Origin of the sequence: Tateyamaria sp. Alg231-49, from assembly GCF_900143535.1 — a bacterium.
GTDB lineage: Bacteria > Pseudomonadota > Alphaproteobacteria > Rhodobacterales > Rhodobacteraceae > Tateyamaria.
Genome location: NZ_FRFA01000008.1, coordinates 166723 through 223039 on the forward strand (window position 1 = coordinate 166723; position 56317 = coordinate 223039).

At 56.1% G+C, this 56317-nt stretch carries 55 protein-coding genes, 1 tRNA gene and 2 pseudogenes (2 of these 58 running past the window's edge); 21 read left to right on the forward strand and 37 right to left on the reverse strand.

Features of this window, described 5'->3' with window-relative positions; genetic code table 11:
* The 3 genes from DHN60_RS14265 to DHN60_RS14275 form a co-directional block, all read left to right on the forward strand.
* Positions 1 to 642: the 3' portion of a branched-chain amino acid ABC transporter permease gene (locus DHN60_RS14265; RefSeq protein WP_108837992.1), read on the forward strand. The gene continues 369 nt to the left of window position 1, outside the view; the window shows 642 of its 1011 coding nt (coding positions 370-1011); the start codon falls outside the window, past its left edge; the stop codon is at positions 640 to 642.
* Positions 639 to 1943, forward strand: coding sequence for a branched-chain amino acid ABC transporter permease (locus DHN60_RS14270; RefSeq protein ID WP_108837993.1), 1305 nt, complete (start codon positions 639 to 641; stop codon positions 1941 to 1943). Before DHN60_RS14265 ends, DHN60_RS14270 begins: the two co-directional genes overlap by 4 nt.
* A gap of 187 nt (positions 1944 to 2130) precedes the next feature.
* The gene (locus DHN60_RS14275) at positions 2131 to 2694 is read left to right on the forward strand and encodes a hypothetical protein (RefSeq protein WP_108837994.1); all 564 of its coding nucleotides are present in this window, start codon (positions 2131 to 2133) and stop codon (positions 2692 to 2694) included.
* Positions 2695 to 3164: 470 nt separating this feature from the next.
* On the opposite strand, the gene DHN60_RS14280 is transcribed toward DHN60_RS14275, so the two are convergent.
* Positions 3165 to 4709 carry a helicase HerA-like domain-containing protein gene (locus DHN60_RS14280; protein ID WP_108837995.1) on the reverse strand — a complete coding sequence of 515 codons (1545 nt, stop codon included), beginning with the start codon at positions 4707 to 4709 and terminating at the stop codon, positions 3165 to 3167.
* 419 nt (positions 4710 to 5128) lie between these two features.
* On the opposite strand from DHN60_RS14280, the gene DHN60_RS14285 reads away from it, so the two are divergent.
* Positions 5129 to 5743 (forward strand): invasion associated locus B family protein, encoded by a 615-nt coding sequence (locus DHN60_RS14285; RefSeq protein ID WP_234423644.1) that lies wholly within the window; start codon positions 5129 to 5131, stop codon positions 5741 to 5743.
* 96 nt (positions 5744 to 5839) lie between these two features.
* Here the strand turns inward: DHN60_RS14285 and DHN60_RS14290 are convergent, their stop codons facing one another.
* From DHN60_RS14290 to DHN60_RS14305, 4 genes are read right to left on the reverse strand one after another with little or no spacing between them, the layout of a single operon-like run.
* The gene (locus tag DHN60_RS14290) at positions 5840 to 7048 is read right to left on the reverse strand and encodes a beta-ketoacyl synthase (protein ID WP_108837996.1); all 1209 of its coding nucleotides are present in this window, start codon (positions 7046 to 7048) and stop codon (positions 5840 to 5842) included.
* Entirely contained in the window at positions 7048 to 7308 is a 261-nt protein-coding gene (locus tag DHN60_RS14295; protein ID WP_108837997.1) for an acyl carrier protein, read from the reverse strand. The genes DHN60_RS14290 and DHN60_RS14295 overlap by 1 nt, the downstream gene beginning before the upstream one ends.
* Positions 7309 to 7340: 32 nt before the next feature.
* Positions 7341 to 8432, reverse strand: a complete 1092-nt coding sequence (lpxD, locus tag DHN60_RS14300; RefSeq protein ID WP_108837998.1) for a UDP-3-O-(3-hydroxymyristoyl)glucosamine N-acyltransferase — start codon at positions 8430 to 8432, stop codon at positions 7341 to 7343.
* Between the two features lie 37 nt (positions 8433 to 8469).
* The gene (locus DHN60_RS14305; protein WP_234423647.1) at positions 8470 to 10050 is read right to left on the reverse strand and encodes a murein L,D-transpeptidase; all 1581 of its coding nucleotides are present in this window, start codon (positions 10048 to 10050) and stop codon (positions 8470 to 8472) included.
* Positions 10051 to 10393: 343 nt separating this feature from the next.
* On the opposite strand from DHN60_RS14305, the gene DHN60_RS14310 reads away from it, so the two are divergent.
* Positions 10394 to 10963, forward strand: coding sequence for a DUF882 domain-containing protein (locus DHN60_RS14310; RefSeq protein WP_108837999.1), 570 nt, complete (start codon positions 10394 to 10396; stop codon positions 10961 to 10963).
* 64 nt (positions 10964 to 11027) lie between these two features.
* Positions 11028 to 11104 (forward strand) — tRNA-Arg (locus DHN60_RS14315).
* Between the two features lie 331 nt (positions 11105 to 11435).
* On the opposite strand, the gene DHN60_RS14320 is transcribed toward DHN60_RS14315, so the two are convergent.
* Genes DHN60_RS14320 through DHN60_RS14350 form a run of 7 tightly spaced genes read right to left on the reverse strand, consistent with a single transcriptional unit; the run spans position 11436 to position 19091 of the window.
* Positions 11436 to 12581 (reverse strand): iron-containing alcohol dehydrogenase, encoded by a 1146-nt coding sequence (locus DHN60_RS14320; RefSeq protein WP_108838000.1) that lies wholly within the window; start codon positions 12579 to 12581, stop codon positions 11436 to 11438.
* Positions 12582 to 12585: 4 nt separating this feature from the next.
* Positions 12586 to 13953, reverse strand: coding sequence for an aldehyde dehydrogenase family protein (locus tag DHN60_RS14325; protein ID WP_108838001.1), 1368 nt, complete (start codon positions 13951 to 13953; stop codon positions 12586 to 12588).
* 1 nt (position 13954) lies between these two features.
* Entirely contained in the window at positions 13955 to 15319 is a 1365-nt protein-coding gene (locus tag DHN60_RS14330) for a glutamine synthetase family protein (RefSeq protein WP_108838002.1), read from the reverse strand.
* A 55-nt stretch (positions 15320 to 15374) separates the two neighbouring features.
* Complete coding sequence (locus DHN60_RS14335) at positions 15375 to 16409, reverse strand: TRAP transporter substrate-binding protein (protein ID WP_108838003.1); 1035 nt, start codon at positions 16407 to 16409, stop codon at positions 15375 to 15377.
* Between the two features lie 47 nt (positions 16410 to 16456).
* Positions 16457 to 17782 (reverse strand): TRAP transporter large permease subunit, encoded by a 1326-nt coding sequence (locus DHN60_RS14340; protein ID WP_108838004.1) that lies wholly within the window; start codon positions 17780 to 17782, stop codon positions 16457 to 16459.
* Positions 17782 to 18351, reverse strand: a complete 570-nt coding sequence (locus DHN60_RS14345; protein ID WP_108838005.1) for a TRAP transporter small permease subunit — start codon at positions 18349 to 18351, stop codon at positions 17782 to 17784. The genes DHN60_RS14340 and DHN60_RS14345 overlap by 1 nt, the downstream gene beginning before the upstream one ends.
* The gene (locus DHN60_RS14350; RefSeq protein WP_108838006.1) at positions 18339 to 19091 is read right to left on the reverse strand and encodes an N-formylglutamate amidohydrolase; all 753 of its coding nucleotides are present in this window, start codon (positions 19089 to 19091) and stop codon (positions 18339 to 18341) included. The genes DHN60_RS14345 and DHN60_RS14350 overlap by 13 nt, the downstream gene beginning before the upstream one ends.
* A 114-nt stretch (positions 19092 to 19205) precedes the next feature.
* Here DHN60_RS14350 and DHN60_RS14355 point away from each other — a divergent pair, with 114 nt between their 5' ends.
* Both DHN60_RS14355 and DHN60_RS14360 read left to right on the forward strand, forming a co-directional pair.
* Positions 19206 to 20078 carry a MurR/RpiR family transcriptional regulator gene (locus tag DHN60_RS14355; protein WP_108838007.1) on the forward strand — a complete coding sequence of 291 codons (873 nt, stop codon included), beginning with the start codon at positions 19206 to 19208 and terminating at the stop codon, positions 20076 to 20078.
* Positions 20079 to 20256: 178 nt separating this feature from the next.
* Positions 20257 to 21168 carry a LysR family transcriptional regulator gene (locus tag DHN60_RS14360; protein WP_108838008.1) on the forward strand — a complete coding sequence of 304 codons (912 nt, stop codon included), beginning with the start codon at positions 20257 to 20259 and terminating at the stop codon, positions 21166 to 21168.
* A gap of 40 nt (positions 21169 to 21208) precedes the next feature.
* Here the strand turns inward: DHN60_RS14360 and DHN60_RS14365 are convergent, their stop codons facing one another.
* The 13 genes from DHN60_RS14365 to DHN60_RS14425 all read right to left on the reverse strand — a co-directional run bounded on the left by DHN60_RS14365 (position 21209) and on the right by DHN60_RS14425 (position 30666).
* Positions 21209 to 22429: a cysteine desulfurase gene (locus DHN60_RS14365; protein ID WP_108838009.1), complete on the reverse strand. Its 1221-nt coding sequence runs from the start codon at positions 22427 to 22429 to the stop codon at positions 21209 to 21211.
* Positions 22422 to 23027 (reverse strand): Yip1 family protein, encoded by a 606-nt coding sequence (locus DHN60_RS14370; protein WP_108838010.1) that lies wholly within the window; start codon positions 23025 to 23027, stop codon positions 22422 to 22424. Before DHN60_RS14370 ends, DHN60_RS14365 begins: the two co-directional genes overlap by 8 nt.
* The gene (locus DHN60_RS14375) at positions 23024 to 23521 is read right to left on the reverse strand and encodes a YIP1 family protein (RefSeq protein ID WP_108838011.1); all 498 of its coding nucleotides are present in this window, start codon (positions 23519 to 23521) and stop codon (positions 23024 to 23026) included. The genes DHN60_RS14370 and DHN60_RS14375 overlap by 4 nt, the downstream gene beginning before the upstream one ends.
* Positions 23522 to 23527: 6 nt before the next feature.
* Positions 23528 to 24805: a Fe-S cluster assembly protein SufD gene (gene sufD, locus DHN60_RS14380; protein ID WP_108838012.1), complete on the reverse strand. Its 1278-nt coding sequence runs from the start codon at positions 24803 to 24805 to the stop codon at positions 23528 to 23530.
* Positions 24805 to 25560 (reverse strand): Fe-S cluster assembly ATPase SufC, encoded by a 756-nt coding sequence (sufC, locus tag DHN60_RS14385; protein WP_108838013.1) that lies wholly within the window; start codon positions 25558 to 25560, stop codon positions 24805 to 24807. The genes sufD and sufC overlap by 1 nt, the downstream gene beginning before the upstream one ends.
* Before the next feature lie 67 nt (positions 25561 to 25627).
* Positions 25628 to 26134, reverse strand: a complete 507-nt coding sequence (locus DHN60_RS14390; RefSeq protein ID WP_108838014.1) for a hypothetical protein — start codon at positions 26132 to 26134, stop codon at positions 25628 to 25630.
* 156 nt (positions 26135 to 26290) lie between these two features.
* Entirely contained in the window at positions 26291 to 26605 is a 315-nt protein-coding gene (locus DHN60_RS14395) for a heavy metal-binding domain-containing protein (protein ID WP_108838015.1), read from the reverse strand.
* Positions 26602 to 26805, reverse strand: a complete 204-nt coding sequence (locus tag DHN60_RS14400; protein WP_108838016.1) for a hypothetical protein — start codon at positions 26803 to 26805, stop codon at positions 26602 to 26604. Before DHN60_RS14400 ends, DHN60_RS14395 begins: the two co-directional genes overlap by 4 nt.
* On the reverse strand, positions 26802 to 27068 hold the full coding sequence (locus DHN60_RS14405; RefSeq protein WP_159089228.1) for a hypothetical protein: 267 nt from the start codon (positions 27066 to 27068) through the stop codon (positions 26802 to 26804). The genes DHN60_RS14400 and DHN60_RS14405 overlap by 4 nt, the downstream gene beginning before the upstream one ends.
* Positions 27069 to 27076: 8 nt before the next feature.
* Positions 27077 to 27409, reverse strand: coding sequence for a hypothetical protein (locus DHN60_RS14410; protein WP_108838018.1), 333 nt, complete (start codon positions 27407 to 27409; stop codon positions 27077 to 27079).
* A 3-nt stretch (positions 27410 to 27412) separates the two neighbouring features.
* Positions 27413 to 28939: a Fe-S cluster assembly protein SufB gene (sufB, locus tag DHN60_RS14415; protein ID WP_108838062.1), complete on the reverse strand. Its 1527-nt coding sequence runs from the start codon at positions 28937 to 28939 to the stop codon at positions 27413 to 27415.
* 29 nt (positions 28940 to 28968) lie between these two features.
* Positions 28969 to 30141, reverse strand: a complete 1173-nt coding sequence (locus tag DHN60_RS14420) for a cysteine desulfurase family protein (RefSeq protein WP_108838063.1) — start codon at positions 30139 to 30141, stop codon at positions 28969 to 28971.
* A 63-nt stretch (positions 30142 to 30204) separates the two neighbouring features.
* The gene (locus DHN60_RS14425) at positions 30205 to 30666 is read right to left on the reverse strand and encodes an Rrf2 family transcriptional regulator (RefSeq protein ID WP_108838019.1); all 462 of its coding nucleotides are present in this window, start codon (positions 30664 to 30666) and stop codon (positions 30205 to 30207) included.
* A gap of 160 nt (positions 30667 to 30826) precedes the next feature.
* Here DHN60_RS14425 and DHN60_RS14430 point away from each other — a divergent pair, with 160 nt between their 5' ends.
* From DHN60_RS14430 to DHN60_RS14445, 4 genes are all read left to right on the forward strand, one after another.
* Complete coding sequence (locus tag DHN60_RS14430; RefSeq protein WP_108838020.1) at positions 30827 to 31480, forward strand: alpha/beta hydrolase; 654 nt, start codon at positions 30827 to 30829, stop codon at positions 31478 to 31480.
* Positions 31480 to 31719, forward strand: a complete 240-nt coding sequence (locus DHN60_RS14435) for a hypothetical protein (RefSeq protein ID WP_108838021.1) — start codon at positions 31480 to 31482, stop codon at positions 31717 to 31719. Before DHN60_RS14430 ends, DHN60_RS14435 begins: the two co-directional genes overlap by 1 nt.
* 298 nt (positions 31720 to 32017) lie before the next feature.
* Complete coding sequence (locus DHN60_RS14440; protein WP_108838064.1) at positions 32018 to 33232, forward strand: NADP-dependent isocitrate dehydrogenase; 1215 nt, start codon at positions 32018 to 32020, stop codon at positions 33230 to 33232.
* Between the two features lie 129 nt (positions 33233 to 33361).
* On the forward strand, positions 33362 to 33976 hold the full coding sequence (locus DHN60_RS14445) for a YitT family protein (protein ID WP_108838065.1): 615 nt from the start codon (positions 33362 to 33364) through the stop codon (positions 33974 to 33976).
* Here DHN60_RS14445 and DHN60_RS14450 read toward each other — a convergent pair.
* Positions 33973 to 34176, reverse strand: coding sequence for a DUF6356 family protein (locus DHN60_RS14450; RefSeq protein ID WP_108838022.1), 204 nt, complete (start codon positions 34174 to 34176; stop codon positions 33973 to 33975). The two genes, DHN60_RS14445 and DHN60_RS14450, sit on opposite strands and share 4 nt — an antisense overlap.
* Positions 34177 to 34313: 137 nt before the next feature.
* On the opposite strand from DHN60_RS14450, the gene DHN60_RS14455 reads away from it, so the two are divergent.
* The 3 genes from DHN60_RS14455 to typA all read left to right on the forward strand — a co-directional run bounded on the left by DHN60_RS14455 (position 34314) and on the right by typA (position 37045).
* Positions 34314 to 34772: an Lrp/AsnC family transcriptional regulator gene (locus DHN60_RS14455; protein ID WP_108838023.1), complete on the forward strand. Its 459-nt coding sequence runs from the start codon at positions 34314 to 34316 to the stop codon at positions 34770 to 34772.
* A gap of 12 nt (positions 34773 to 34784) precedes the next feature.
* Positions 34785 to 35120 (forward strand): SMR family transporter, encoded by a 336-nt coding sequence (locus tag DHN60_RS14460; RefSeq protein ID WP_108838024.1) that lies wholly within the window; start codon positions 34785 to 34787, stop codon positions 35118 to 35120.
* A 107-nt stretch (positions 35121 to 35227) separates the two neighbouring features.
* Positions 35228 to 37045 (forward strand): translational GTPase TypA, encoded by a 1818-nt coding sequence (gene typA / locus DHN60_RS14465; RefSeq protein ID WP_108838025.1) that lies wholly within the window; start codon positions 35228 to 35230, stop codon positions 37043 to 37045.
* A gap of 60 nt (positions 37046 to 37105) precedes the next feature.
* Here the strand turns inward: typA and DHN60_RS14470 are convergent, their stop codons facing one another.
* From DHN60_RS14470 to recA, 3 genes are all read right to left on the reverse strand, one after another.
* Positions 37106 to 37393: a DUF1330 domain-containing protein gene (locus DHN60_RS14470; RefSeq protein WP_108838026.1), complete on the reverse strand. Its 288-nt coding sequence runs from the start codon at positions 37391 to 37393 to the stop codon at positions 37106 to 37108.
* Between the two features lies 1 nt (position 37394).
* Positions 37395 to 40049, reverse strand: a complete 2655-nt coding sequence (alaS, locus tag DHN60_RS14475) for an alanine--tRNA ligase (protein WP_108838027.1) — start codon at positions 40047 to 40049, stop codon at positions 37395 to 37397.
* A gap of 163 nt (positions 40050 to 40212) precedes the next feature.
* Positions 40213 to 41292, reverse strand: a complete 1080-nt coding sequence (recA, locus tag DHN60_RS14480) for a recombinase RecA (protein WP_108838066.1) — start codon at positions 41290 to 41292, stop codon at positions 40213 to 40215.
* A 198-nt stretch (positions 41293 to 41490) separates the two neighbouring features.
* Here recA and DHN60_RS14485 point away from each other — a divergent pair, with 198 nt between their 5' ends.
* Complete coding sequence (locus DHN60_RS14485) at positions 41491 to 42090, forward strand: gamma-glutamyl kinase (protein ID WP_108838028.1); 600 nt, start codon at positions 41491 to 41493, stop codon at positions 42088 to 42090.
* A gap of 15 nt (positions 42091 to 42105) precedes the next feature.
* On the opposite strand, the gene DHN60_RS14490 is transcribed toward DHN60_RS14485, so the two are convergent.
* The 3 genes from DHN60_RS14490 to guaB form a co-directional block, all read right to left on the reverse strand.
* Positions 42106 to 44316, reverse strand: a complete 2211-nt coding sequence (locus DHN60_RS14490; protein ID WP_108838029.1) for an ATP-binding protein — start codon at positions 44314 to 44316, stop codon at positions 42106 to 42108.
* Positions 44317 to 44581: 265 nt separating this feature from the next.
* Positions 44582 to 45739: an RsmB/NOP family class I SAM-dependent RNA methyltransferase gene (locus DHN60_RS14495; protein WP_108838030.1), complete on the reverse strand. Its 1158-nt coding sequence runs from the start codon at positions 45737 to 45739 to the stop codon at positions 44582 to 44584.
* A gap of 44 nt (positions 45740 to 45783) precedes the next feature.
* Positions 45784 to 47232 carry an IMP dehydrogenase gene (gene guaB, locus DHN60_RS14500; RefSeq protein ID WP_108838067.1) on the reverse strand — a complete coding sequence of 483 codons (1449 nt, stop codon included), beginning with the start codon at positions 47230 to 47232 and terminating at the stop codon, positions 45784 to 45786.
* A 190-nt stretch (positions 47233 to 47422) separates the two neighbouring features.
* Here guaB and speB point away from each other — a divergent pair, with 190 nt between their 5' ends.
* The 3 genes from speB to DHN60_RS14515 all read left to right on the forward strand — a co-directional run bounded on the left by speB (position 47423) and on the right by DHN60_RS14515 (position 51424).
* Positions 47423 to 48376: an agmatinase gene (gene speB, locus DHN60_RS14505; protein ID WP_108838068.1), complete on the forward strand. Its 954-nt coding sequence runs from the start codon at positions 47423 to 47425 to the stop codon at positions 48374 to 48376.
* Positions 48377 to 48548: 172 nt separating this feature from the next.
* On the forward strand, positions 48549 to 50585 hold the full coding sequence (locus tag DHN60_RS14510; RefSeq protein WP_108838031.1) for an ASKHA domain-containing protein: 2037 nt from the start codon (positions 48549 to 48551) through the stop codon (positions 50583 to 50585).
* A complete protein-coding gene (locus DHN60_RS14515) occupies positions 50582 to 51424 on the forward strand; it encodes a class I SAM-dependent methyltransferase (protein ID WP_108838032.1) in 843 nt (280 codons plus the stop codon). The genes DHN60_RS14510 and DHN60_RS14515 overlap by 4 nt, the downstream gene beginning before the upstream one ends.
* Positions 51425 to 51486: 62 nt before the next feature.
* Here DHN60_RS14515 and DHN60_RS14520 read toward each other — a convergent pair.
* The 3 genes from DHN60_RS14520 to DHN60_RS14530 all read right to left on the reverse strand — a co-directional run bounded on the left by DHN60_RS14520 (position 51487) and on the right by DHN60_RS14530 (position 53790).
* A protein-coding gene (locus DHN60_RS14520; RefSeq protein ID WP_108838033.1) for an IS3 family transposase occupies positions 51487 to 52613 on the reverse strand; the annotation gives its coding sequence in 2 pieces (ribosomal slippage) (positions 51487 to 52349 and positions 52349 to 52613; 1128 coding nt in all).
* Positions 52558 to 52857 carry a DUF1330 domain-containing protein gene (locus DHN60_RS14525; RefSeq protein WP_108838034.1) on the reverse strand — a complete coding sequence of 100 codons (300 nt, stop codon included), beginning with the start codon at positions 52855 to 52857 and terminating at the stop codon, positions 52558 to 52560. The genes DHN60_RS14520 and DHN60_RS14525 overlap by 56 nt, the downstream gene beginning before the upstream one ends.
* A 30-nt stretch (positions 52858 to 52887) precedes the next feature.
* Positions 52888 to 53790 carry a DMT family transporter gene (locus tag DHN60_RS14530; RefSeq protein ID WP_108838035.1) on the reverse strand — a complete coding sequence of 301 codons (903 nt, stop codon included), beginning with the start codon at positions 53788 to 53790 and terminating at the stop codon, positions 52888 to 52890.
* 308 nt (positions 53791 to 54098) lie between these two features.
* On the opposite strand from DHN60_RS14530, the gene DHN60_RS22845 reads away from it, so the two are divergent.
* Complete coding sequence (locus DHN60_RS22845; RefSeq protein ID WP_255415572.1) at positions 54099 to 54230, forward strand: hypothetical protein; 132 nt, start codon at positions 54099 to 54101, stop codon at positions 54228 to 54230.
* Positions 54231 to 55382: 1152 nt separating this feature from the next.
* Positions 55383 to 55568, forward strand: a pseudogene (locus tag DHN60_RS22525) (type I restriction-modification enzyme R subunit C-terminal domain-containing protein); the annotation flags it as partial.
* A gap of 149 nt (positions 55569 to 55717) precedes the next feature.
* On the opposite strand, the pseudogene DHN60_RS14545 reads toward DHN60_RS22525, so the two are convergent.
* Together DHN60_RS14545 and DHN60_RS14550 are read right to left on the reverse strand one after the other, a co-directional pair.
* A pseudogene (locus DHN60_RS14545) lies at positions 55718 to 56032 on the reverse strand (transposase); the annotation flags it as partial.
* A gap of 127 nt (positions 56033 to 56159) precedes the next feature.
* Positions 56160 to 56317: the final stretch of a thiamine pyrophosphate-binding protein gene (locus tag DHN60_RS14550; protein ID WP_108838037.1), read on the reverse strand. 1636 nt of this gene lie beyond the right edge of the window; the window shows 158 of its 1794 coding nt (coding positions 1637-1794); its start codon lies beyond the right edge, outside the window; its stop codon occupies positions 56160 to 56162.

The following is a 56317-nucleotide window of genomic DNA, read 5'->3' on the forward strand; positions in this document are numbered from 1 at the left end:
ATGAACGGGCTTGTCCGTTTTATCATCGGGCCCAATGACCAGCGCTTTGCGGATGGCGAACGCTTCATCATCTCGGTGCGCACGTTCAAGGAGATGACGGGCCTGCAAGAGGGGCTCGCCATCAAGACCACCCAAGGGATTACAGTGGTCACGGCCGTCATCGTAGTCGCAGCTCTGTTTTACTTCCTCAACCGCACGCGCACTGGCAAATCCATGCGGGCCTATTCGGACAACGAGGACCTTGCGCTGCTCTCCGGCATCAACCCCGAACGCGTCGTGATGGTCACATGGTTGATCGTGGCCGCATTGGCGACCATTGCGGGTGTGCTCTACGGACTGGACAAATCCTTCAAACCCTTCGTCTATTTTCAACTCCTCCTGCCCATCTTTGCCGCTGCTATCGTCGGCGGCCTCGGCTCTCCCATCGGGGCCATTGCCGGGGGATTCACCATCGCATTCAGCGAAGTCATGATCACCTACGCGTGGAAAAAGGTCGCCAATTACGCCCTCCCCGAGGCCATAGCGCCAGACGGCCTCGCGCAGCTTCTCTCAACCGACTACAAATTCGCGGTTAGCTTCGTAATCTTGCTGATCGTGCTTCTGTTCAAGCCGACCGGCCTTTTCGCGGGGAAATCCGTATGAGCGATCTCACACGCAATACCCTCTATTTTGCATTCGTCGCCCTTCTCATCATCGGGACCGGCTTTGTTCAAAGCTGGAACTCTGCCCTGTTTGTGCTGAATTTTGGGCTGATCAGCGCGATCATGGCGCTAGGGGTGAACCTGCAATGGGGCTTTGCGGGGCTGTTCAATGTCGGGATCATGGGTTTCGTTGCACTGGGCGGCCTTGCCACTGTGCTTGTGTCGATGCCCCCTGTGGGCGAGGCATGGGCCGCTGGCGGTATCCGCGTGATCCTGTCCCTTGTCCTTGGAGCCGCCACGATCGTCGGCGCAATCCTTGCCTATGGCGCTTTGCCCAAGGGGCGGATGCGCGCAATTGGTATGATTGCCATCCTTGTTGTCGGTTTCTTCGTATACCGCGCGGTCTTTGATGGCGGCGTGCAGGCGGTAGAAGCGGTCAATCCCGCCAACGCAGGCTACCTTGGCGGCCTGAATCTCCCCATCCTCATCGCATGGCCTGTGGGCGGACTTTTGGCGGCGGGCGCGGCGTGGGTCATCGGTAAAACAGCGCTTGGTTTGCGCTCGGATTACCTCGCTATCGCGACGCTCGGCATCGCCGAGATCATTATCGCCGTGATGAAGAACGAAGACTGGCTGGCGCGCGGTGTCAAAAATGTGGTCGGCCTGCCCCGACCCGCACCTTACGAAATTGATCTTCAAAATGACCCCTCTTTCGTCGAACGCGCTGCGGGACTGGGTCTCGACCCCGTCACGGCTTCCACCCTCTGGGTTAAACTGATCTATGCTGGCTTGTTCTCTGTCGTCCTGATCGCCCTCTTTATTCTGGCTCAACGCGCACTCCACTCTCCGTGGGGCCGCATGATGCGCGCCATCCGTGACAATGAGGTCGCGGCCGAAGCCATGGGCAAGGACGTCACCGCGCGCCACTTGCAGGTCTTCGTGCTTGGGTCTGCCATCTGCGGCATTGCGGGCGCGATGATGACAACGCTGGACGGCCAACTTACCCCCGGCAGCTATCAACCGCTGCGCTTTACCTTTCTTGTGTGGGTCATGGTGATCGTGGGTGGGTCTGGCAGCAACCTCGGCTCGGTGCTGGGTGGGTTCCTGATCTGGTGGCTCTGGGTGATGGTCGAACCAATTGGGCTTGGGCTGATGCAACTGATAACTTCAGGCATGGCCGAAGGTTATTGGTTGCGCGACCACCTGCTGGATTCAGCGGCGCACATGCGGTTGCTGACCATGGGATTTGTACTGATCCTCGTGCTGCGGTTTAGCCCACGGGGGCTGATCCCAGAGAGGTAGAAGAAAGTCCGCTCAGGGGCATACCCGTCGTTTAGAATACCTCTTTCGTCACGTTGCGTTTGTGTATTTGAATGTCGCCCCTGATGCTTCCAGGTTACTCATGCAGAACGAAGGAGACTGATATGAACCTATTGGCTCTTTGCGCCGTATACAGTGCCTTTGGCATGCTCCACCAAGGCTTGTCATAATGGCTCGCCTTGACCTGATCACCCTCGCAATTCTGATTGGCACGGGTGCGGCGAAGGCTGAAGACTGGTCCGACCAGATCTCCCGCGCTGTCGAAATGCCCGCGCATCGTTGGTTGGCTGAGCAACGCGCGGAGAGCGATGGTCCGACCCCGTTCACGACAGATGGATGCTCCGGGGGAATGTCCAGCCTCTGGACTTTCATGGCCGAACGTTACCCTGCATTTTCCGAAGCGCATGGTGGCGTACCACCTTGGGAAACCTGCTGTGTGACCCATGACCGGGCCTATCACGATGCTGGACCTGACCCGACACCTGGCGCCAGCTATGACGCGCGCCTTGCCGCGGACGAGGCTCTGCGTCAATGCGTACAAGGAACTGAAAGCGTTCGCGACAAGGTTCTGATCGAGGAGTACGGCTTGGATTCAGCGCAAGTGCGTGCTGCTTACGGTGCGATCTCCGAGTCTATGTTCCAAGCCGTGCGGCTGGGTGGCGGCCCGTGTACCGGTCTGCCTTGGCGATGGGGCTATGGGTACCCGCATTGCTGGACGCGCGTTGAAGACTAAGGCGGCGCAAGCTTTCCCAAGCACCGGCGGATGGCGATGAGCAACGCCTGAGAAACGCACGGGCAAGGTGACAAAGGCGCAGAAAAATCTGCTGTCCAAAAGCCGCACGAAATCAAATGCCCTGTAGATTCAGCGTATGAGAAGATTGGGCACAGATGTTCCGTTTATGTAAGAACCTTCCGTTCTCCCACCTGAGCGGAATGGGAGACATCATGGAAGGGAATGTTTATCGGCAGCGGTTGAGCGCTTTTGTTGGTCGTTGGATAGTTCGACTAACGCCGCTCTACTGTTTGGCGCGTACTCGACCCTGACTTTGCCTATGCACTTGCCTTTTGGGCTGTAAATGCAGGTCGTATCACGGAATGCGAACGCAGGACGTACTGGGCACTTTGGGATATGAACGGCAGCTCGCTTTTCTCTGCATGAACGTCCTCAAGGGGCTCAAGGCCGATATTCAAACCTTTCCTGTTTCACCGCCCCTTGAACAACCCGCCCAAAATTCCGCGCACCATGCGGCGACCCGTGGTGCCCGTCAGTTCCTTGACCACCATCTTTGTCATCTGCTCTCCAAATGTCGGATTGACCCGCGCAGGGCGCGAGGTTGACCGCGTGACGCCCTTGCCAGAATACCTGCGTGCAGCGTTGAATTCGCGCAGCATGGGAGTGTCAGCCTCTTCGGCCTCTTCCTCAGATTTTGCGGCCTCAGCCGCAGCTTTTTCAGCGCGTTCCTTGAGGATTTCGAAGGCTGAAGTACGATCCAGCGTTTCATCATACTTTCCGGCCATATCGCTGGCCACCATGACCTCTGCCCGCTCGGCCACGCTGAGAGGCCCAAGTTGCGAAGATGGCGGGCGGATCAACGTTCGCTCGACGACCCCCGGAATACCCTTTTTCATCAGCATCGACGTCACCGCCTCGCCCACTCCAACCTCGCGGATCGCCTCTTCGGTGGAAAAGCGCGGGTTCTCGCGATAGGTTTCCGCCGCCAGTTTCAACTGTTTGCGGTCCTTAGCTGTAAAGGCGCGCAGGGCATGCTGGATACGGTTGCCAAGCTGCCCAAGGATATCCTCGGGCACGTCCGACGGGTTTTGCGTGATGAAATACACCCCCACCCCCTTGGAGCGGATCAGGCGGGCCACCTGCTCCACCTTGTCCACGAGCGCTTTGGGGGCATCATCGAACAGCAGATGCGCCTCATCAAAGAAGAAAACCAGCTTGGGTTTATCGGGGTCTCCGACTTCGGGCAGCTCTTCGAAGAGTTCGGACAGCAGCCACAACAGGAACGTCGCGTAGAGGCCCGGCGCCTGCATCAGCTTGTCCGAGGCGAGGATGTTGATGCGCCCCTTTCCGTTCGCATCGGTGCGCATCAGATCCGCCAGTTCCAGTGCCGGTTCGCCAAACAGACCTGCCCCGCCCTGATTTTCCAGAACCAAGAGGCGCCGTTGGATCGCACCGATGGACGCACTGGACACATTGCCATAGCGCAAAGACAACGTTTTGCTGTTTTCACCGATCCAAACCAGCAATGCCTGCAAATCCTTAAGATCAAGCAGCGGCATCCCTTCTTCGTCCGAGAGGCGGAAGGCGATGTTCAGGATGCCCTCTTGCGCCTCGGTCAATTCAAGCAGCCGCGCCAGCAGAAGCGGCCCCATCTCGGACACGGTCGTGCGCACGGGGTGGCCCTGATCGCCGAACAAATCCCAGAACGTCACTGGGCACGCGTGATAGGTAAAGTCCTTGAACCCTATCTTTTCGGCACGGCTCATGAACGGTTCGTGCAACTTGTGATCCGCAGTGCCGGATTTGGCGAGGCCTGATAGATCGCCTTTGACGTCCGACAGGAACACCGGGACGCCTGCATTTGAGAAACCTTCGGCCAGGATCTGCAAGGTAACTGTTTTGCCGGTGCCCGTCGCTCCTGCCACCAGCCCATGTCGATTGGCATACCCAAGGGACAGTCCTTGTGGTTCGGCATAGTCGGCACCGCCCCCGCCGATAAAAATGTCTTTGCTCATCCTCGTTAACCTTTTGTCCATGGGCCTCTTCGGAGGGACCATACAAAGTTAATACTTGGGTGCCATAGTGTTTTTGTTCCCGCCTAATGTCCTCCTGGTGCGGAACACTTCCTCCCTGTCAGACTGGCCGCGCCTTGTGCGCGGCCTTTTTTGGGTCGCCGCACGCACTAGACACAAAAACGATTCATAAAGGCTGTTGACCAGCGCGTGACGCTTTCGTAACGTTCGCGCAATAAGTCGGCCAGTCCGACGGGGAGTTACAAAAAACGATCGGAAAAGGAGGCTTTACGGCCTCCTTTTTTGTGTTTGGGCGCAGGGGCCCGGCCGGTTGAACTGGCTGTGATGAAAACTTTGCGCTTTGCCCCTGACAGCGCCCTTCGGGCGTGTTAGCACCCCCATTGATACGCAACTGAACCGGAATGAACATGCGCACCTTTTTGATTGCATTGACCACGGGCCTTGTCCTGCCCGCCGCCCTGTTGGCGCAAACCACGGACACCGAAACAACCCAAGCAGAAACGCCATCCCAAAGCATCGAAGACCAGCTGAGCCTTGGCGAAGATGCGAGCCAACCACAGGTGGGCGAGACCTATACGGCAGAAAAAAACGGTGATTGGGACCTGCGCTGCATTAAGACAGAAGAAGGTACTGAAGAGCCCTGCCAGATGTATCAGCTGATGTCGGACAGCGAAGGCACGCCCGTCGCCGAAGTTTCGATCTTCCGTTTGCCCGAAGGTGGACGCGCAGTAGCAGGCGCGACAATCGTCGTGCCGCTCGAGACGTCACTTCCCCAACAGCTGACAATGCAGGTCGACGATGGCGCTGCGCGTCGCTATCCCTATTCGTTTTGTAATTCGATTGGGTGCTATTCGCGCGTCGGCCTTGTGGCCGAGGAAATCGCCGCCTTTCGCGCTGGTGGCAAGGCCACTGTAACAATCGTTCCAGCCTTGGCGCCTGACCAGAAAGTCGCGGTGACGATGTCGCTCAGCGGCTTTACCGCAAGTTTCGATAAGACCACCGTTCTAGAAAACTAAGCGGGCCCCAAAGGCCTGCAAGACCGAAAGACCGCGCAGTTTCAGCGCGGTCTTTTTTTGTTTCACAACTGGAGACTAGGTTTTGGTTGAGATGCCTTAGACCCGCGCCAGTGCGAGAACTGCGTTCATGCCCCCAAAGGCAAAGGCGTTGGACAAAACCACATCGACTTTGGCCTCGCGCGCATCGTTCGGCACAACGTCCAAAGCGCATTCCGGATCCGGTTCTTCGTATCCGATGGTCGGGGCGATGATGCCATCACGCAGCGCCATGATGCAGGCCAACAATTCAACAGCACCCGTACCGCCGATCAGATGCCCATGCATGGACTTGGTGGAGGAAATCATCAGCTTGTCGGCGTGGGGCCCAAAAACATCTGCAACAGCGGCACATTCCGTCTTGTCATTCGCCGCAGTGCCAGTGCCGTGCGCGTTGATGTAGCCGACCTGATCCCGGTTCACTTTTGCATCTGCCAAAGCGCCCGCCATGGCCCGCGCCGCGCCATTCTTGGAGGGCATCACAATGTCACTTGCATCCGAGGACATGGCAAAGCCAACCACTTCGCAGAGTATGTCAGCGCCGCGTTTGCGCGCGTGCTCGTATTCTTCGAACACAAATATACCGGCCCCCTCGCCCTGCACCATGCCGTTGCGGTTCGCCGAAAACGGACGGCACGCGTCCTTAGACATCACGCGCAAACCTTCCCACGCCTTTACTCCACCAAAGCACAGCATGCTTTCAGACCCGCCGGTGATCATCGCCGGGGCCATGCCGGTCCGCACCATTTGAAAGGCTTGCGCCATGGCATGGTTGGACGAAGCACAGGCCGTAGAGACAGTAAAGGACGGTCCCTTGAGGTTGTGTTCCATGCTCACGTGGCTGGCAGCCGCGTTGTTCATCAGCTTGGGCACAACAAAGGGATGAACCCGGTTCTTGCCCTCTTCATAGACCGAGCGATAGTTCGCGTCCCACGTGCTGACACCCCCCCCGGCAGTGCCCAGAACGACGCCCGACTTGGCAGCTTCGTCGCCCGAGAATGTTAGCCCGGATTGCTCAATCGCTTCTTTTGCGGCTGCGAGGGTGAACTGGGTGAAGCGGTCATAAAGGCTCATCTGCTGACGGTTATAACGTCCTTCAGCCTCAAAGCCGCGCACCTGCCCACCGATCTGGATCGACAGACGTTCGACATCCTGAAAATCGAGCGCGCCAATTCCGCAGCGCCCTTCGCGCATCGCCTCAAGCGTGTTGGGCACATCATGACCAAGCGCATTCACGCTGCCCGCCCCGGTGATAACGACGCGGTACATCAGCCTTTTTGGTCCGAAATCAGCTTTTCAATGCCTTTGATGATGGACTGCACGTTGGTGATGTCAAAATCGGATTCAGATGGATCGTTGGCATTGAAAGGCACCGATAAGTCGAACTCTTCCTCGATTGCGAAAATGCTTTCCACAAGGCCAAGAGAGTCGATGCCCAGGTCTTCAAGCGTACTGTCCAGTGCGACGTCGCCCGGTTCCAGAACAGCCTGTTCAGCGATGATTTCAATAACCTTGTCCTGAACACTCATGGCCCGTCCTCTTCGCGATTTACGCCGTTGATTTAGTCACTGGAACCTGACTTGAAAACCGCTTTCTTGAGGGCGGCAATGTCAGCGACATAGCGCGGCAGGCGGCGCAACGCCTTATAGCTGTTGATCTGGGTTTTCATCTCGGTCGCCGGATACCCCAGCATGACCTTGCCCGCAGAAACGGAAGAGAGGATAACGCTGGCCCCGCCAACCACGACGCGGTCCCCGATGGACAGATTGTCCGCAATACCCGACTGCCCGCCAAGCACGACGAAATTGCCGATAGTGGCCGATCCGGCCACGCCGGCTTGTGCGCAGACCAGCACGTCATTGCCTAGCACTGCGTTGTGCCCGATCTGGACAAGGCTGTCGATCTTGGTGCGGTCCCCGATGCGCGTAGCCCGGATAGTGCCGTTATCGATGGTGGTGTTCGCGCCCACTTCAACATCGTCACCGATCAGAACACCGCCAAGGCTTGCGATGCGCGCCCACGCTTGGCCCTGCGCTTCCCCCTGTTCTCCAAGGCTTTCTCGTGCGGTCTCAACACCGCTTTTTTCCGGCGTGACAAAAGAAAACCCATCGCCACCGATGCGCACGCCGGGGTGCGCAACAAATCGGGCGCCAATGTCCACCCGCGCGCCGATGCTTACATGTTCGCGCAGGAACGCGCGCTCACCAAGAGACGCTTTCCAGCCGATAAAGCAGAGTGGCCCGATCACAGACCCCGCGCCAATCGTGGCGTCTGCTCCGATGACAGCCCCCGCACCGATGGACACATCCGCACCAATCCGGGCTGTTGGATCAATGATCGCGCTGGGATGGATGCCTGCATCAAACCCCTGCCCCAGGTCCATCATCGTGGTAAGGTGAGACATCGCATAGCGTGGACGTTGCGGCAGGATTGCAGCCTTCAGGCCCAGGGCCTGCCAGTCGGCCTCTGCCCAGAGCATCGCAGCCTGCGCCGACCCGTTCGCCAAGCTTTCAGCGTATTTTGCCGTGCTTGCCATAGCAAGATCGTCTGGACCTGCCGAGCCGGGCTCTGCCAGTGCAGAAATCACAATGGATGTGTCGCCAACAGCCTCCGCTCCGATCGCGTCGGCAATCTCTGCAACGGTGTAGCGCATTAGGGTCCCCCGGCCGCAAAAGCTGTCGGGGGAAGACTTATCCCTGAACGGCGCGCAGGGCCACCCCTGCCTTGGACAGAGCGCGCCAGATTTGCGCATCCCGGCCATAGACGTCGCGGCGGTACTGTGTGCGCCTCTTAGGCGTGGTAAATGCAGTGCGGTAGATGATGTGCACGGGCACGGGGTTTTTCAGATCAACGCGGGTTTCACGACCTGTGGCAAGGACAGACTGGAAATAGGATTCCGGGTTCGATTCCTGCTTGGCCAAGAGCGCATAGGCAAAGTCGAACGGATCGGCCAAACGTACACAGCCGTGGCTGTAGGCGCGCGCTTCACGGGCAAAGAGGTTCTTGGCCGGCGTGTCATGCAGGTAGATGTTGTATGGGTTGGGGAACATGAACTTGACCAGACCCAGCGCATTGCCTTTGCTGGGAGGCTGACGCATCGCGTAGGGAAACGTCCGAGCCGTATACTGGGAAAAGTCTGCTGATCTGCGGTTCACTGCGCGCCCGCGGCTGTCCGTGATCTCGATATGACGCACGGCATTGGGATCACGTTGAAGTGCGGGCAGATACTCGCCCACTACAATCGAGCGAGGCACATACCAGCTTGGGTTTACGACCATGAATTCCATGACATCGGAAAACTCAACTGTGGGCCGGTCTTGCTTGTTCGCGCCCACGACTGAACGGGTAGAGAATGTCACCTTGCCATTGTCGACAATCTTGGCTGTGAAGTCGGGAATGTTGACGAGGACATGGCGTTTGCCGCGTTCCTGATTGACCCAACGCTCGCGCTCCATTGCAACGATGATGGATTGTAGGCGTTCCTGCACACCGGTGTTCAACTCTTTCATTGTGCCAGCGCCAACGACACCGTCAGCCGCCAACCCATGGGCCAGTTGGAACTGCTGAACAGCCGCCTGCACAGACGTATCGTAGGCCTGCGTGTTGGTCCGTTTAAGGAACCCCATTGCGATCAGGCGATTGCGCAATGCCACAACTGATGCTCCGGACTGGCCGGGTTTCAGCGTTTTGGCTGGCACTTTCGCGCCCCACCCACCCTGAGCCAGCAAACGCTCCATGCGCAGCTTTTCCTTCATCAGGGCGTTGTATTCGGTCGTTTTCGGGGCCAACGCCTTGAAAAAACCATTGGGCGAGGATTTGGAAAAGTTCACGAGGTAGGACGTACGATCACGATATGGCACGGCACGCACGATGGATTTGTTCACGCGGGACGGAACCAGAACCCCTGTCTGCAAATCGCGGGCGTACTGCAGAAAGGTGCGGCTTAACTCAACCTCGACCAAGCCGCGGTCACGCTCGGTCTTAACAGCCTTCATCTTGGCTTGAAGCCCACCCGCATCATAACGCGCGGTTGGCAAACCGTGATTGCCTGCTTTTGAGAGCGCGGCAAACAGAGCTGTGCGGCGCTGGCGCTCGCGCCCCGACCGGCCAGTCCAAAGGCTTTCATACCCGTTTGCCTTGTAAAACGCGGAGATGTCGGCATCCCGTGCCGCCGCCTCGGCCACCGCCTGTTTAAACGCGGTGACCTGCGCAGTGGCATTCTGGGGAAAAGACGAAAACATCGTGCCCAAGGCCAATGCCAGCACAATCATCCAATGACGGGAAACAACGAAAAACATCACACACCTCTAAGAAATAACAATTTCCAGTTGCGAAACAGTATCCCCAATCTGCCCGGAAGGTGTCCATTCACATTGATGTTGATGCGCCATTCCGGCCACGCCTGATGCGTCGATGCATCGATCAGAGCCCTGCCGAACAAAATGCACATAAATCGCGCAGAATCCCGCCAATATGCCTTGCGAACAAACTTTCGACAGATTCAGAGCTTGGTAAACGAATCAAGCTATGCAATAAACAGGGCGCATCTGGGGATAGATGACACAACGTCCGTGTAACATCATGGGCGGCAGGCGTACGGGACGGCGCAGTAAAATGGCAAAATCTGACTCTACGGGCATATCCCGCCGGGCACTCCTTGGTGCATTTGCGGCGACCACCATCACAGCAGCACCCACTTTCTCCAAGGCCGCAGGCTTTTTGCGCGGATCGGGCGACATCCGGCGTCTGCGTATGTATTCGGGCCGCACCGGTGAACGGATCGACATGATCTACTGGATCGAGGGCGATTACATCAAAGACGCGGTGAAGGAAGTGAACCACTTCATGCGTGACTGGCGTACGGGCCAAACCATTTCGATGGACTTGCGCAATGTCGACATCATGGCCGCTGCACACAACCTGCTCGACGTCAACGAACCTTATATGCTGCTGTCAGGCTACCGTAGCCCACAGACCAACGCGATGTTGCGTTCGCGCAGTCGGGGCGTGGCCAAAAACTCCCTACACATGAAAGGCCAGGCCGCAGACCTGCGCCTGTCCACGCGCTCGGTCAGCCAAATGGCGCGCGCGGCTGCCGCCTGCCGCGGCGGCGGCGTCGGGAAATACTCCGGCTCGAACTTCGTGCATATGGATTGCGGCGTGGTCCGCACTTGGGGCGGCTGAACTCCTTAACGGACGTCTTTTAGCAATTGCGGTACAAGTGGCCGCTGGCTATACGACCTTTAATGGATCCTTAGCTCAGCTGGATAGAGCGCTGCCCTCCGAAGGCAGAGGCCACAGGTTCGAATCCTGTAGGGTCCACCATTAAATCCAACACTTAGCAGATGTCGCAGTGGTTCCGATTGGGCGATGATTCAATTTTGGTTCACTCTGATTTACACAGGCGGTGATTGATCAACCATCTGTGGCTTCATTCTCTGTCAGTCGGTGCGAAGAAGACATAAACCTCACGTCCAAGCAGCAGTACTGTTTATGGAACAGACCCATGCTGAAAACCCGCTTCTTGCTGTTGCAAAGACTGCTCGCGCGGATTTTGGGGCATTCGCTTTTGAGTCTTAGTGTCGAGACGACCAGCTTCAACAAAATCAAAAGTCCGACTTTCTCGCGAAAGACCGAACCGAAGTCGCCAACCTGTTTAGATCAGCGACTTCAGCAGTGCAGTCGTATTTTCCGTGTTCATCTCAACCGGATTTCCGCCTGTGCTCGGATCAGACAGAGCGCCCGCCACAATGCGTTCGATATCCGGATTAGTGACGCCAAGGTCTGTGAGATTTTTTGGCACGCCAAGCCGAGTGTTCAGCGCATCAACATAAGCGCAGAACCCGTCAAAACCGCCAGCGATCCCCAAGTAGTTTGCAGCATCCGTCAGAACACCCGTGATGGCCGGTTTGTTGAACTGCAAAACGGCAGGCATACAGACTGCATTCGTTGTGCCGTGATGGGTGTGATAGATCGCACCAATTGGGTGAGATAACGCATGAATCGCGCCCAGACCCTTTTGAAAGGCAGTGGCCCCCATTGCGGCGGCTGACATCATGTGCGCACGTGCCTCAAGGTCACTCCCATCGTCATAGGCACGCGGCAGGTATTCTTTCACAAGCCGCATGCCTTCCAATGCCATGCCTTGCGACATCGGATGATAGTGCGGCGAACAGAATGCCTCGACACAATGCGCAAAGGCGTCCAGTCCGGTCCCTGCTGTGATGAACTTCGGCATACCAACGGTCAGTTCCGGGTCACAAATTACCACTGCCGGCAGGAACTTGGGGTGAAAGATGATCTTTTTTTCTTCTGTTTCCGAGTTGGTGATGACAGACGCGCGGCCTACTTCGGACCCTGTTCCAGCTGTTGTTGGCACCGCCACAATGGGCGCGATGGCACTCGCATCAGCGCGGGTCCAATAATCGCCAACATCTTCAAAATCCCACAACGGTCGTGTCTGTCCGGCCAGAAACGCAACTAGCTTTCCAAGGTCCAACCCAGAACCACCGCCAAAGGCGACCACCCCGTCGTGTCCGCCATCTTTGAACGCCTGAACGCCAGCAGCGGCGTTCTTTTCGTTTGGGTTCGGATCAACGTCGGCAAATATTGCACGGCCCAACCCGGCGGCTTCGAGCAGGTCCAACGTTTTTGCGGTAATCTCCATTTCAGCCAAGCCGCGATCGGTGATCAACAAAGGGTTTTTGATTCCGGCGGCCGCGCAAGCATCACCGATTTCCGAGATGCGCCCTGCCCCAAAACGGACAGCAGTTGGGTAAGACCAATTTGCAGTAAGAGACATGGGTTTACCCCTTTTTGAGATGATAGGATTTTGGACGCGTCAGGTTGTGATAGCCGATGACAGACAGCCCCCCGCCACGCCCGGTGTCCTTGCACCCAGTCCAGCAAAGCGCAGGATCAAGATAATCGGCACGGTTCATAAAGACAGTTCCCGTTTGAATCTGATCTGCGATGTTTTCGGCCCGCGCGACGTCTTTTGTCCACACTGATGCGGTCAAGCCGAACTGGCTGTCATTCATCAGCTCAATCGCCTGTGCGTCATCCTTCACAGGCATGATACCGACAACAGGCCCAAAGCTTTCGTCGCGCATCACGCGCATATCGTGGCTCACGTTCGTGAGAATTTGCGGCGTTAGGTACGCGCCGCCGTCGTCCTGAGCAAAAGTTTCGATGTGGGCGGTTGCACCGGCTGCTATGGCCTCAGCAATTTGTGCGCGCACCTCATCGGCAAAGCGTTTATGTGCCATCGGTCCAATCGTGGTCTCAGCATTCAGAGGATCACCGAGTGTGTAGCCGTTGACGATTTTGATCGCCTTTTCAACGAATGCATCAAAGTGGCGTTCGGCCACATAAATGCGCTCGATCCCGCAACAGCATTGACCAGAGTTGAACATCGCACCGTCGATCAAAGTTTCGGCCGCAGCATCGACGTCTGCGTCATCGCTAACATAGCCCGGATCTTTCCCGCCCAGTTCAAGCCCGAGCCCCGTGAACGTGCCTGCAGCTGCGCGTTCGATCGCCTGACCGCCTCCAACCGAACCTGTGAAATTCACAAAACCAAACGATTTGGCGGCGATAAGGCCAGCGGTCGTTTCATGATCGAGGAATACATTCTGAAACACGTCTTTGGGTACGCCTGCGGCATGAAACGCCTCGGCCAAGTGTTCACCAACGAGCGGCGTTTGGCTCGCATGTTTCAGCATGACTGTGTTGCCCGCAATCAGGGCGGGCGCAACTGTATTGATCGCAGTCATATACGGGTAGTTCCAAGGTGCGACGACCAGAACAACGCCATGTGGCACACGTTTGATCACACGGCGGAACGCATCGCTGTCTTCTATTGTGATGTCTGCCAAAGCCTCGGTTGCGATGTCGGCCATATAGCTGGCACGCTCCTCAAAGCCACCGAACTCGCCGCCGTAACGCACTGGTCGCCCCATCTGGCGCGCCAGATCCGGGACGATGCGGTCATTCATATCGCCGATAATCGCGACCGCAGCACGCACCAGCGCAATGCGGTCGTCTAGCGGCCGCGCTGCCCAGTCGGATTGTGCGGCGCGGGCGCGTTCGGTTGCAGCTTGGGCCGCCTCATAAGACAGTGTTTCGCGTTCGGCAAAAACGCTGCCGTCGATGGGTGAAATACAGCGGATCATGTCAGGCCCTTTCAAAACCACGCGCGATTTCCCAATCGGTCACGACGCGGTCATACTCTTCTTGTTCCCATTCAGCGCAACGGGTGTAGTGGTCAATCACAGCGTCCCCCATCGCTTCGCGCAAGAATTTGGAATTGCGCAACGTTTCCGTCGCCGCGCGCAATGTCTGTGGGATGTCAGCAGCTTTGGAATCTTCGTAAACATCGCCTTTGGTTGGTGATGCCAGTGACATTTTGTCTTCGATCCCCTTGATGCCAGCTGCCAGCATGGCGGCTTGCGCCAGGTACGGGTTCAAATCCGACCCGCCAATGCGACATTCAACGCGCACGCCTTTGGTCCCGTCCCCACACAGACGGAAACCGGCTGTGCGGTTGTCTACGGACCAAACCGTTTTTGTCGGGGCAAAGGTACCTTTGGCGAAGCGCTTGTAGCTGTTGATATAGGGAGCCAGAAAAAACGTGTAATCTGGCGCATAGGCAATCAACCCGGCCATGTAATGTTGCATCAGCTTTGACATGCCAAGGTCAGCGTTCTCGTCATAAAACATCGGCTTTCCATCTTGCCACAAAGACTGATGCACGTGGCTGGAACTGCCGACTTTGTCATGGTGCCATTTGGGTAGGAAAGTCGCGGCATGGCCCTGCTGCCACGCGATTTCCTTGATGCCGTTTTTGGCGATCGTGTGGTGGTCTGCGCAATCAAGTGCTGCGCTGTAGCGGATGTTTAACTCTTCCTGACCGGTCTCTGCTTCGCCTTTTGAGTTCTCAATCGGCAGACCCGCATTGAAAAGGTGATTGCGGATAGGACGCATCACACCTTCTTCTTTGGTGGTCTGCAAAATCGCATAGTCTTCGTTGTATCCGCTGATCGGGACTAGATCCCGAAAGCCGCCTTTTCGGATATCGTCAAAGGAGTGTTCGAACAGGAAAAACTCAAGCTCGGTCGCCATCATCGCATCAAACCCAAGCTCTTTCAGGCGGGCTATTTGCGCTTTGAGCACTTGGCGAGGAGAGTGCGGGACAGGTTTATGTGTGTGATGATCCAGAATATCGCACAGAACCATTGCTGTGCCTTCCAGCCAAGGCAACACCCGGATCGTATTCAGGTCTGGCGCCATGATGTAATCGCCATAGCCTTTTTCCCAGCTGCTTGCGGCATATCCATCCGGGGTAGCCATCTCTAAATCCGTTGCAAGCAGATAGTTGCAGCAATGGGTTTCCTTAAACGAAGTTTCGACGAAGTTCACCGCGTGAAACCGCTTGCCCATAAGGCGACCCTGCATATCGGGGAAACAGACCAGAACGGTATCAATTGTGCCGTCGCCGGCGCGGGACCTCAGGTCGTCAAAACTCAGTTTGCCTTGCATGGTACTCTCTCACTTCAGAACGCGGGGACGACGCGTCGCCGTCCCCACTTGTTGTTTAACCGTAGCGATACGGGCGGCCAGCTTTGACCATGTCTGCGTTGTACTTCTTGAAGATTTCAACGACTTTGCGCTTGGTGTCGCTTTCGGATGCGATTTCTTCCCAGAAGACTTGCGCCGCGTCTTCGACTTGCGCCCATTCCTCATCAGGGATCGTGGTCAGCTCCATTTTCGGGCCATTCACACGCAGGTCGGCTTCACCACCCCAATACCAGTGCTGGCGATAGTAGTGCGATTGCTCGCAGCACACCTGGAACAGAGTTTTCAGATCTTCTGGCAGTTCGTTCCAGCGGTCCATATTGGCAAAGAAGTGACCGATCCAAGCGCCCGAAATGTTGTTGGTCAGGAAGTAGTTCGTCACGTCTGCCCAGCCCACAGTGTAGTCTTCTGTGATGCCCGACCATGCGATGCCGTCAAGCTCGCCGGTTTGTACCGCAACTTCGATATCTTCCCATGGCAAGTTCACAGGAACCACACCAAATTGGCTAAGGAAGCGACCAGCCGTCGGGAACGTAAAGATCCGCTTGCCCTTCAAGTCCTCAAGGCTGCGGATTGGATCCTTGGTCGCAAAGTGGCAAGGGTCCCAAGCGCCAGCGCTGACGTGTTTTACACCAACAGCGGCGTATTCTTCGGCCCAGATTTCATTCAGGCCATAACGGTTGAACAACACCGGTACGTCGAGAGAATAGCGCGACCCGAACGGAAAATACCCGCCGAAAACGGTCACTTCAGTCGGCGACGCCATTGAGTCGTCATCGGATTGCACCGCATCAATCGTTCCGCGCTGCATCGCTTGGAACAATTCTCCTGTGGGCACCAGTTGATCCGCATAGAACAGTTCAATCTGCATGCGGTCGCCTGCAATCTCGTTGAACATCTTGATCGCAGGGTCAATGACTTCGGCGGCCAAAGCGGCGCCAGCGTATGTCTGCATCCGCCACTTGATCGTGCTTTGTGCCAGCGCCGGGGCGCCCAATGCAGCTGCCGGGGCCGCGACTGCAGCACCTTTAATAAACTTACGTCTCGTAGTCATTTAAGTTCTCCTTGTTGATTTAGTGCCGGTTGGCCCGGCTTATGAGTTCATTTGCCGTAAACATAGTCGGGCAACCAAGTCGCCAAACCGGGGAAGACCATCACGAGCGTCAGGGCAAAAACCATGACCAGTACGAATGGAGTGATGGAACTGTAGATATCGCGCAGCGAAATTTCGGGCGGAGCCATGGCCCGCATCAGGAACAAATTATAACCGAATGGCGGCGTCATGTAGGCAATCTGGGTCGTGATCGTGTAAAGGATTCCGTACCAGATCAGATCGAAGCCAAGTGCACCCACCAACGGCACATAGAGAGGCGCGACAATCACCAGCATAGCTGTATCATCCAAAAATGTCCCCATCAGGATAAAGCTAAGCTGCATCAAGATCAGGATCATCCACGGGCTGAGATTCAGCTTTTCTGTGAACAGGCCTTCGATTGCCTTAACCGCGCCAAGCCCGTCAAAAACGGCCCCGAACGCCAAGGCGGCAAGGATAATCCACATGAACATGCACGTGATGCCCAGCGTATTGCGGACAGAGTTTTCGAACACTTCGCGGGTCATGCGCCCTTTGACGACAGCCGCGAGAAACGCAGTGATTGCGCCTATGGCAGAACTTTCGACCAACGAAGTCCATCCATTCACAAATGGCACCATCATGGTTGCAAAGATCACCAGCGGCAAAAGCCCGGCACGCAAAAGCCGCAGCTTTTCAGCGCGTGGCATATCGCGATCTGCATCGTCCAGCACCGGGCCAAGTGCGGGGTTCAAGCGGCAGCGCACAGCAATGTAGACGATGAACATCGTGGCCATCATCAGACCCGGTACAATCCCAGCCAACCAAAGTTGGCCAACAGGCTGACGCGCGATCATCGCATAGAGCACCAGCACGACAGAAGGTGGAACAAGAATACCTAGCGACGAACCGGCCTGAATGACCCCAGTCACCATGCGTTTGTCATATCCACGCTTCAAAAGTTCAGGCAGCGCGATCGTTGCGCCGATGGCCATGCCGGCAACGCTCAAACCATTCATCGCAGAAATCAGAACCATGAGCCCGATTGTCCCAATCGCCAAGCCGCCTCGCAGGCCTCCCATCCACACATGGAACATGCGGTAAAGATCATCGGCGATCTTCGATTCCGACAACACGTAGCCCATGAAAATGAACATCGGCAGCGTCAGCAGCGGGAACCATTTCATCAACTTCATGGCCGCAGCAAACCCAAGGTCAAACCCGCCTTTGTCACCCCACAGGAACAAAGCTGCCACAACTGCAATGAACCCAATCGCGCCGAATACTCTCTGACCAGTCAGCAGCATCAACATCATGGTCGAAAACATCAAAGTAGCGATAACTTCGTAAGACATCAGACTTCGCCCCCTTTGAGACGAATGATGTCTTTGAACAGCTCTGAAACGCACTGCAGGATCATCAAAAAGAAACCGAGGATCATGACTGCTTTGACGGGCCACAGATATGGGCGCCACGCAGAAGAAGATCGTTCCAACCGGCCAACCTCTTCGCTCCCGGTGATGAGCCCGGCAAAGAACGAGAAAGGTTCCGTTTTCCAGTACCCTAGCGAATAAGCCGTCGAGCTGACCGACCCATAAAACAGGACGCACAAATAGAAGATCAGCAGTAAGATCGTGACGGTATCAAACCAGGCTTTCCGTCGCACACTCCAGTTGCCGTAAAGCAGATCCATCCGCACGTTCGAGCCAAGTTGAATGGAGTACGGTCCGCCGAGAATATAGTATCCGACCATCACAAATTGCGCCATTTCAAGCGTCCAAAGCGTTGGCAAAAAGAATGTCTTGCTGATGGAAGACCAAAGCAGAATGCCCATAAGCACAAAGATGCCGTACATCATCACGCGGCCAAGCCGAAAGTTTACAGCATCGACGCTGCGAATATATCCGCGCATCACGCCTTGCATGCGGCAACTCCTATTTGGCTCAGAGCTTTTGTAAGCCACGCGGCAAGCACCATGCCCATTGATGATTGGTCATCTTCTGTTTGGATAAGGTTGTTGCGGATTTCGATCATGACATTCAGATGCCCATTGGCAACTCCGTGCACCTTTAGCGTATGTGTGACGCCATCGTCTGGCCCATAAGGAGCGTTACGCTGCACGTTGTAGCGATCCGCCTGCGCAAGAATTGCATCTGCAAGCCGCGGATCAGCGTCGTGCAATATCCCGATTTCGACCTCACGGGCAGAGCCGTTGTAGACGGGCGTAAAGCTGTGGATCGTTACGATGACAGGTTGCGCCTTTGACGATATCTGTGCTGCAAGTGTCCGTCGGAACGGATCGTAATAGGTCTCAGTCCGGGACTTTCGATCAGCGGGTGTCAGCCCCTCATTCCCAGGAATTATGTAAGCCTCATTTTCCGCCGGCATCGCATCTTTTGCCTCTGGTGGACGGTTACAGTCGTAGACAAGGCGCGACACGTTTGAGCTTACCAGCGTTGCATCCAACTCTTTCGACAACGTGCGCGCCACGCCAAGTGCCCCTGGGTCCCAAGCAATGTGACTGTACCTCGCCTCCTCGTTCAGTCCCAAATCGTCCAGCTCTGTCGGGATGTGGTTGCTGGCATGTTCACAAACCAACAGGACAGGTGACGCGCCGGATGCGCGCGAAACAGTCACAACATCTGTGTCGTCTTGATTGTCCATGGCACCCCTTCAGACACAAACTGCTTGCCAAAACCGGCAACTGTCAACAGAATTGTGAAAATTTTATCACAAGCCGCAGATGGCTGATAATTTTTTGAACATTTGAGGTGAGGCATGGCAAGTACGGAACGAACGATCTCAGACCTCATTCAAGACATGCTGGACGATCTGACGCGCGCAGAACGTCAATTGGCCCTATCGGTCTTGGAAGGCTACCCGGCATCTGGCCTCGGGCCGCTAAGCGCCTTGGCCAAGGATGCGGGTGTATCGGTGCCGACTGTCGCACGCATGGTGCAAAAACTTGGATATAAAGGGTATCCCGAGTTTCAAGCAGGCCTGCGTGAAGAGCTTAAAGCGACAGTTAAAACCCCGATCGCCAAGCATGACAGCTGGGCCGAAGCTGCCCCCTCAGGACATATCCTGAACCGGTTCACAGAAGCCGTACTCGAAAACATCCGCCACACTTTGGGTCAAATTGACCCCGATACGTTTGATCGTGCTTGCGATTTGATGGCTGACAAAGAACGGCACATTTATATTGTGGGCGGCCGGATCACGCACACTCTTGCGGAATACTTCTTCCTGCACATGCAAGTCGTCAGACCAAATCTGACACATGTGCCATCGACATCAAACACATGGCCTCACTATTTGCTGAACGCCAAAGAAGGCGACGTTTTTGTGATTTTCGATGTACGTCGCTATGAAAACAACACGCTGAAACTCGCCGAAATCGCCAAGTCTCGGGGCGCAAAGTTGATTTTGATCACGGATCAGTGGCGTTCGCCGATCCATCAGATGTCAGATATTTGCTTTAGCAACCGGATTGGGGCGCCCTCGGCTTGGGACTCCATGGCAACGATCATGTTATTGCTGGAAACGATAATCTCCGCAGTTCAGACGTTGAATTGGAGCGAAACCAAAGAGCGGATTGAGGGTCTGGAAGACATGTTCGACCAAACAAAACTCTTTCGGAAGTTCACATAAGGACGTTTCTCGAACGCGCACACCCTGTTGAGCCTGTCTGATCGAAGTCGTCTGAGGTCACCCCACACATACCAAAATCATCGCGGATAATCGGGCCTGCTTCCAGATCGCAAAACGCGTGGACATAAGTTGCACAATCTGAAACCTACCCTTCAGAAAACGTACCTTTGGGATCGAGATGACAAACGAAAACTCTCTAACAGCATTCCTTGCGCTTGCCCGAACAGGCAGTTTCAAAGAAGCAGCACGTGCAATCGGTGTCTCCAACGCGTCGCTGTCACGATACATCGCGCAGTTGGAAGCCGAGGTTGAGCTCACATTGTTCAACCGCACACGAAACAACAGCAAACTCACACGCGAGGGAGAGAAATTCCTGCCGGTCGCACAAAGCCTCAAGGCTGATCTGGACAGTTACGCAAGGCGCGTCTCTGAAATGCGCGCCACTGGGCGTCGCGTTTTGCGGATAGGATGTGGTCCGCTGACAAGTCGAACGTTGATCATACCCGTGATTTTGCAAATGCGTGAGGAGATGCCAGATATGCGTTTTGAGGTGCTGGTCAGCGCTTATCAACGTCCCCTGGATCTTCTTCAAAGCGATCAATTTGATATATTTGTCGGCGATCTCACGTATACGCCCATGGCTGACAATGTTGAGATCGTTTTGATGGACAAACAACCTATCATCTTCCTCGCGCATGCATCACACGAAATCCATAACAAGGGACCGCAATCCTTGGCCGGCTTGCTTGAGTACCCGCTCGCGTCCCCACATCTTCACAAACATTGGAAGGCAACACTCATCACAGCCCTTGGCGGGACTGACCTTGCGGCGGAAAAAGTAAACGCACTGCCGCACATCGAGTGCGATGACTATGGCTTTCTGACAGGGCTTCTGGACGGGTCAGACTTCATCGTGGGCGGGATGCCAGAGACCTTTACCGAGATCCTTGCATCCAAGACCGCTCGTGAAATTGCGGTCACCCCTGTCATTCAGTGGAACATTTGCGCGGTCCGCAAAAAGCAAGAAAGCACCCCGGCGCTTGATCAATTCTGGTCCAAGTTAATTGGAATGAACGCTGGAAGCGCGTAACCGCCAAGGTCACGAATTCTAAATGCCCTGATGCGCGCCGTCAGGCAAACAGATCGTGTGCCAGTTCCAACGCGTCCACCAGTGCATCCACCTCAGCCGTTGTGTTGTACATCCCGAACGACGCGCGGCACGTCGCACTCAAGCCCATGTGTTCCATCAAGGGTCCGACACAGTGTTGGCCCGCGCGTACGGCGACGCCCTTTTTATCCAGAATAGTCGAGATGTCGTGGGCGTGTCCTGCCCCGTCCAGCGTAAACGAAAAGATAGCGCCTTTGTCCGGGGTGGTGCCTTGCACTTGCAGCCAGTTCAGGCCAGCCAGCCTTTCAACCGTGTAATCCCGCAGGATGTCTTCGTGAGCGGCGATCGCCTCCATCCCGTGCCCAAGCATGTAGTCGATGGCAACACCCAGACCGATCATCTGAACGATACCAGGCGTGCCTGCTTCGAACTTCATCGGGCCGTCATTGTAGACGATGCCATCCTTGGTGACTTCCTTGATCATGTCACCGCCCCCGATGAAGGGGCGCATTTCGGCCATCCGCTCGGACTTGACGTAAATGGCACCTGATCCGGAAGGACCATAGAGTTTGTGCCCCGTGATCGCATAGAAATCCGCGCCAATGTCCTGCACATCGACAGGCATGTGCACGGCAGCCTGTGACCCGTCTACCAACACCGGTACATCTTTGGCATGCGCGCCTGCACAGATCGCTTTGACGTCAACCTTCGTCCCAAGCACGTTGGACATGTGGGTGACTGCCACCAGTTTGGTTTTGGGCCCAATTGCATCGATCACCGCTTGGGGGTCCAGCGCGCCTGTGCTGTCCACATCGACCCATTTGAGCACGACGCCCATCCGCTCACGCAGGAAATGCCAGGGCACGATATTGGCGTGATGTTCCATCACACTCAACACAATCTCGTCGCCCGCCTCCATCCGAGGCATCGCCCAGCCATAGGCCACCATGTTGATGCCTTCGGTGGTGCCTGAGTTAAAGATAATCTCATCTTCGCTGCCAGCATTCAGGAATCCTGCGATCTTTGCCCGCACGGATTCGTAATTGTCCGTAGCAAGGTTCGACAGGAAATGTAGCCCACGGTGGACGTTGGCGTACTCTTCGGAATAGGTCTTTGAAATCGCGTCAATCACCACCTGCGGTTTTTGCGCGGACGCACCGTTATCAAGATAGACCAACGGCTTGCCGTTCACCTGCCGCGACAGGATTGGAAAGTCCGCGCGTACAGCTTCAACATCATACATTGCCCAATCCTCCTGCGGAAAAGCCTGTCAGGGTCAACAGCATCATCATCCCCAGAAACAACGCCGTCGCGACGGCCACAAGCAGGCCAAAGGCCCGAAACAAAGAGTCAAAGCGCATCGCGGCGCTGACAAAGTGCAAAAACAGCCAGAACGCCACGATTTGCAGCCCCAAAGCCACGAGACTCGCCAGAAGCGGCGCGATGAAGCCGACGACCAGAATTCCAACCTGCGCCACTGCCCGCAGTGCTTGCAGCCAGATGATCAACACCATCAAATCTATCATATCACCGGTGCCGCCCATCGCACGCCCTGCCCAGAACAGGGCCTGGATCATGACAACAAGCGTTCCCGCAACGATCACAAAGAACATGATCGGTCGTTCCAGCAGCGCGAGAATGGGCAGCGCGGCGCGCGCGGCCGCGTCAATTCCACCGGGGCTGAGCACAATCGGCGCAGAGGCCAGCAGCGCATTGACCGCCGCCACTGCAAACAAAGCCATGTAAAGCGTGCCGCGATCAAGGCGCAAACTCATGATCTGCGCGGCTGTCTCTTTGGGGGTGCGCAGCGTGTCTACCGCCAACTGAGGCCAGGATATCATGTGATGTGCCTTTCGCTCTGGCGGGCGGCGAGTGTGCCTGCAACCCAGAACCACAAAAACACAGCACACCACAAGAGCGCGACGCTCTGCAATGCGGGCCCCGGTCCGACCAACCCGGCCGTCAGTCCCAAAAGCAAAACAATCGGCGTAGAGGCCAGCAGCGCCCAAAACAGCGCCACGCGGATTTCGTAACCGGACGGTGCGCGTGGCATGACCCGGCTAACCAGCCAAACCAACCCAGCCAGTGCGTACATCATCAGCGGAAAGATAAAGATCCACAAAAACGCAGACCAATAGAGGCGCGCCTGAAATGGCACTGTGTCATCCAGATGCGCCTCGCGGGATTGATATGGGGCCTGAGCGATAAAGATCACAACGCAAGCCGTGATCAGGAAATAAAGCACGCGATCCTCGCGCACCTGATCGGCAAGGATGCGGGCCACAACCCGACCCGGACCGCGGTAAGTTGCGGTTATATTGCGTGTGATCGCCATGTTGCCTTATGACCTATGCCGCTCTAACCAACCTTCCAGCCGGTCAACGACCACTTCGCGCAGGGCCTCGTCCTCGATCTCCTCCACTGCTTCGGCAAGAAAAGCCAGTGTCAGCAGATCAGTTGCAATGCTCTCAGGTACGCCGCGCGAGCGCAGATAGAACAGCGCCTCATCATCAATCGCCCCCGAAGTTGAACCATGCGAGCACACGACGTCATCTGCATAGATTTCAAGCTCGGGCTTGGCGAGGAATTGGGCATCTTCGTCAAGCAGCAAAGACTGGCTGATCTGATACCCGTCCGTTTTCTGAGCACCAGCTTTGACCAAAATCTTGCCCTGAAACACGCCAACGGCCCCGTTGCGCAACACCTTCTTAAAAACCTGACGGCTTTCGCAACGTTCCGCGTCATGGGTGACAAAGACTGTGTCGTCGTGGTGAAAATCGCCATCCCCCACGCACGCGCCTGCAACATGCGCAATGGCATCGTCACCGGTCAGTTCGATGACGCAATCATTCCGGGTCATCCGCCCATTCACTGTGAGCGTGAAGGATTTGAAGGTCGATTCAGTGCCAAGGCGCGCGAAAATGTGGGTCGCGGCAAGCCGTTCATGATCCCGCCCCTGAGCACGGACATGATGGAAGAACGCGCCATCTGCGACATCAACTTCCATCACCTTGTTGAACCGCGCCGCTGCAGGCCCATTTTCAAGGATGGTCAGTTCTGCACCCGCTTCTATCTTGATCACATGGTGCAGGATTGCATCGGACGTTTCTTTGCCGTGATTGTAGACAAGGCTGATCGGTTTAGGAGCCTTGCCTGTAACGTGGATCAGTACGCCGTCGCTGGCAAAGGCCGTGTTCAACGCAGCAAGTGGACGCGCCACAGGCGTTTGCCCGGCGGTTTCGAGCACACCGTAAACACCCTTGGCCCAGTGGATATCAGCATCCGTATCGGCCAACCGTTCAATGCTGACATGCTCCATTGCAAGTGCGTCCGAAACATCAGGGTTGAACACCCCATCGTCAAAAACGATGCGCAGAACGTCCATAGCTCCAAAAATCGGGGCCTCGGAATGCTCAAACACTGCCGCTTGCGCACCGGCTTGCGTCAGCATGTCGGGTCGGGTGAACTTCCAGTACTCATCTCGGCGCTGCGGCAAGCCCGTCTGCCGCAATCGAGCCAGCGCATCTGTGCGCGCCGCTTCTGACCATCCACCCTTGGGCAAAGTAAGGTCAGAAATCCGCGCCTCTGTCAGGTCCATTTCAGTCGCAGGAGCCGCCATTACGCCACCTCTGCCAGAATGTCTGCATAGCCATTGTTTTCAACCTCAAGCGCCAGTTCCGGACCACCGGTTTTGACGATACGGCCATCTGCCATGATGTGCACGACGTCAGGTTTGATGTGATCAAGCAGACGCTGGTAGTGGGTGATGACGAGGAAACCGCGCCCTGCATCGCGCAGTGCATTCACGCCCGTTGCCACCAACTTCATTGCATCAACGTCCAGACCGGAATCCGTTTCGTCCAAGATGCACATTTTGGGCTCGAGCATCGCCATTTGCAGGATTTCGTTGCGCTTTTTCTCACCACCGGAGAAACCGACATTGACGGGGCGCTTCAGCATATCCGCATCGATCTGCAACTCCTTGGCCCGCGCGCGCACGACTTTGAGGAATTCAGCAGCACTCATTTCTTCCTCACCGCGCGCTTTACGCTGGGCGTTCACAGCGGTACGCAGGAAAGTCATGTTGCCGACGCCAGGGATTTCAACCGGGTACTGAAAGGCAAGGAAAAGGCCGGCGGCGGCGCGTTCTTCAGGTTCCATATCAAGCAGGTCCACATCACCCAGATGTGCCGTGCCGTCGGTCACTTCATACCCTTCACGGCCAGACAAAACGTAAGACAGCGTGGATTTACCCGACCCGTTCGGCCCCATGATCGCGTGCACCTTACCCGCCTCTACGGTCAGGTCGACGCCCTTGAGGATCTGTTTGTCTTCTTCTTCCAGTTTCACGTGCAGGTTTTTGATCGTCAGCATAAACAGCTCCTTTGGCGCAGCACATTTGCTGCGTCCTGATAATGTTGAAAGGGGGATGAAAGTGGTGTCAGACCGCCATGAACGGAATGGAAACCACCCATAAAAACACTGTGCCCGGTTCGGTCACATTTTCGACCGCGACCACGTAGTCGCGGGAAAAAATCGCTGCAAACAGGCGCGGCCACAGCCAAACCAAGTTGTGCATGCATGTCAGCATCAGGACAAAACCCAGTCCCAGCGCCACGTCGTATTTGCGTTCGTTGACGAACAGGGCCACGCGGATCACGAACAGGGCCGCGATCCCGATCAGCGCCTCGATCGTGATGGCCTGATACTCCAGCTGATCGCCCGCATGCAGGAAATGGGCAAGACGTCCCAGAAACATCGCACCGGCGCCAAGCAGCAGACACAGCAAAAGCATAGGCGGTGTCATCAAATCGTCGATAAGTGCGGCGCGCCGTTCGGCGCGCGCGGCCTCTTTCATCGCCTGCGCCTGATCGGACAACTCGCCACGGGCTGCGGCGATTGCGTCCAGACGGGACTGAAACTCCGAAGGATGCGGTGTCTGATCCATCACAAAACCTGGAAAACTCGTTCAACACGCCACGAGTTATCGTAAAATTCTGCACAAATGTCGGCTGATTTGTGTCCAAGACAGGGCAAATACCTGAAAATCCTTGGTAAATCTCGGCGGTTTGCACCGGTTTTGGGACATAGTCAGTGCGCATGATCAGACCACGAGCACCGCAGTGCCCGACACGGACACCATCAACATGCTGTCACCGACAATCTCGTAGTCCAGATCAATGCCGACAACCGCGTTTGCACCCAAAGTCGACGCACGTTCTTCTAACTCGCGCATCGCCTCGTCGCGTGCATCTTTCAGCTTTGACTCGTAGGCACCCGAACGCCCACCGACAATGTCGGTGACTGAGGCAAAAAAATCGCGCACGATGTTGGCGCCCATAATCGCCTCGCCCACAACGATGCCTTTATAGTCAGTGATCTTTTGACCTTCGATCGAATGGGTTGTGGTGAGGATCATGGCGTGCTTCCGATAAAATAGTTGACGACGATCGCAACCACCCACGCGATCAATGCGGCCACAGCAGCGGTCAGCAAGAGTGAGCCGCCCAACAGACCGTCCGTTTTGCCCGACCGGCGACGCATGCCAAGGCCAAGCAGAACGCCAATGAACGTCCCCGCGGGAATACCAATGGATTGAAGCGCAAGGGTCGCGATCATGTGTCATCCTCCCCGTCTTCTTCGAACCCGTACAAATGTGCGATACTCTTTTGCACCCCCACAGCAACACCGGCGCACATGACCAGTAAAAAGAACCACACCCAGAACGAGGTGATCGCGGTCGGGTGCACAACCGTTGCTGTAATGAAGCCAACAATGAACACGATCACAAACACGAGGCCACCTTCACGCGTGCCATCGGCGTCAGAGACGATGGGCCTCTTGATCTTGCGCCGTTCGCTTGGATCATTGTCTGGGAACAAGGCGTGAGTCACTTTTTGCGCGCCTCGGTGTCTGCAAGGGCCTGGCGGACTTCTTCTTCGCTGCGAACGTTGCCCTGAGGCTCGCCCTCGTCCGTCTTCAACAGAAAAAGCAGAACAGCCCCGGCCCCAAAGCTCATCGCGCCACCGACAACAAAGGCAAGCGCAAGGCCGGGTGCAATGATGACACTGAGCACAGCACCAAAAAAACCACCGCAAACAACAGCAAGGAACATGCGCCCGGACACACTTGGTCGCACACTGCTTGCAGGCGTCGCTGCCGCATCCGCCTTGGGGTGCGCATAGGTGCGCCCAACCATGCTGTTATCCTCAAGACCGGCCATGGATTAGCCCACCGACCCCTCAAGCGAGATCGCCACAAGCTGTTGGGCTTCCATGGCAAATTCCATCGGCAAGGCCTGCAACACGTCCTTGCAGAACCCGTTCACAACCAGCGCAACGGCCTCTTCCTCGTCCATGCCGCGCGAGCGGCAGTAGAACATCTGATCGTCATCGACCTTGGATGTTGTCGCCTCGTGTTCAACTCGGGACGAGTTGTTCTTGACCTCGATGTACGGCACCGTGTGGGCCCCGCATTTATCGCCAATCAGAAGGCTGTCACACTGCGTGTAGTTGCGCGAATTCTTCGCCTTTGGGTGCATCGAAACAAGGCCACGATAGGTGTTCTGTGCCTTGCCCGCACTGATCCCCTTGGACACAATCCGTGACTTCGAATTCTTGCCCAGATGGATCATCTTGGTCCCGGTATCGGCCTGCTGCATGTTGTTGGCGATTGCGATCGAGTAAAACTCGCCCTGAGTATCGTTGCCGCGCAGGATGCAAGACGGATATTTCCACGTCACCGCTGACCCGGTTTCCACCTGGGTCCACATCACCTTGGCCCGGTCGCCCCGGCAATCGGCGCGTTTGGTGACAAAATTATAGATGCCGCCTTTGCCGTTTTCATCGCCGGGATACCAGTTCTGAACGGTGGAATATTTCACCTCGGCATCTTCTTCGATGATGATTTCGACCACAGCGGCGTGCAGTTGTGCGATGTCACGCTGAGGCGCTGTGCACCCTTCAAGGTAGCTAACGTAGCTGCCTTTGTCGGCAATGATCAATGTGCGTTCGAACTGGCCTGTGTTTTCCGCGTTGATGCGGAAATAGGTCGATAGTTCCATCGGGCAGCGCACGCCGGGCGGTACATAAACGAAAGACCCATCCGAAAAGACAGCCGAATTCAGCGTTGCATAATAGTTGTCTGAGACAGGCACGACCGACCCGAGATACTTTTTGACCAGTTCAGGGTGATCCTTGATCGCCTCGGAAATGGAGCAGAAAATGACGCCAGCCTTTTTCAACTCTGCCTGAAAGGTCGTACCGACTGATACGGAATCAAAAACTGCATCCACAGCTACTTTGCGTGGCGCATCCGTCAGGTCTTCGGCTCCCTCGACACCGGCAAGGATCATCTGTTCCTTTAGCGGAATGCCAAGTTTAGCGTATGTTTCCAAAAGCTTGGGATCAACCTCGTCCAGCGACTTGGGCTTCACTTCCATCGACTTGGGGCGGGCATAGTAATACTGATCCTGAAAATCGATTTCAGGATAGTCGACCATGGCCCACGTGGGCTCTTCCTTTTGCAGCCAGCGCTCATAGGCCGCCAGACGCCATTCCAGCATCCATTCGGGTTCTTCATTCTTTTCGGAAATCAGTTTGACGATATCGGGGGAAAGGCCCTTGGGGGCGTATTCCATCTCGATGTCTGTGGCCCAGCCATATTTGTAAGCGCCGCCCACTTCGCGAACTGCATCGACCGTCTCCTGATCGACGCCTTCCTTGACCACGACATCTTCTACAACATTGCCCATATCAGACATTTCCTTTCGCAAAACAGCCCTTAAGCCGCCCGTGCCTCGTGTTTCTTCAACTTTTGCGCCCAAGCCTCGGCAAAGCGCATCACGTCTTCTTCTGTTGTCTCAAGCCCAAGGGAGACGCGCACCGCCTCGCCAGCCACATCCCCCAAACCCATCGCCGTCAGTACCCGGCTGACTTTGACCTTGCCCGAAGAACAGGCCGACCCAGCCGAAATCGCAAAGCCAGCAAGGTCCATCTGCATCACCTGTGTCTCGCCTTTCCATCCGGGCGTGGCAAAGCAGGAGGTGTTCGGCAAACGACGTCCATCTTTCCCGATAAAAATAGTCGTATTTGAGGAAGCCTCAAGAGCACTTTCTAGAATATTTCTAAGTTTCTCGACGCGATCCCACTTTCCTGCCTCAACGTCAGCTTGCGCAGCCTCTGCTGCGGCCCCGAAACCTGCAATGCCGATGACGTTCTCCGTCCCCGAACGGCGACCCATTTCTTGTCCGCCGCCGCGCAACATCGCCTCTGGATCGTCCCGGGTAAAGTTGATCAACGCGCCCACGCCTTTTGGCCCGCCCAACTTGTGCGCCGACAGGATCATGTAGGCCGGGCGTTTGTCGCCTTCGTAGGCCACAGGCATTTTGCCAGCCATCTGAGTGATGTCGCACACAACCGAATAAGGTGCGTCCCCGGGAATAAGTGCATCGATGCGGTTGTTGGTTGGTATCGTGTTCGGCATGACGCCGGTTTCGCTGTTGGCCGCAGACATGGCGACCAGCGCGACAGACGCGCGATCATCACGCGGCTCGCGGTCCGACAAGGATGCCACAAAGTTCGAAAGCGCTGACAGACCTTCCGGCGCAAATGCCCCATCCTTGCCGTAGATTGAGGGCAAACCACACTCGTCCCAGACCTGCAGGCAATCGTGTTCAGTCGGCAATGCCGCAAACACACCGCCATGCCGGTCCTTTTGTGCCACAGCCAGCGCCGCTGCTTCTGTCGCGGATCCGGTAAAGACCACTTGCGTTACCAAACACCCCACAAGGGCGGCAACTTGCGCACGCGCGCGCTCCACCATCATCTTGGCCGCGCGCCCCTCGGCGTGCACAGACGAGGGATTGCCCACCACGTCCATCGCCGCCAGCATCGCGTCGCGTGCCTCAACCCGCAAAGGGGTTGTGGCGTTATGGTCCAGATAGACCCGGCTCACCCGATCCATCCTTCATCTTGCCGGGCAAACACCAAGGGTGTCCGGGTTGGGCCCCATCGGACGTTAATTTTCATCGACCACGGCCATTAAATTGGGCACTGCCGGACACGGCGCGAGTTCGTTTTCGATCACATCAGACAGGCGGGTTTGGTGCAGGAACACGTAGACATGCGCCGACAAACCCTCCCACAACCGATTGGTGAGTGACTGGGCCTTCGATCCGGACGTCGCACCAGAGGCCCCTGCCCCTTTGTGCATCGCATCAACCTTTTCGTCGACGGCCGCGAAAATGTCGGCAACCCGGATGTCAGACGCCGAACGGGTCAGGCGGTATCCGCCCCCCGGACCACGAACCGACGCGACCAGCTCGGCGCGGCGCAATTTGACAAACAACTGCTCGAGATAGGGCAGCGAAATATCCTGACGGGCGGAGATATCACCAAGGCTGACAAGCTGGTCGCTGGGCTGCATGGCAATGTCACTTAGCGCCACCATCGCATAGCGCCCTTTGGTCGACAGTTTCATTAGGCAAACGCTCCCAATTGACGTCTCGGCCCGGAAGCCATACATGCTTTTTCACCGCAGGACCGTGATCCTGCCCATGAAATTAGAACCGTTCTAAGGTGCCCGATTAAATTCGTCAAGAATTCGGATCACCAAAAGACGCACGAGGACAGACACAGTTATGCCCGAGGTCATTTTTCCCGGACCCGAAGGCCGCCTCGAAGGCCGCTATCACCCCCAAAAAGAACGTGATGCACCAATTGCTATTGTGCTGCATCCACATCCGCAATTTGGCGGCACGATGAACCACAAGGTGGTGCACGCCCTACACTACGCGTTCTTCAACATGGGGTTCACAGTGTTGCGGTTCAATTTCCGCGGCGTAGGACGCAGCCAAGGTGAGTATGATCAGGGGATCGGGGAACTTTCCGACGCTGCATCTGCGCTGGATTACCTGCAATCCATGAACAACAATTCCAAGCACTGCTGGGTCGCCGGCTTCAGCTTTGGCGCGTGGATCGGGATGCAGCTTTTGATGCGTCGCCCTGAGATCACGGGGTTCATCAGTGTCTCGCCGCCCGCCAACATGTACGATTTCTCGTTCCTCGCGCCCTGCCCGTCTTCTGGCCTGATCATCAACGGCACAGCCGACCGTGTGGCCCCTCCGGCAGACACTGTCGGTTTGGTCAACAAGTTGCACGAGCAAAAAGGGATTACGATCACCCACACAGAAGTTGAGGGTGCCGGTCACTTCTTTGAGCAGCCACACATGGATACGCTGATCGGTCACACGACCGACTATGTGAAACGGCGCCTGACAGAAACCACGCGCTGATGGCCGATCCGGTTGTCCTCGAAATGGCAAACAAACTTGCCGAGGAATGTCTTGCGGTACAGAACGAGGTCGGTGATGACCGGCTGTTCATGGCGGTTGGCGATGTCCTCGGCGCGTCCTCACAAACGCTCGAAGAGGCGTTTTTGACCGCGGTTCGCACGCGGATGGCGAACGACGCTGGGCGAAAATTCCTTACCCAGAAGCTCAAGGCGCATGAGACAGCGAAAGCCAGCGAATAACGCCCTTGAAAATGCACTGTGACCGCGTTTTTGCCTGATCCGTCGACCCGTCGATTGAAATACGACGAGCGCACGCATTCAGAATATCCGCTGTGTGATCATGGCAGACGCGGCACAGCGCCGTGATGCGTGCGACACTCAGCTTGCCCTTGCCACGCCCCGTCATCTTGCCACGTTTTACATCAAAGCGGTTCTAACTGGTTCTTCAAAACCCTGCATTCCACCGCATACAGCTTTTCAAAAGCCAGCGGACCCGCTAGTCGAAATAAAGAACGTCAGCCTCAAGAAGGACAGCCCGATGACCAAGATCAAAGTCGAAAACCCCATTGTCGAGATGGATGGGGACGAGATGACCCGGATCATGTGGGACTTTATCAAGCAAAAATTGATCCTGCCCTATCTGGACATCGATCTGCTTTACTACGACCTCGGCATGCAGGCGCGCGACGACACCAATGACCAGATCACCATCGACGCCGCAGAAAAGACCAAAGAGGTCGGCGTGGCCGTCAAATGCGCCACGATCACCCCGGACGAGGCGCGTGTCGAAGAATTCGGCCTCAAGCAAATGTGGCGTTCCCCCAATGGTACGATCCGCAACATCCTTGGTGGGGTCGTGTTCCGCCAGCCCATCATCTGCAAGAACGTACCCCGTCTTGTGCCCGGCTGGACAAAGCCGATCGTGATTGGCCGCCACGCCTTTGGGGATCAGTACAAAGCCACCGATATGAAGTTCCCCGGCCCCGGCAAGCTGACGATGAAGTTCGTCGGCGAAGACGGCACAGTAGATGAGCGCGAAGTGTTTGATGCGCCGTCCTCGGGTGTGTTTATGGGAATGTACAACCTTGATGCCTCAATCCGCGACTTTGCGCGTGCATCGTTCAACTATGGTCTCAACATCGGCTGGCCGGTCTACCTGTCCACCAAGAATACCATTCTGAAACAATACGATGGACGCTTTCTTGAGCTGTTCCAAGAAGTGTTTGACACCGAGTTCAAAGAGGCTTTTGACGCCAAGGGGATCGAATACCAGCACCGTCTGATCGACGACATGGTGGCCTGCGCGATGAAATGGAATGGCGGTTTTGTCTGGGCCTGCAAGAACTATGACGGCGACGTGCAATCCGACACCGTAGCACAGGGGTTCGGCTCGCTTGGTATGATGGCCAGCCAGCTGATGACCCCCGATGGCAAGATCGTGGAGGCCGAGGCCGCGCACGGCACGGTGACCCGCCACTACCGACAGCACCAAGCGGGTGAGCAGACCTCGACCAACTCAATTGCCTCTATTTATGCATGGACCGGCGGGCTGAAACACCGCGCCAAACTGGACGACAACGCGCCGCTGATGAACTTTGCCGACACATTGGAAAAGGTCATCATCCAGACTGTTGAGAATGGCGACATGACCAAAGACCTCGCGCTGTTGGTCGGACCAAATCAAAGATGGCTGACGACCATGGGGTTCCTTGAAAAGATTGACGAAAATCTGAACAAGGCTCTTGCTGGCTGATCCGTTCTTACTTTTGAACTGACGAGGGCGCGGGCAACTGCGCCCTTTTTCTGTGCACATACGCAAATCTGCGGCAATTGGGTCCTGCGCGTGCTGGTGTTGCGCGCACGCCCATCCTACGAGCGGCACATGATCAGCGCTGACGAAACAAAAATCTCGCACTCAAGGCTGGACGATGTTCAGGGTCTTGGTTTGGGCGTTTTCTTGTGCGCTTTGGGCATGCATGTGCTGACCCATGTGGGGCTGATCACGGGGCAGACGGCGGGGATCGCCGTAATTATTAGCTACCTGTCGGGCTGGTCGTTTGGCGCTGTGTTTTTTGTTGTGAACCTGCCGTTCTATGCACTGGCTTACCGACGTCTCGGCCTAGAGTTCACACTCAAGTCGTTGATCTCCGTTACACTTCTGTCGGTGTTCACAGATATCTTGCCGCTTGGCTTTGCCATTCAAACGATCAACCCGGCACTTGGCGCTGTGATCTTTGGCGCAACTGTCGGGTTCGGATTGCTTGCCATGTTCCGTCACAACGGGTCGTTGGGCGGACTGGGCGTCGTGGCTCTGTTGATCCAGGACCGCTACGGGTTCAAGGCTGGGTATGTGCAATTGATCTCGGACGCGGTCATATTTTTGGTGGCGGCCTTTTTGTTCCCGCTCAGCATTGTGGGGTGGTCACTGCTGGGGGCGGTGGTGCTGAACCTGATAATTGCGTTCAATCACCGCCGCGACCGCTACATCGCGACTTAGCCCCGGTTGGAGGTTCGTGCGTACATATCCGCGATCATCCGGCTGGCCGTTTTCTCGAACATGCAAGGGATGATTGCGTGGACCAAGGCCGCACCGCCCGCCAGAAACAACCGAAATGCAAAACCAGAGGCAAAAACGGCATGTTCAGCATAGGTTTCGTCGACCTGACGAGGATGGTTGAGAAAGACGCGTTCGATCATTTTGAGTGCTCCGTGAGTGGTAGTGAAGGGTCGCGAGTGGTGTTGTGTCAAAATCGCCTGATAGTGCGTGGAACAGTTCCCAATTTTGGATAAATTCGCGCCTTGTTTGTGGATAATATCCCGACTATTCTTGAAAAATGGAGAATTTTGACCAAACAGACGCGCGAATCCTGAAAGAACTGCAACAGGATGCGACTCAATCCCTAGAGGCTTTGGGCGACTCGATAGGCCTTAGCCGCAACGCCTGCTGGCGGCGCATCAGAGCACTCGAAGAAAACGGCGTCATCACCGGACGGGTTGCGTTGGTTGATCCAGAGGCGGCAGACCTTGGGCTTATGGTTTTCATGCAAGTGCGCACACACAGTCATGATCCCGACTGGCAAACGAATTTCAAAAAGGCAACGCGCACGATCCCAAATATCCTCAGCGTTTATCGAATGACGGGTGATCTTGATTACCTGATCCGCGCGCGGGTTCGGGATATGGCGGGCTATGACGCCCTGTACCAGCAACTTATTCACCTTGTGCCAATCGCAGATGTCGCGGCAAGCTTTGTCATGGAAGAGATTAAGGACGGCACCGCCCTCCCCCTTTGAAAGGACGCACTGATGCCATTGACCTACATTTACCTGTTCGTTGCTGTTGCCGCGGAAACCATCGGCACCACTGCGTTGCAGGCCAGCAACCAGTTTACCAAGTTCTGGCCATCGGTCCTTGTGGTGATTGCGTATGCTGTCGCGTTTTATTTCTTGGGCGTTGTGTTGAAGTACATTCCGGTCGGCATTGCCTACGCGATATGGTCCGGCCTGGGCATCGTGTTGATTTCCTTAATTGGATTGGTCGTATTTGGGCAAGGGCTGGATCTGGCTGCCATCCTTGGGCTGGGGATGATCATCGGCGGTATCGTGGTGATCCAGCTGTTCTCCGGCAGCGCATCACACTAGCGACGCAACGGGCACGCATAACAGACCTTTCTTTCTGCAACGCGGCACTATATGGCGCCCACAACAGCCCCGAACCCGGGGCTTTTCCGCTTGAAAGAGGCCCGCCCATGGATCTGCGCAACATCGCCATCATCGCCCACGTTGACCACGGCAAGACCACGCTCGTGGACGAATTGCTGAAGCAATCCGGCACCTACCGTGAGAACCAAGCCACTACAGAACGGGCCATGGACAGTAACGATCTGGAACGCGAGCGCGGGATCACCATTCTGGCCAAGGCGACATCCGTGGAATGGCAAGGCCACCGCATCAATATTGTGGACACACCCGGCCACGCGGATTTCGGCGGTGAGGTCGAGCGGATCCTGTCTATGGTCGACGGTGTTGTGCTGCTCGTCGATGCCGCAGAAGGTCCAATGCCACAGACGAAATTCGTAACCTCAAAGGCGCTGGCGCTGGGGCTGCGCCCGATCGTGGTACTAAACAAGGTGGACAAGCCGGACGCCGAGCCCGACCGGGCGCTGGACGAATGTTTTGACCTTTTTGCCAATCTCGGCGCCAATGACGATCAGCTCGACTTTCCGCATATGTATGCATCTGGCCGCAGTGGCTGGGCGGACTTGGAGCTGGATGGGCCACGCAAAGACCTTTCCGCACTGTTTGACCTTGTTGTCAGCCACGTCCCCGCACCCGCCCAGATCGAGGCGCGGGATGAACCGTTCCGTATGCTGGCAACAACATTGGGTTCGGACCCGTTTATCGGACGCATCCTTACCGGCCGCGTTGAATCAGGAACGTTGAAAGCGGGCGAAACTGTCAAAGCGCTGGCGCGCGATGGTTCGCTGATTGAAAATTTCCGCTGCACAAAAATCCTCGCTTTCCGCGGTCTGGGCCAACAGCCCATCGACATTGCCGAAGCGGGCGACATCGTATCGCTGGCTGGCATGTCGAAAGCGACAGTGGCGGACTCGATTGTTGCCACCTCTGTATCCGAGGCCCTGCCATCGCAACCCATTGATCCCCCCACCATCACGGTGACCTTCGGCATCAATGACTCCCCCCTTGCAGGCCGGGACGGCAAAAAAGTGCAGTCCCGCGTGATCCGAGAGCGGTTGATGAAAGAGGCGGAATCAAACGTCGCCATCAAAATCTCGGACACACCCGGTGGAGACGCCTTTGAAGTGGCCGGTCGCGGCGAACTTCAAATGGGTGTTTTGATCGAAAACATGCGCCGTGAGGGGTTTGAGCTGTCCATCTCGCGCCCTCAGGTTCTGTTTCAAGAGATCGACGGTGTGCGCCATGAGCCCATCGAAGAGGCGACCATCGACGTAGATGACGAATACTCTGGCGCGGTGATCGAAAAATTGACCGGTGTACGGCGCGGCAATCTGGTCGAGATGAAGCCAGCGGGCGCGGGCAAGACCCGCATCATCGCCCATGTGCCATCGCGCGGGCTTATCGGGTATCACGGTGAATTCCTGACGGACACGCGTGGCACGGGTGTTTTGAACCGTGTGTTTCACGAATGGGCACCGCACAAAGGTCCGATCCCCGGGCGGCGCGCAGGTGTTCTGATCTCAATGGAAAACGGCCAGTCGGTCGCCTTTGCCCTTTGGAACCTCGAAGAGCGCGGGCGCATGTTTATCGGTGCGCAAGCTGACGTCTACACAGGCATGATCATTGGTGAACACAGCCGCGAGAATGACCTTGAGGTAAACCCGCTGAAAGGCAAAAAGCTCACAAACGTGCGCGCTTCGGGCACGGACGAAGCAGTGCGTCTGACAACGCCGATTACTATGTCTCTGGAAGAGGCGATTGCCTACATTGACGATGACGAATTGGTTGAGGTCACACCAAATGCGATCCGGCTGCGCAAGCGGTTTCTGGACCCGCACGAACGCAAGCGTATGGCACGAGCGGGCTAGACACAGGACTGGGGCTCTGCCCCAGACCCTGCAATACTCTTGGCCAAAGGCATTGGTCGCTTACTCAGACGTTTCGACGATCAGAAGCTCGCGCTCAGATGCGCCGCGTGCATACGCGAGCGCCGCTTGATAAGCCTCTGAATAATAGCATTTTTCCGCCGTTTCTACGTCTGGAAACTTGGCGACAACATTGCGGGGTCGATCCTTGCCTTCCAGCTGCACATAACGCCCACCGCGCGCAATGAACGTCCCGCCATGTTCGGCGATGGCAACACCGGCGCCGGCCGCGTATTTTTTGTAGGCTTCTTCGTCAGTGACCGTGACGTGTGCAATCCAAAGTGCTGGCATGTTACCCTCCCAAAACAGATTTGGCGGCGGCGATCGCGCCATCCGCATTGCTGATATCCTTGGCACCACCCTGCGCCATGTCCGGGCGGCCACCGCCGCCTTTACCACCCAGTTCGGCAACAGCAGCCTTCACCAGATCAACCGCGCTCACAGTAGCGGTTTTGTCATCCGTCACGCCCGCCGCCACGGCCACTTTGCCGTCGCTTTCTGCAATCAACAGGATGGCACCGCTGCCAACGCGCGATTTGTGTTCATCAATCAGTGCGGGCAGGTCCTTGCCTGTCACGCCATTCAATACCTGCGCAAGGAACGCGGTTCCGTTCACATCTTCGGCCTCGGGCGCGGCCTGACCGCCCCCCGACATGGCCAATTCACGGCGCAATTGCGCAACTTCCCCGGCCAGTGCCTTTCGTTCGTCCAACAAGCCCTTGATCCGGGCAGGCACGTCCTGCGCCTGCGCCTTAAGTTCCAGCGCCGCTTGGGCCAACAACTGGTCCTGATTGCGCAGGTAATCCATCGCCGCCTGCCCGGTCAGCGCCTCTATCCGCCGCACCCCTGCGCTTGAGGCACTATCACCGAGCGTTACGAACGTCCCGATCTCTCCGGTTTGACGCACATGCGTTCCGCCACACAGTTCGAGCGAATAAGTGTCACCGCCTGTCCCCTTACCGGACCCGTCTTGGCGGCCCATTGAAACGACACGGACTTCATCACCGTATTTCTCGCCAAACAGCGCCTGCGCCCCAAGCGCACGCGCGTCGTCCGGCGTCATGATCCGGGTTTCCACAGCGGCATTTTGGCGAATGTAGCTGTTCACCTCGGCTTCGACCCGGGCAAGCTCTTCTGGACCCAAGGCCTTGCCGTGGGAAAAATCAAAGCGCAAACGATCAGGTGCATTAAGAGAGCCACGCTGCGCCACGTGATCTCCCAAGGCGCCGCGCAACGCTTCATGCAGCAAATGTGTGGCCGAATGGTTCGCCCGGATGGCCGCACGTCGGGCATGTTCAACTTTAAGAACCGCGGCTTCGCCCTTGGAAACACTACCTTTTGTGACCTTACCGATGTGGATGAAAACATCAGCAGTCTTACGGGTATCCATAATCTCGACAGTGCCGTTCTCAGTGCGCAGCACGCCCCTGTCACCCACTTGCCCACCGCTTTCGGCATAAAACGGGGTCTGGTTGAGTGCGATCTGGACTTCGCTTCCTTCATTGGCGGTTTGAACTTCGGCACCACCCAACACCACGGCCGCAATCTGGGCCTCTGCCGTTTCAGTGTCATAGCCCAGGAATTCGGTCGCACCATGCGCCTCGGCCACGTCAAACCAGACGGTGGCATCAGCTGCTTCACCCGACCCAGACCATGCGGCGCGCGCCTTGGCCTTTTGTTCGGCCATGGCCGCGTCAAAGCCATCAGTGTCCACGCCGCGCCCCTGCTCGCGCAAGGCGTCCTGCGTCAAATCCAGCGGGAACCCAAACGTGTCATACAACTTGAACGCGGCGGTGCCTGGCAGGTCAGCGCCCTCGTCCAATCCATTCACCTCGTCTTCAAGCAACTTAAGTCCGCGCTCCAGCGTTTGTTTGAAACGGACTTCTTCGGCCTCCAGCGTCTCTGTGATCAAAGGCTGTGCCTGACCCAACTCTGGATAGGCTGCACCCATCTGTTGAACCAGCGCGGGCACCAACCGGTACATCACCGGGTCCTTGGCCCCAAGCAGATGCGCATGGCGCATCGCGCGGCGCATGATGCGACGCAGCACATAGCCGCGCCCATCATTTGAGGGCATTACCCCATCCGCAATCAAGAACGAGGTCGAGCGCAGGTGATCCGCGATCACCCGGTGATGCACGTTCTGATCCCCATACGGATCAACGCCCGTCACATCTGCCGACGCTTCGATCAGAGATTTGAACAGGTCAGTGTCATAGTTGTCATGACTGCCCTGCAGCAGTGCACCAATGCGCTCTAGCCCCATGCCTGTGTCGATGGACTGCATGTCCAAATCGATCATCGACCCATCTTCGAACTGCTCGTTTTGCATGAAAACGATGTTCCAGATTTCGATGAACCGGTCGCCGTCTTCCTCGGGGGAACCCGGAGGGCCACCCCAAATGTGGTCGCCGTGATCATAGAAAATCTCTGTGCAAGGACCGCAAGGACCGGTTGGGCCCATTTGCCAAAAATTGTCCGACGTTGCGATGCGGATAATCCGCTCATCGGGCACACCAAGCTTTTTCCAAATGTCATAGGCTTCATCATCAGTATGATACACCGTGACGGTCAGGCGGTCTTTGGGGACACCAAACTCTTTCGTGATCAGGTTCCAGGCAAAGGGGATTGCTTCAGCCTTGAAATAGTCGCCAAAACTGAAGTTGCCCAGCATCTCAAAAAAGGTGTGGTGGCGCGCAGTGTAACCGACGTTGTCGAGGTCATTATGCTTGCCGCCGGCGCGCACACATTTTTGAGAACTGGTCGCGCGCTGGTAATCGCGCTTTTCGACACCGGTAAACAGGTTTTTGAACTGGACCATGCCCGAATTCACAAACATCAGGGTCGGGTCATTGCGCGGCACCAGTGGACTGGAAGGCACCACCGCATGTCCCTGTTTTTCAAAGTAATTCAGAAATGTTGAGCGGATTTCGTTAAGCGATGGCATTGCGTGCACCTTGGGCGTCTGGAGGGTCGCCCTCACATATCCTTGCACGCACGCTCTGTCCATAAACGAAACGGGGTGGTGCAGTTGCACCACCCCGTCGCAAGAAGTTTCATGTCACGTGTGACGAGCCGGAGGCGTTTTAGCGGCCCCCGAGCCCAAATGGTCACGCTTCGAGGATATCGTCGTCTTCGGCTTTTTCGTTCTCAGCCATGTCGAAATCAAGCCCGTGCGCAGCCCGGATTTTGTCCTCGATGTCGATCGCGATACGGTCGTTGTCCTTCAAGAAGGATTTGGCATTCTCACGCCCCTGCCCAATGCGCTCGTCACCGTAGCTAAACCAGGACCCCGACTTTTCGACGACGCCCGCTTTGACACCAAGGTCAAGCAGTTCGCCCATCTTTGAAATGCCTTCGCCATACATGATGTCGAATTCGACCTGTTTGAAGGGTGGCGCCACTTTGTTTTTGACAACTTTGACGCGGGTGGCATTGCCGACCACTTCGTCGCGATCCTTGAGCGCGCCGATACGGCGGATATCGAGACGGACGGACGAATAGAATTTAAGTGCGTTCCCGCCAGTCGTGGTTTCGGGGGAGCCGAACATCACACCAATTTTCATCCGAATCTGGTTGATGAAGATGACCATGCAATTGGATCGGCTGATCGATCCTGTCAATTTACGCATGGCCTGGCTCATCAGGCGGGCTTGAACACCAACGCTGCTGTCGCCCATGTCGCCTTCCAGTTCTGATTTGGGCGTGAGTGCAGCGACCGAATCGACAACCACCATATTCACGGCCCCCGAGCGGACGAGCGTGTCGGTGATTTCCAACGCCTGCTCGCCTGTGTCGGGTTGAGAGATGAGCAATTCATCAATGTTCACGCCCAGCTTTTTGGCGTATTGCGGGTCAAGCGCATGCTCAGCATCCACGAACGCACAGACACCGCCGGACTTTTGTTGTTCTGCGACGCAATGCAGCGTCAAAGTGGTTTTACCCGAAGATTCAGGACCATAGATTTCCACGATCCGCCCCATGGGCAGCCCGCCAATTCCAAGCGCGATATCCAACCCCAGCGATCCGGTGGAGCTGGCCGTGATGTCCATCACCGCGCCCTTGTCGCCAAGCTTCATGATCGAGCCTTTGCCAAACTGGCGCTCGATCTGTGAAAGCGCACTGTCCAGCGCCTTTTGTTTGTCTGCCGATTTTTTGTCTGTCATTGTCAAAAGGTCTGCCGTTGCCATGTTGTTTATCCCTTGTGTCATACCCGCTCGGGGGCGGCAATCGCTGCCGCAGCTGCTTCGATGTTCCCCTTGCGTTCCTTATGGGACCAAAAGTGGAACATTTCAATAAAATTCTCTGCGCCCACCTTTTGTCGCCAGTGGTTAAGGAGTAGTTTACGTCCAACGCCTGATTGGTGAAAAACGGATAGGACGCAGAAGTTGCTGGTATTTTACAAGGCCAAATTGGCTTTTTTATCCGTGCCCAAGACCGGAACAACAGCCTACGAGGCGGCGCTCCGAGATCATGCCGACTTGGTGATTTCGGAACCGCCGATGCTAAAGCATGCGCCGGTCTATCGCTACAACCGCTTTGTGCGCCCAATGTTTGCAAAAGTCTGCGATGTTGACTTGGAGGTTATGGCGGTGATGCGCGAACCGGTCAGCTGGCTGGGAAGCTGGTGGCGGTATCGCCAACGGCCATTCATGCAGGGCAAGGCCAATGCAACACATGGGATCAGCTTTGATGATTTTGTTCTGGCCTACATGAAAGGCAAGAAACCTGGCTATGCGGATGTTGGCAGCCAGTTCAAGTTCCTGGAAAGCCAGCCCAACGGCACCCGTGTTGCGCATCTTTTCCGATATGAAGATCAACCGCGACTGCAACGGTTCCTAAAAACCCGGCTGGAAGTCGACTTCGAACTTGAACGCAGCAACGTGTCCCCGGACATCCCCGTGACACTCAGCGATGAAGTCGCGCTGCGATATAGGCGCAAGTTCCCTGAGGAATTCGCTCTTTATGAGAGCATTCCGAATGATTGACCAAATAATGCGCGGCTAATGCAATTGTCTGTGCACGGTCTCGGCAAGATCATTCAACGAAAACGGTTTGGGCAGGAAAACAGAGTTCGGGATGCTGTCTTGTTGGTTGTTCAACCGATCTTCGGCATAGCCAGAGACAAAGACCACACGCACTTCAGGGCGTTCTTTCAAGGCCTCCCTGACCCAGCTCGGACCGTCTTTGCCGGGCATGACAACGTCTGTGACAAACAGATCGACACTCAGGTTTTCATCTTCAAGGGTCTTGAGGGCAGCTTCGGCAGATTCCGCTTCGAGCACAGTGTACCCGCGCAAACGCAACGCCCGACTGGCAAAGGCCCGCACTGGCGCTTCATCTTCAACCAGCAGAATTACACCATCCCCATGCTTTGGTTCCATTTTGACATCGATCTTGGTCGATTTGGCGGGCGCAGGTGTCATTTGTTCGATCACTAGGAACATGATCGAAAAACACGTTCCCTGTGACAGATCGCTATCCACAAAGATAAATCCGCCCGTCTGCTTGACGATCCCATATGCCGTCGACAGGCCCAGACCAGTGCCCTCACCCGTGCGTTTGGTTGTATAAAACGGTTCAAAAACCTTCTGCTGCTTATCCGCAGGTATGCCCATCCCTGAGTCGATCACGCGCAGGCAGACGTAATCGCCGACTGGCACGCTGACGCGGTCTCTTTCAAGCGGTTCCTTCAACGTGATGCATTCGGTTTCGATTTGGATCTCGCCACCGTCGGGCATCGCGTCACGTGCATTGACCACAAGGTTCATCAGCACCTGTTCCAGTTGACGTTTGTCGGCGCGAATGGGTTTCAGAACAGGGTCATGGGAAAGAGACAGCCGCACCCGTTCGCCCACCAAGCGGTTCAACAGGTGGGTCAGATCGGACATGGTGTCGCGCAAATCCAGTTCTTCCGGGCGCAAAGTCTGCTTGCGCGAAAAGGCAAGAAGCTGACCGACCAGTGCGGCGGCCCGGTTGGCGTTCTGATTGATTTGAACCAGATCACTGTAATCCGGATCGCCCTGATCATGGCGCAGTAGCAAAAGGTCACAATGCCCGGAAATCGCTGTTAGCAGGTTGTTAAAATCATGTGCGACACCTCCCGCCAATTGCCCAATCGCCTGCATCTTTTGGCTTTGCACAAATTGTGCTTCCAGCGTTTTGAGTTCAGTTGCGTCAGCGAGCACGGCGACAACTGATGTCTCGTCCTCATCGGTCATGCGACTGAGCGCCACTTGAACGAACATTTCCTTGTCAGTGCGTTTCAACCGCAAGAACTCGGACTGCTGCACCGCACGCCCAGACACCGTTTCGCCCAACCAGTCGGTGATCGGACGGCCCAAACCTTCCATCAGTTTGGAGATGTGTACGCCGTCGGCGAGGTCAGTACCGATGAGATCAGCGGCTTTGCGATTGAATTTACAAACGTCGCCTTCGGGCGAAAACCGCACCATTGGCACAGGAAGATCCTCAAAAGACGACCATGACGCCGATGCATTCGGCGTCACTTCTTCGCCGGGCGGCAACAGGTAAATCGCGGTCCGGCCGGCACCCGCGTCCACATGTGTCACAAGGACGTTCATATGGCCCTCTGTCGTTGTGATCTGGTTCACACTGCCAAAGCGGACTGGCAATGAATCAAAAATAGCGTCCAGAGACTTGGATCGCCCGCCAATTAAATTGCGTGCACCTTCGTTCATATACAGGACGGCACCACTTCGACCCGTCATCATCATGGGCAGACTGGGCCCATCAGAACCGCGCCCCTGCCCGGCCTCTGCGACTGTTTCCAGACGCCAAAGCAATTGATCAGCCTCCAGAACGTGCACCGCCAATCGCATATAGCCTTTGCGAGTCACAATATCTTCGCGCGCGGCCCCATTGTCAGTTTGGGCTGCTGTTTTCAGCCTGAAAATGATGCCACCGGGGTTGGCAAACGTATTGCGAAGCGTTCCTGCCAGCGTTTCACCGCGCCGCGTCGAAAACATCTGGCGCGCCGCGCCGTTGGCCCGGATCACCTCGCCATCAGACGTACACACGAAACTCGGAGAGCCATCTTTCTCGATAAAACTGGCAATGGCTGCGATTGCCATGTCGGTGCGCAAACGCGTGCTTCTTGCAGACAAGGTGATTGCACCAGCAAGGCCCATCAACGCAGCCGCTGCCGCCGCCAACCCCAATTGAACAAGCGGTTCAGGAGCAAAATACGCCATGATGCCAAACGAGACAGAGCCCCCAAACACGGCGAGTGTGCGATGTGATCCGTCCCGCGCAACCTGCGAAAGCCTGCTCTGGGAAAGCGCGCTGTCAGTCACCGAACACCTCTTCTTCCTTGTCGATTCGTTCCCACCGTTTTGCAGCGAAAACGGTTAACTAGCTCTTAAACCACGCGGAAATTTGACGTGCTCCAGCACTATCTGTAGCACAACTTCAAGAAATGTCGCTAAACTTTAGGTTGAGTGTCCGAGATGTGCTGGCTTAGTGCCGCGCCAGATGCGCCACAAAAAATCCATCACCCCATTCATCAACATCCCATCGCTGCATGTGCGTCACCTGCCAATCGGGACAGCGTGCAAGAAAAGCGTCGATCTGGCCTTCGTTCTCTTCGTTCAAAACAGAGCAGGTCGCATAGACCATCTGCCCATTTGGAGCCACGTGATCTTGGGCCGCATCCAGAACCTGAGCCTGCATCTTGATCAAGTCTTGCAACTTTGCCGGGGTAAGCGTCCATTTGGCTTCGGGTGCACGCCGCCATGTCCCTGACCCGGAACACGGAGCATCGCAAAAGACGAGATCGAACGCGCCTGCCCGCCCAATGTCCTCCGGCGGGCATATAGCAACCTCGTGCCCCCCCCTTAACGCACGGGCCGGAATATCGCCCATCCGGTTTGCATCCATATCATGAGCCGTGACGCGCCAACCAGATGCCGCGAGCGCCAGGGCCTTGCCACCGCCACCCGCACAAAAATCAAGCGCTGTACCTGTACCCTGTACACCCGCGATCGCCGCCTGACTGGAACCATCTTGCAACTCGACCAAACCATTGAGGTAGCTAGACGAATTGCGCAGGCGACGCGGCCCCTTCGTGATGGTCAAGGCCGTCTCTGCACGCGAGTTTTCCTTGGTTTCGATGCCTTCGTCCAACAATCTGGCTCGCGCGTCCGAGAGGTTCGTCTTGCTGGTGTTCACGCGCAAGGTCACAGGTGCCCGCAGTGTAAGCGCTTGGGCTGTGGCTTCGGCCCGTTCTCCAAGACTTTGAGTGAAGGCGTCGGCCAGCCAATTTGGCACATTCCACGTGTCTTCTTTCGCCTGCGGGGGTTCACCCACAGACTGCTCTGCTGCACTCAGTGGCTCGGGCGCATGGCCGACACCGTTAAACAACTCTGTCATGTCCGTGCCCTCGGCCCGCACACGTCCAATCATGAGCGAACGGCCCGTTTCACCGCCCCCCCGACAGGCATCGCTGCATCGGTTGCGCAAAACGTCAAAGACATGGTCGCGAATGGCAGCACGGTCCCCGGAACCAGCAAAACGGCTGCTACGGGCCCAACGGGTCAGCGCTTGTTCGGCTGGCTGACCACCTTGGATGCTGTCGAGAATTTCAATCGCTGCCGCGATACGAGCGCCCGGTGTCATAGTCTGATACTCACATCAATTACCGCGCGCAACATATTGATATCTCACATTATACGATAGTTGGGCGATTCCCGTGTGATCTGAACATCGTGCACATGGCTTTCCTTAAGGCCTGCCCCGGTGATCTTCACAAAATCGCAGTTCTTGCGCATTTCATCGACAGTTGCACATCCAGTGTACCCCATAGCTGCGCGCAATCCGCCGACAAGCTGGTGAATGACCGTTCCGGCAGAACCTTTATAGGGGACTTGCCCCTCGATCCCTTCTGGCACCAGTTTGTCGCTGGCCGCATCTTTCTGGAAATACCGATCCGCCGAGCCGCGCGCCATGGCACCAAGGCTGCCCATTCCACGATAGGATTTGAAGCTGCGGCCTTGATACAGGATCACCTCGCCCGGAGATTCGTCAGTGCCTGCAATCATGGAACCGACCATCGCGCACGATGCGCCCGCCGCAATTGCCTTTGCAAAGTCGCCAGAGAACTTGATGCCGCCATCTGCAATCACTGGCACATCACCAGCGGCGGCAGCACAGTCCATGATCGCCGTCAACTGCGGCACACCCACGCCTGCGACCATGCGGGTGGTGCAAATGGAGCCCGGACCGATACCGACCTTGATCGCATCCGCGCCAGCATCAATCAGCGCACGGGTCGCAGCACCTGTGGCCACGTTCCCAGCCACGATTTGCACTTCGTTAGACAGCGATTTCGCACGGCGTACAGCGGCGGCAACTCCTTCGGAGTGCCCGTGTGCTGTGTCGATCACAATCATATCTACACCGGCATCGACAAGCGCCTCAGCCCGCTCAAAACCAGCATCGCCGACGGTCGAGGCCGCCGCCACGCGCAAACGTCCCAACGAGTCTTTGCAAGCAGTTGGGTTCAGCACGGCCTGTTCGGTATCTTTCAGGGTCAACAGGCCTGTCAGCTTGCCCTCGCCATCAGTGACCAACAGCTTTTCAATCCGTCGGGATTTCATCAGGCTGATGGCCTCGTCGCGGTCGGCAGGTTCGTGCAAGATGGCCAGATTGTCCGAAGACATCATGACCGAAACAGGTGTCGCGTCATCGCTGGCAAAGCGCATATCGCGGTTGGTCACGATCCCCAGCACGCGGCCCTTTTCATCAACAACCGGGAAGCCAGTGACACGGTAACGGTCCTGCAACGCCTTGGCATCGGCCAACGTCTGATCAGGTGTGAGTGTGATTGGGTTGTAGACGATCCCACTTTCGAACCTTTTGACGCGGCGGACTTCTCGAGATTGCGCCTCGACATCAAGGTTCCGGTGCACAACGCCCATGCCGCCGGCCTGGGCCATGGCAATGGCCATCCGCCCCTCGGTCACCGTGTCCATCGCTGAACTGAGCAGAGGGATGTTCAGGGCTATGGCCCGGGTCACCTGCGTACGGGTATCCGCAGTCGCTGGCAGCACGCTGGAAGCGGCTGGCACAAGCAGAACATCATCAAAGGTAAGCGCCTCGCGAATCTCCATGGGGGTCTCCTTGGGGAGGGTTCGTTTGACGATTTCGTATGTCATGGCCCTTTGGGAATGGAAAGGGCTGTAGCGCTGTTTTCCTGTGCGCATGCCGTGGATTGGCAAGGAACGGCATCAAGATGTCTTTCCTTGCCCGGGCACCTGCGTCAAACATGGGCCAACTGCACAGAGCGAGGAGCGCGACCCAATGACCAACAGCTATGACACGGGCCGCTTGAACCTGCCGTTTGTGGGCATTTCGACCTTTGGAAAGCGGCCCTATGTCGAAGACTGGGATAAGCTTGATGCAGATGTGGCCATTCTGGGCGCACCTTTCGATGCCGGAACACAGTGGCGATCAGGGGCACGGTTTGGGCCACGTGCGGTGCGCGAAGCCTCAACCCTGTTTAGCTTTGGCCATGGTGGAGCCTATGATCACGAGGATGACGCCACCTATCTGCCCAACACCGTCGGGATCGTGGATATGGGGGATGCCGATATCATTCACACAGACACCGTTGGCTCACACCGCAACATCGAAACGGGCGTACGTGCCGCATTGGCCGCAGGGGCTTTGCCTGTGACCATCGGTGGCGACCATTCGATCAACATCCCCTGCATCAGGGCTTTTGATGGTCAGGGCGACATACACGTTCTTCAAATTGATGCGCATCTGGATTTCGTGGACGAACGCCACGGTGTACGCCACGGACATGGCAACCCAATGCGGCGCGCGGCAGAACAGGACTATGTGACCGGGTTGACCCAGGTGGGCATCCGCAATGTCAGTTCGACTGCGCGCGAAGGATATGAGGATGCGCGCGCGATGGGGTCGGACATCTTGTCCGTGCGCCAGGCACGCGCCATGGGTCCCCGCGCGGTGATCGAGCACATCCCCGAAGGCGCGCGGGTGTATATTACGATCGACATCGACGCATTCTGTCCCTCGATCGCACCGGGCACAGGCACGCCCAGCCACGGCGGGTTTTTGTATTACGACGTTCTAGAGATGCTGCAAGAGGTGGCGCGCCGAAACGACATTGTCGGCATTGATCTGGTTGAAGTGGCGCCAGACTATGACCCAACAGGCAGCACTGCCATTCTGGCCGCTCAGGTTTTGATGAACCTCTTGGGATTCATCTTTCATGCGCGGGGAATGTGACGCCAGTTCACTATGCAGCGTGACAAGGGCTCAGCCCCTGCCCCTCAGAGGACCGGTTGGCCGCGGCCGCCACCTGAATAATGACGCGGCCACGCTTGTGCAGGTCGCATCACGGCTTTTCCTTTCTGCGCATGTGCTTATGCTCTGAGCAACCAACCAAACAGAGGCTTCTATGAGCACCGATCCCCTTGTTGTTTTCACCCCCTCAGGCAAGCGCGGTCATTTTGCGGTCGGCACACCAATCCTGACGGCTGCGCGCCAGCTTGGGGTCGACCTAGACTCGGTCTGTGGCGGGCGTGGCATATGCTCAAAGTGCCAGATCACACCAGGCGTGGGTGAGTTCGCCAAGCACGGGGTGACCGTATCGGCTGACGCGCTTTCAGAATGGAACGCGGTCGAGGAACGCTACAAATCAAAGCGTGGCCTGATTGAAGGGCGCCGGTTGGGATGTCAGGCCACTGTGCAGCACGACGTGGTCATTGACGTGCCCCCAGAAAGCCAGGTGCACAAACAGGTCGTGCGCAAACGCGCCGAGGCCCGTGACATCACCATCAACCCCTCGACCAAGCTGTTTTATGTCGAGGTAGAACAGCCAGACATGCACGAACCCTCGGGCGATCTGGAACGGCTTATCCGCGCGCTTGAGGCAGAATGGGGCATTGAGAACGTTCACGCCGACCTACACATCCTGCACGTCCTGCAACCCGTGCTGCGCAAGGGAGACTGGAAAGTCACGGTCGCCATCCACCTTGGGGACGGAGAAAACGCGCCGCGCATCATGCATATCTGGCCGGGCTATTATGACGGCACTGTCTACGGGCTCGCTGTTGATCTAGGATCGACCACGATTGCGGGCCACCTGTGCGACTTGCTGTCAGGCGAGGTCGTGGCTTCAAGCGGCATAATGAACCCGCAAATTCGCTTTGGCGAAGATCTGATGAGCCGCGTGAGCTATGGGATGATGAACGCAGGCGGCGCGCAGGAAATGACATGCGCCGTGCGCGAAGGAATGACAGCGCTGATCACCCAAATCGCCACCGAAGGCAGTATAGACAAGCAACTGATCGTCGATGCCGTTTTTGTTTGTAACCCGGTCATGCACCATCTGCTGCTTGGCATTGATCCGTTTGAGTTGGGTCAGGCACCGTTTGCACTGGCCACATCAGGATCGATGCGCTTGCGGGCCGATGATCTCGACCTCAATATTCACCCGTCTGCTCGCGTTTACCTGTTGCCCTGTATTGCAGGCCACGTGGGCGCAGATGCTGCCGCCGTGGCGCTCAGCGAGGCGCCGGACAAGTCCGAAGACCTAGTTTTGGTGGTCGACGTGGGCACCAACGCCGAAATTTTGCTGGGCAACAAAGACAAGGTGTTGGCCTGTTCATCTCCGACAGGCCCCGCTTTTGAAGGTGCGCAGATCACCGCAGGCCAACGCGCCGCACCCGGTGCGATTGAACGGGTCGAAATTGATCCGGCCACCAAAGAACCCCGCTTCAGGATCATCGGTGTGGACGTATGGTCGGACGAGGACGGCTTTGCCGAGGCCGCCGCAGCATCTGGCATCACCGGGATTTGCGGGTCTGGTATTATCGAGGCAATTGCGGAAATGCGTCTTGCCGGATTGCTCGATGCCTCAGGCCTGATTGGCAGCGCCAAACAAACCGGCAGCCCACGGTCGATCAAGGACGGGCGCACGCATGCTTACGTGCTGCATGACGGCACCGCCAACGGCGGACCATTGATTTCAGTCACCAATCCCGACATCCGCGCAATCCAGATGGCCAAAGCGGCCCTTTATTCAGGTGCGCGGCTGCTGATGGACAAATTTGGCGTGGACAACGTGGATCGCGTGGTACTGGCTGGCGCTTTCGGTGCGCATATTTCGCCTAAACACGCCATGGTTCTTGGCATGATCCCCGACGCTCCGCTGGATAAGGTCACATCGGCGGGCAATGCCGCAGGCACTGGTGCGCGCATTGCGCTTTTGAATCGCGATGCACGGGGCGAAATCGAACAGACCGTTCACCGCATCCACAAGATCGAAACCGCGATCGAACCCCGCTTTCAAGAGCATTTCGTGAACGCCTCGGCCATTCCCAATTCGGTAGAGCCTTTCCCGATCCTCAACTCAATCGTTGATTTGCCTGCCGTTAGCTTCAACACTGGCGGTGACGAAACAGGTGGGCGGCGAAGGCGCAGGCGGGCATGAACAACACTGATCAGGAAGAGTTCTGGAGCAAATCTGCAGGCCCGGCTTGGGTCACGTTGCAAAGCGAACTCGACAACCTGATGCAGCCGGTTCTTGACCTCGTACTGACCCATGCAAACCTTCAGACCGGCCAGCGGGTCTTTGATATCGGCTGTGGAACCGGAGCCAGCGTTGCGCAAGCCGCGGACATCGTTGGGGACACGGGCCACGTTACCGGCCTGGATATTGCTGACACCATGTTGGATTTGGCCAAGGCCCGGCTCTCCAACCACCCCAACACAAACCTGATGCTGACGGATGCACAAACCGAGCCTTTTGAGCGGAACAGGTTCGATGCTTTGATCTCGCGGTTCGGGGTTATGTTTTTTGAAGACAGCGCGGCGGCATTTGCGAACATGAGCGCGGCCCTTGCCCCGGACAGCGCGCTGACCTTTGCCGCGTGGGGCCCTGCCCGGCAAAATCCGTTCTTTATGGAACCGGCACGTGCTGCGACAGAACTATTGGGTGAGATGCCGAAAGTGGACCGCACGCAACCCGGACCCTTTGCATTCGAGGACACCAACAGGGTCACCGCGATCCTCGAAACGGCAGGATTGGTGAGCATTCAGGCAAACACAATCGATCTTCATCTGACGCCTGCTGGCGATTTGAGGGACGTCGGGGATCTATGTTGCAGCATCGGCCCTGCCGATAGTGCGCTGCGCTATCACGAAGGCTCCAGTGAGGATCGCAAGGCACTGTCCGATGCAATCGCCCTACGTTTTGCCCGTTTTGAAACACCCGATGGTGTGCGCATCCCGGCCGCCATCAATCTATTTCAGGCCCGCACTGCTGCTTGACGGCGCTGGCGCTGGCATCTATCCCCACTGATCAGCCCCACCTGAGTGGTCCAGTTTGAATGTTAGTGCATGATTGGCGTGGTTTCCATCGGGATGATGGTTTCCAGTGCCGGTGGGCGATAGCCCAGTGCACTGTGGGGTCGTTTGGTGTTGTAGTGTTTTCTCCATTTTTCGATGATGATTTGGGCTTCGCGTAGCGAGTAAAAGACCTCGCCGTTGAGCAGCTCCTCGCGGAGACGGGCATTGAAGCTTTCGCAGTATCCGTTCTCCCAAGGCGATCCCGGCTCAATGTAAGCGGTCTTTGCACCGACGGCGGCAATCCAGTTCCTTACCGCCTCAGCAATGAACTCCGGGCCATTGTCGGATCGTATGTAAGCTGGAACACCGCGCAGGATAAACAAGTCTGTCAGCGCGTCGATGACTTCGGTCGAGTTCAGCTTCCGTTTCACCCGGATCGCCAAACATTCCCGGCTGTGCTCGTCGAGGATGTTCAGGGTCCGGAATGCCTTCCCGTCATCTGTCCTGTGATGCACGAAGTCATATGACCAGACATGGTTGCGATACTCTGGTCGGAGCCGAACACATGACCCGTCATTGAGCCAGAGCCGTCCTTTCTTCGGTTGTTTCATTGGGACCTTCAGCCCCTCTCGTCGCCACAGACGTTCGACGCGCTTGTCGTTCACCTGCCAACCTGCATCCCTCAGCAGAGCGGCGATCCGGCGATAACCGTAGCGTCCATACTGGCGGGTCAGCTCGATCATGTCGGCCACCAGACGCGCCTCATCTGCAYGCCCCACTGGCAACCGTCTCTGAGTGGATCGGTGTTGACCCAAGACCCGGCACACCCGTCGCTCAGACAATCGCATTGAGCTGCGAATGTGATCGACACAGGCCCTGCGACGAGAGGGGCTCAGAAGTTTCCCCGTGCGGCTTCCGACAGGATGAGCTTATCGAGCGTTAGGTCCGACACAGCTCTGCGCAACCGGTCATTCTCCTTCTGAAGACGTTTGAGCTCTTTCAGTTGGTCCGTCCCCATGCCTCCGTATTGCTTGCGCCAACGATAGAATGTCTGTTCGGTTATCTGCACCTGACGGATTGCATCGATGCGCGGCATTCCCTGACCGCACAATACCTCAACCTGCCGCAACTTCGTGACAATCTCTTCCGGCTTGTGACGTTTGATTCCCATGTTTGATCCTCCGTTTCCTAACTATAGGGGCGGACCGATTCAAAGGGGGAGGATCAGCATAGCTTGGAAACTCAATGACGACACTGCGCGGAAACATTGCGCCTTCTGGAGAAACTTGTCTGCCTGCACGTACCAAAAACTTGCCGCCGTATTCTTTCAGGGGGCCAGCATTAGCTTTCTGGTATACTTTGTAAGCTTCGCTATCATGGACAAGGTTATTTGCGATCCAATACCCTTTGGTCATCTTAGGCTTCTCCAAGCGAGCGCTCGTGTCTCAGGCATCGACCTTCTCCTGTTTAAGACGCTGTTTTAGGGTGTGTTCGCGCCACATTATGTAAACACCAGAGACGATGATCAATGTTGCACCGATTAGCATTGAAACGTTCGGACGTTCGTCAAAGACCAAAACACCCAAAACAAGAAGAAATATGATCCGGGAGTATCTGAATGGCATAACGGCCGACAGTTCGCCCATACGCAGAGACGAAATGAGTAAGAGGTACGCCACCGAGCCAAGCAGGACCATGAATATCACAACGACCCAATTGATCAGTGCAGGGAAAAAGCTTTCTCCGCTAAAAAGCACCCATGAAATTGTGAAAGGAAGGGCGGCGACCATGGTGTAAGTTGCAAGACTCGCCGACGAAATGTCAGGTGGAGTTAGTCGGGTCACAAGGTCGCGAACAGAAAAAGCAACCAGCGCCAGTACCGCCCAAGCAACCGCGAAGTTCAAACTTTCAGCACCGGGTTGAATGACAAGAACGACCCCCAGAAAACCCAATGTAATTGAACTCCAACGGCGCCAGCTGACAGTTTCCTTTAAGAATAGTACTGCACCTACAGCGACCATAATGGGGGATGCCTGTGTTACTGCGCCGACTGTTGAAAGCGGCGCATAGGTTAACGCCATGACCATTCCGACCAAACCGGTCATCTCGGCGCAATATCGCAGTAACAACACCGGAGTGACGGCTCTGGGGTCCTTTAGGGTCTCCCCCTGAAATACGGCGATCATGGAAAACAATATCAACCCGCCAGTGATGAGAAAGAACATGATTTGCGCAGGTGATAGGAAAGAGCCGGCAACTTTGATTAATGTGTCAGCCACTGCGAATGTAGCCATCGAAAGCAACATCAGAACTATGCCCTTGGTATTCGTTCCGTTTGTCACCTTCATGAAATCCTCTAAGTCGATTAGGGGATCACGCTTACAGCGAAGCGCTGACAGGCGACAGGTGTTTAGTGGCAACCCGGACGATCCAGCACGCGAGAAGGTCTATGCTGATCTTGTTGCGTACTGCACGCGCGACACGTGGGCGATGGTCGCGATTCTCCATGAGCTTCTGGCTACAAAAGATCGCCTGACACAGTAAATCGACCCCAAAATACTCAGGAGTCTGGTTGGCTACAGACAAAACTCCAAATTTGTCTGTAACCTGCCTGCGTGAAAAAGGATTGCCACACTGCGGCAGAATACACGTCACTATGTCGATCTATTTCTACCCGGGAATGTCGGCTCAGAATTCGAAGCGGTTCTCTGTTTGCGTTGAGGTCAAGGACCTGTGTTACTGGTCGTCCGGGGTCGTGGTTCTCTCCGAAGTCGGGTTTTCCGCTTGATGATGGCGTCTGCGAGCTGATCTGCCTGAATGTCATTCGCGAGGTTGGGATAGTTCCACCTCTACCGCTTCAGGCAGGCTTAATCCGCCACTGTCCCGAAGGACGCTGAACCCGCCCATGATCTCTCGGGCAGGTGTTCTTTGTTATTGTGTTTAAGCCATAGTCCGCAAAGTAGTCATTGGCGCAGGGCGCAGCGAATGGCGGCTCCGAGCCCTTATTCCACGTTCATATTGAGTCTGGCGAACGGCAATCAAAGCTCAACTGATCGTTCCCGAACCCCGGCCAAAGCTCTGCATAGTGCTTTGATTTAGTCAAACAGGCAGTCAAAGCGAGTACCCTGTCCTTTTTGCAAGTGCATTTGTTTTCAGGCAATCGGAAAACTTACAAGATGCACAGCAGACGTTGCAAATACGATGGCAGAAACAATGTTAGCCAGTTTCACCGGTTGTTTTTGGGGTCGTGGAGACCAAGCGGCCCACTTTGCATAAGAATCTGTGATTGTGGGGTCTTCTATGAGTTTCATGATATGCTCTCTGCTCCGTCCTGACACAATTTAGACACATAGCCGCCAATTGTGACCGAATTTGGGAAACATCGTGGCATTCGCGCCATGCGGCCAAGCCTCAAAAAGCAGACATTTTGTTTTACTGACCAAATGTCAGGTCTGTCCGCGACTCAGCCATTCGAATAATGGTGCCCGAATGTCCGGTCTGGCTAGATCCACCTTTTCCCATGATGTCCTCATTGGGCTGACCGCGGATGTTGTGCCCAGTTGGCGCGCAATTAAGTTCGACCTTAATGCCCCGGGATTGTTCTCCTAATGTTCCAGGCATGACACCTTCGTTCACCATAAGCAGCCTTCGAATACAGTTCTGATTTCAGAACAATATTCCTTTGAAGAGGCTGGACAGGTGCACTTCGGTTTTGATTTCCAAAAGTGCTGTTTGATCTGACGGTTCGATTGAACCGAGCCTCCTAGTTTTTAGACGAGGCCCAAGTGAACGATACACATAAACCTGATGAAGAAGATGAACGACAAGCAGCTTGCTCACCCCTGTCTCTGTCGATAGCTTTCCAGCAAACAACCTAGATCGCGCTGCCGCCAAGGGCGCGTTCAGCGCCTTTACCAGGTAAGTCCAGCTATCCGCTGATCAGCTTGAATTTCTCGACCGGATCATCGATGCGCTTACAGAAACTGGCTTGGTGGATCCCAAGAATTTCTACGAAAGCCCGTATACCGATATTGATAGCAAGGGCATTATTGGGGTCTTTCCGAAAGACCAGGCGAAACAAATCATCGAGATCGTGAGAGTTTTGAACACAGTTGAGGCGGCCTGATTCTTTATTCTTGCGAATTCTTACCCTCCAAGAACGTGAGACCAATCTCCTCCGAATCTCAAATTCCCTCTTTGGTTGAATAATATGTCAGGCTTTGGGCAAATCATGTAAAATTATGCGCAAAACCTCCAACTATGGGCGAACCTACATTCGCCCTCATGATCGACTGCCCGCCATAGATAATGCCGCTCGCCGTTGATTTTCACGAACACCTCATCCAGATGCCAGCGCCACTTGCTGGATTTCATGCCCGCAATCCGCCGTTTTCTGATCTCGGACGCGAACATCGGACCGAACCGATGCCACCAATATCTGACGGCTTCATGGCTCACATCGATGCCGCGCTCATGCAGCAGATCTTCCACATTGCGGAGCGATAATGGAAACCGCACGTACAGCATCACTGCCAGGCGGATTATCTCACGGCTCGTTTTAAAGTAGCGGAATGGATCAGGTTTGGTCATGCCTGAACGCTACAAATCCGCCCTGCCCGGCTCAAGCCGATTTCCTCTGACAATGCCCGGATAAGACAGGACCGGCAAGCGGACGCCGCACCGAGGTGCGGCGTCCGTGTCAGATCAATCTGTTAGATCAGGTCGAGACGTGGCTCACGTCCTTGTCTGGCGAATAGATATCCAGAATATTCCAATGCCCGGTCGTGGGCGTCGGGTTGTTGATCATCGGCACATCCAGAACCGTGGGCTTGCCGCTGGCGATGGCCGCCTTCAGGGCCGGAAGCAGTTCGTCGG

What these genes read in the sequence shown, in the direction of transcription:
- DHN60_RS14285 (WP_234423644.1), top strand. Translation starts at nt 5,129, where the DNA reads ATGAACATGCGCACCTTTTTGATTGCATTGACCACGGGCCTTGTCCTG.
- DHN60_RS14450 (WP_108838022.1), bottom strand. Translation starts at nt 34,176, where the DNA reads ATGATCGAACGCGTCTTTCTCAACCATCCTCGTCAGGTCGACGAAACC.
- DHN60_RS14490 (WP_108838029.1), bottom strand. Translation starts at nt 44,316, where the DNA reads ATGGCGTATTTTGCTCCTGAACCGCTTGTTCAATTGGGGTTGGCGGCG.
- DHN60_RS14470 (WP_108838026.1), bottom strand. Translation starts at nt 37,393, where the DNA reads ATGCCAGCACTTTGGATTGCACACGTCACGGTCACTGACGAAGAAGCC.
- DHN60_RS14440 (WP_108838064.1), top strand. Translation starts at nt 32,018, where the DNA reads ATGACCAAGATCAAAGTCGAAAACCCCATTGTCGAGATGGATGGGGAC.
- DHN60_RS14350 (WP_108838006.1), bottom strand. Translation starts at nt 19,091, where the DNA reads ATGGACAATCAAGACGACACAGATGTTGTGACTGTTTCGCGCGCATCC.
- DHN60_RS14345 (WP_108838005.1), bottom strand. Translation starts at nt 18,351, where the DNA reads ATGCAAGGCGTGATGCGCGGATATATTCGCAGCGTCGATGCTGTAAAC.
- DHN60_RS14425 (WP_108838019.1), bottom strand. Translation starts at nt 30,666, where the DNA reads ATGAAACTGTCGACCAAAGGGCGCTATGCGATGGTGGCGCTAAGTGAC.
- DHN60_RS14290 (WP_108837996.1), bottom strand. Translation starts at nt 7,048, where the DNA reads ATGTACCGCGTCGTTATCACCGGGGCGGGCAGCGTGAATGCGCTTGGT.
- DHN60_RS14390 (WP_108838014.1), bottom strand. Translation starts at nt 26,134, where the DNA reads ATGGATCAGACACCGCATCCTTCGGAGTTTCAGTCCCGTCTGGACGCA.
- DHN60_RS14435 (WP_108838021.1), top strand. Translation starts at nt 31,480, where the DNA reads ATGGCCGATCCGGTTGTCCTCGAAATGGCAAACAAACTTGCCGAGGAA.
- DHN60_RS14510 (WP_108838031.1), top strand. Translation starts at nt 48,549, where the DNA reads ATGAGCACCGATCCCCTTGTTGTTTTCACCCCCTCAGGCAAGCGCGGT.
- DHN60_RS14325 (WP_108838001.1), bottom strand. Translation starts at nt 13,953, where the DNA reads ATGATCCGCTGTATTTCACCCATCGACGGCAGCGTTTTTGCCGAACGC.
- DHN60_RS14370 (WP_108838010.1), bottom strand. Translation starts at nt 23,027, where the DNA reads ATGATATCCTGGCCTCAGTTGGCGGTAGACACGCTGCGCACCCCCAAA.
- DHN60_RS14530 (WP_108838035.1), bottom strand. Translation starts at nt 53,790, where the DNA reads ATGAAGGTGACAAACGGAACGAATACCAAGGGCATAGTTCTGATGTTG.
- DHN60_RS14515 (WP_108838032.1), top strand. Translation starts at nt 50,582, where the DNA reads ATGAACAACACTGATCAGGAAGAGTTCTGGAGCAAATCTGCAGGCCCG.
- DHN60_RS14460 (WP_108838024.1), top strand. Translation starts at nt 34,785, where the DNA reads ATGCCATTGACCTACATTTACCTGTTCGTTGCTGTTGCCGCGGAAACC.
- DHN60_RS14320 (WP_108838000.1), bottom strand. Translation starts at nt 12,581, where the DNA reads ATGTCTCTTACTGCAAATTGGTCTTACCCAACTGCTGTCCGTTTTGGG.
- DHN60_RS14495 (WP_108838030.1), bottom strand. Translation starts at nt 45,739, where the DNA reads ATGACACCGGGCGCTCGTATCGCGGCAGCGATTGAAATTCTCGACAGC.
- alaS (WP_108838027.1), bottom strand. Translation starts at nt 40,049, where the DNA reads ATGCCATCGCTTAACGAAATCCGCTCAACATTTCTGAATTACTTTGAA.
- DHN60_RS14295 (WP_108837997.1), bottom strand. Translation starts at nt 7,308, where the DNA reads ATGAGTGTTCAGGACAAGGTTATTGAAATCATCGCTGAACAGGCTGTT.
- recA (WP_108838066.1), bottom strand. Translation starts at nt 41,292, where the DNA reads ATGGCAACGGCAGACCTTTTGACAATGACAGACAAAAAATCGGCAGAC.
- DHN60_RS14310 (WP_108837999.1), top strand. Translation starts at nt 10,394, where the DNA reads ATGGCAAAATCTGACTCTACGGGCATATCCCGCCGGGCACTCCTTGGT.
- guaB (WP_108838067.1), bottom strand. Translation starts at nt 47,232, where the DNA reads ATGGAGATTCGCGAGGCGCTTACCTTTGATGATGTTCTGCTTGTGCCA.
- sufD (WP_108838012.1), bottom strand. Translation starts at nt 24,805, where the DNA reads ATGGCGGCTCCTGCGACTGAAATGGACCTGACAGAGGCGCGGATTTCT.
- lpxD (WP_108837998.1), bottom strand. Translation starts at nt 8,432, where the DNA reads ATGCGCTACACCGTTGCAGAGATTGCCGACGCGATCGGAGCGGAGGCT.
- DHN60_RS14400 (WP_108838016.1), bottom strand. Translation starts at nt 26,805, where the DNA reads ATGATCGCGACCCTTGCGCTTCAATCCATTGGTATTCCCGCGGGGACG.
- DHN60_RS14445 (WP_108838065.1), top strand. Translation starts at nt 33,362, where the DNA reads ATGATCAGCGCTGACGAAACAAAAATCTCGCACTCAAGGCTGGACGAT.
- DHN60_RS14455 (WP_108838023.1), top strand. Translation starts at nt 34,314, where the DNA reads ATGGAGAATTTTGACCAAACAGACGCGCGAATCCTGAAAGAACTGCAA.
- DHN60_RS14365 (WP_108838009.1), bottom strand. Translation starts at nt 22,429, where the DNA reads ATGTATGATGTTGAAGCTGTACGCGCGGACTTTCCAATCCTGTCGCGG.
- DHN60_RS14305 (WP_234423647.1), bottom strand. Translation starts at nt 10,050, where the DNA reads ATGATTGTGCTGGCATTGGCCTTGGGCACGATGTTTTCGTCTTTTCCC.
- DHN60_RS14375 (WP_108838011.1), bottom strand. Translation starts at nt 23,521, where the DNA reads ATGGCGATCACACGCAATATAACCGCAACTTACCGCGGTCCGGGTCGG.
- DHN60_RS22845 (WP_255415572.1), top strand. Translation starts at nt 54,099, where the DNA reads ATGTCGATCTATTTCTACCCGGGAATGTCGGCTCAGAATTCGAAGCGG.
- DHN60_RS14395 (WP_108838015.1), bottom strand. Translation starts at nt 26,605, where the DNA reads ATGATCCTCACCACAACCCATTCGATCGAAGGTCAAAAGATCACTGAC.
- DHN60_RS14335 (WP_108838003.1), bottom strand. Translation starts at nt 16,409, where the DNA reads ATGACTACGAGACGTAAGTTTATTAAAGGTGCTGCAGTCGCGGCCCCG.
- sufC (WP_108838013.1), bottom strand. Translation starts at nt 25,560, where the DNA reads ATGCTGACGATCAAAAACCTGCACGTGAAACTGGAAGAAGAAGACAAA.
- DHN60_RS14525 (WP_108838034.1), bottom strand. Translation starts at nt 52,857, where the DNA reads ATGACCAAAGGGTATTGGATCGCAAATAACCTTGTCCATGATAGCGAA.
- speB (WP_108838068.1), top strand. Translation starts at nt 47,423, where the DNA reads ATGACCAACAGCTATGACACGGGCCGCTTGAACCTGCCGTTTGTGGGC.
- DHN60_RS14275 (WP_108837994.1), top strand. Translation starts at nt 2,131, where the DNA reads ATGGCTCGCCTTGACCTGATCACCCTCGCAATTCTGATTGGCACGGGT.
- DHN60_RS14280 (WP_108837995.1), bottom strand. Translation starts at nt 4,709, where the DNA reads ATGAGCAAAGACATTTTTATCGGCGGGGGCGGTGCCGACTATGCCGAA.
- DHN60_RS14430 (WP_108838020.1), top strand. Translation starts at nt 30,827, where the DNA reads ATGCCCGAGGTCATTTTTCCCGGACCCGAAGGCCGCCTCGAAGGCCGC.
- DHN60_RS14330 (WP_108838002.1), bottom strand. Translation starts at nt 15,319, where the DNA reads ATGCAAGGCAAACTGAGTTTTGACGACCTGAGGTCCCGCGCCGGCGAC.
- DHN60_RS14340 (WP_108838004.1), bottom strand. Translation starts at nt 17,782, where the DNA reads ATGTCTTACGAAGTTATCGCTACTTTGATGTTTTCGACCATGATGTTG.
- DHN60_RS14270 (WP_108837993.1), top strand. Translation starts at nt 639, where the DNA reads ATGAGCGATCTCACACGCAATACCCTCTATTTTGCATTCGTCGCCCTT.
- DHN60_RS14355 (WP_108838007.1), top strand. Translation starts at nt 19,206, where the DNA reads ATGGCAAGTACGGAACGAACGATCTCAGACCTCATTCAAGACATGCTG.
- sufB (WP_108838062.1), bottom strand. Translation starts at nt 28,939, where the DNA reads ATGGGCAATGTTGTAGAAGATGTCGTGGTCAAGGAAGGCGTCGATCAG.
- DHN60_RS14360 (WP_108838008.1), top strand. Translation starts at nt 20,257, where the DNA reads ATGACAAACGAAAACTCTCTAACAGCATTCCTTGCGCTTGCCCGAACA.
- typA (WP_108838025.1), top strand. Translation starts at nt 35,228, where the DNA reads ATGGATCTGCGCAACATCGCCATCATCGCCCACGTTGACCACGGCAAG.
- DHN60_RS14410 (WP_108838018.1), bottom strand. Translation starts at nt 27,409, where the DNA reads ATGGCCGGTCTTGAGGATAACAGCATGGTTGGGCGCACCTATGCGCAC.